This is a genomic window from Roseateles sp. P5_E8 (assembly GCF_054177665.1).
Map to the genome: position 1 here is coordinate 1 of NZ_JBGCUM010000038.1, position 54,591 is coordinate 54,591.

43 protein-coding genes, 6 tRNA genes and 1 pseudogene are annotated in these 54,591 nt (G+C 67.0%); 38 read left to right on the forward strand and 12 right to left on the reverse strand.

The annotated features are described in order from the left end of the window. The 3 genes and pseudogenes from ACXRVZ_RS19350 to ACXRVZ_RS19360 all read right to left on the reverse strand — a co-directional run. Positions 1-1,484 (reverse strand): annotated as a pseudogene (locus ACXRVZ_RS19350) (heme utilization protein); the annotation flags it as partial. A gap of 341 nt (positions 1,485-1,825) precedes the next feature. Beyond that, entirely contained in the window at positions 1,826-8,119 is a 6,294-nt protein-coding gene (locus ACXRVZ_RS19355) for a beta strand repeat-containing protein (RefSeq protein WP_458232712.1), read from the reverse strand. Positions 8,120-8,487: 368 nt separating this feature from the next. Further along, positions 8,488-9,162: a GntR family transcriptional regulator gene (locus tag ACXRVZ_RS19360; RefSeq protein WP_457425104.1), complete on the reverse strand. Its 675-nt coding sequence runs from the start codon at positions 9,160-9,162 to the stop codon at positions 8,488-8,490. Between the two features lie 83 nt (positions 9,163-9,245). Between ACXRVZ_RS19360 and scpA the strand changes: the two genes are divergently transcribed. From scpA to ACXRVZ_RS19420, 12 genes are read left to right on the forward strand one after another with little or no spacing between them, the layout of a single operon-like run. Beyond that, a complete protein-coding gene (gene scpA / locus ACXRVZ_RS19365; RefSeq protein ID WP_458232713.1) occupies positions 9,246-11,405 on the forward strand; it encodes a methylmalonyl-CoA mutase in 2,160 nt (719 codons plus the stop codon). 30 nt (positions 11,406-11,435) lie between these two features. Then, positions 11,436-11,729, forward strand: coding sequence for a hypothetical protein (locus ACXRVZ_RS19370; protein WP_457425108.1), 294 nt, complete (start codon positions 11,436-11,438; stop codon positions 11,727-11,729). A 10-nt stretch (positions 11,730-11,739) separates the two neighbouring features. Then, positions 11,740-12,129: a hypothetical protein gene (locus ACXRVZ_RS19375; RefSeq protein ID WP_458232714.1), complete on the forward strand. Its 390-nt coding sequence runs from the start codon at positions 11,740-11,742 to the stop codon at positions 12,127-12,129. Further along, entirely contained in the window at positions 12,126-12,584 is a 459-nt protein-coding gene (locus tag ACXRVZ_RS19380) for a GNAT family N-acetyltransferase (protein ID WP_457425112.1), read from the forward strand. The genes ACXRVZ_RS19375 and ACXRVZ_RS19380 overlap by 4 nt, the downstream gene beginning before the upstream one ends. Further along, a complete protein-coding gene (gene meaB / locus ACXRVZ_RS19385; RefSeq protein ID WP_457425114.1) occupies positions 12,581-13,549 on the forward strand; it encodes a methylmalonyl Co-A mutase-associated GTPase MeaB in 969 nt (322 codons plus the stop codon). The genes ACXRVZ_RS19380 and meaB overlap by 4 nt, the downstream gene beginning before the upstream one ends. Further along, positions 13,546-13,941, forward strand: coding sequence for a VOC family protein (locus ACXRVZ_RS19390; protein WP_458232715.1), 396 nt, complete (start codon positions 13,546-13,548; stop codon positions 13,939-13,941). Before meaB ends, ACXRVZ_RS19390 begins: the two co-directional genes overlap by 4 nt. A gap of 4 nt (positions 13,942-13,945) precedes the next feature. Then, positions 13,946-15,478 carry an acyl-CoA carboxylase subunit beta gene (locus ACXRVZ_RS19395; RefSeq protein ID WP_458232716.1) on the forward strand — a complete coding sequence of 511 codons (1,533 nt, stop codon included), beginning with the start codon at positions 13,946-13,948 and terminating at the stop codon, positions 15,476-15,478. Continuing rightward, on the forward strand, positions 15,475-15,765 hold the full coding sequence (locus ACXRVZ_RS19400; RefSeq protein WP_457425120.1) for a helix-hairpin-helix domain-containing protein: 291 nt from the start codon (positions 15,475-15,477) through the stop codon (positions 15,763-15,765). Before ACXRVZ_RS19395 ends, ACXRVZ_RS19400 begins: the two co-directional genes overlap by 4 nt. Positions 15,766-15,778: 13 nt before the next feature. Next, positions 15,779-15,910: a hypothetical protein gene (locus ACXRVZ_RS19405; RefSeq protein WP_457425122.1), complete on the forward strand. Its 132-nt coding sequence runs from the start codon at positions 15,779-15,781 to the stop codon at positions 15,908-15,910. Then, a complete protein-coding gene (locus tag ACXRVZ_RS19410) occupies positions 15,903-17,948 on the forward strand; it encodes an acetyl-CoA carboxylase biotin carboxylase subunit (RefSeq protein WP_458232717.1) in 2,046 nt (681 codons plus the stop codon). Before ACXRVZ_RS19405 ends, ACXRVZ_RS19410 begins: the two co-directional genes overlap by 8 nt. After that, positions 17,941-19,140, forward strand: coding sequence for an FAD-dependent oxidoreductase (locus tag ACXRVZ_RS19415; RefSeq protein WP_457425126.1), 1,200 nt, complete (start codon positions 17,941-17,943; stop codon positions 19,138-19,140). The genes ACXRVZ_RS19410 and ACXRVZ_RS19415 overlap by 8 nt, the downstream gene beginning before the upstream one ends. An 8-nt stretch (positions 19,141-19,148) precedes the next feature. Continuing rightward, on the forward strand, positions 19,149-19,625 hold the full coding sequence (locus ACXRVZ_RS19420; protein WP_457425128.1) for a VOC family protein: 477 nt from the start codon (positions 19,149-19,151) through the stop codon (positions 19,623-19,625). Here the strand turns inward: ACXRVZ_RS19420 and ACXRVZ_RS19425 are convergent. Continuing rightward, positions 19,602-21,278, reverse strand: a complete 1,677-nt coding sequence (locus ACXRVZ_RS19425) for a vWA domain-containing protein (RefSeq protein ID WP_457425130.1) — start codon at positions 21,276-21,278, stop codon at positions 19,602-19,604. The genes ACXRVZ_RS19420 and ACXRVZ_RS19425 overlap by 24 nt on opposite strands. Before the next feature lie 310 nt (positions 21,279-21,588). On the opposite strand from ACXRVZ_RS19425, the gene ACXRVZ_RS19430 reads away from it, so the two are divergent. From ACXRVZ_RS19430 to ACXRVZ_RS19540, 23 genes are all read left to right on the forward strand, one after another. Next, positions 21,589-22,929, forward strand: coding sequence for a hypothetical protein (locus ACXRVZ_RS19430; RefSeq protein ID WP_458232718.1), 1,341 nt, complete (start codon positions 21,589-21,591; stop codon positions 22,927-22,929). An 81-nt stretch (positions 22,930-23,010) separates the two neighbouring features. Further along, positions 23,011-23,904 (forward strand): LysR family transcriptional regulator, encoded by an 894-nt coding sequence (locus tag ACXRVZ_RS19435; protein WP_457425134.1) that lies wholly within the window; start codon positions 23,011-23,013, stop codon positions 23,902-23,904. Continuing rightward, positions 23,901-25,313 carry a 3-isopropylmalate dehydratase large subunit gene (leuC, locus tag ACXRVZ_RS19440; RefSeq protein ID WP_458232719.1) on the forward strand — a complete coding sequence of 471 codons (1,413 nt, stop codon included), beginning with the start codon at positions 23,901-23,903 and terminating at the stop codon, positions 25,311-25,313. The genes ACXRVZ_RS19435 and leuC overlap by 4 nt, the downstream gene beginning before the upstream one ends. Before the next feature lies 1 nt (position 25,314). Then, positions 25,315-25,962 (forward strand): 3-isopropylmalate dehydratase small subunit, encoded by a 648-nt coding sequence (gene leuD, locus ACXRVZ_RS19445; protein ID WP_457425138.1) that lies wholly within the window; start codon positions 25,315-25,317, stop codon positions 25,960-25,962. Between the two features lies 1 nt (position 25,963). Continuing rightward, on the forward strand, positions 25,964-27,058 hold the full coding sequence (gene leuB / locus ACXRVZ_RS19450) for a 3-isopropylmalate dehydrogenase (RefSeq protein ID WP_458232720.1): 1,095 nt from the start codon (positions 25,964-25,966) through the stop codon (positions 27,056-27,058). Between the two features lie 86 nt (positions 27,059-27,144). Beyond that, positions 27,145-28,257 (forward strand): aspartate-semialdehyde dehydrogenase, encoded by a 1,113-nt coding sequence (gene asd / locus ACXRVZ_RS19455; protein ID WP_457425142.1) that lies wholly within the window; start codon positions 27,145-27,147, stop codon positions 28,255-28,257. Between the two features lie 271 nt (positions 28,258-28,528). Next, on the forward strand, positions 28,529-31,057 hold the full coding sequence (locus ACXRVZ_RS19460; protein WP_457425146.1) for a FimV/HubP family polar landmark protein: 2,529 nt from the start codon (positions 28,529-28,531) through the stop codon (positions 31,055-31,057). 54 nt (positions 31,058-31,111) lie between these two features. Continuing rightward, positions 31,112-31,894: a tRNA pseudouridine(38-40) synthase TruA gene (gene truA, locus ACXRVZ_RS19465; RefSeq protein WP_458232721.1), complete on the forward strand. Its 783-nt coding sequence runs from the start codon at positions 31,112-31,114 to the stop codon at positions 31,892-31,894. After that, positions 31,891-32,520 (forward strand): phosphoribosylanthranilate isomerase, encoded by a 630-nt coding sequence (locus ACXRVZ_RS19470; protein WP_457425150.1) that lies wholly within the window; start codon positions 31,891-31,893, stop codon positions 32,518-32,520. The genes truA and ACXRVZ_RS19470 overlap by 4 nt, the downstream gene beginning before the upstream one ends. A 9-nt stretch (positions 32,521-32,529) precedes the next feature. After that, on the forward strand, positions 32,530-33,783 hold the full coding sequence (gene trpB / locus ACXRVZ_RS19475; RefSeq protein WP_458232722.1) for a tryptophan synthase subunit beta: 1,254 nt from the start codon (positions 32,530-32,532) through the stop codon (positions 33,781-33,783). After that, positions 33,780-34,583: a tryptophan synthase subunit alpha gene (gene trpA, locus ACXRVZ_RS19480; RefSeq protein WP_457425154.1), complete on the forward strand. Its 804-nt coding sequence runs from the start codon at positions 33,780-33,782 to the stop codon at positions 34,581-34,583. Before trpB ends, trpA begins: the two co-directional genes overlap by 4 nt. A 3-nt stretch (positions 34,584-34,586) precedes the next feature. Beyond that, positions 34,587-35,459 (forward strand): acetyl-CoA carboxylase, carboxyltransferase subunit beta, encoded by an 873-nt coding sequence (gene accD / locus ACXRVZ_RS19485; protein ID WP_457425156.1) that lies wholly within the window; start codon positions 34,587-34,589, stop codon positions 35,457-35,459. Positions 35,460-35,521: 62 nt separating this feature from the next. Further along, positions 35,522-36,832 (forward strand): bifunctional tetrahydrofolate synthase/dihydrofolate synthase, encoded by a 1,311-nt coding sequence (gene folC, locus ACXRVZ_RS19490; RefSeq protein ID WP_457425158.1) that lies wholly within the window; start codon positions 35,522-35,524, stop codon positions 36,830-36,832. Positions 36,833-36,845: 13 nt separating this feature from the next. Continuing rightward, entirely contained in the window at positions 36,846-37,592 is a 747-nt protein-coding gene (locus tag ACXRVZ_RS19495; RefSeq protein ID WP_457425160.1) for an SPOR domain-containing protein, read from the forward strand. A gap of 7 nt (positions 37,593-37,599) precedes the next feature. Continuing rightward, positions 37,600-38,142 (forward strand): CvpA family protein, encoded by a 543-nt coding sequence (locus ACXRVZ_RS19500; RefSeq protein ID WP_457425162.1) that lies wholly within the window; start codon positions 37,600-37,602, stop codon positions 38,140-38,142. 11 nt (positions 38,143-38,153) lie between these two features. After that, entirely contained in the window at positions 38,154-39,665 is a 1,512-nt protein-coding gene (gene purF / locus ACXRVZ_RS19505; protein ID WP_458232723.1) for an amidophosphoribosyltransferase, read from the forward strand. A gap of 4 nt (positions 39,666-39,669) precedes the next feature. Further along, on the forward strand, positions 39,670-40,896 hold the full coding sequence (locus tag ACXRVZ_RS19510; protein ID WP_458232724.1) for an O-succinylhomoserine sulfhydrylase: 1,227 nt from the start codon (positions 39,670-39,672) through the stop codon (positions 40,894-40,896). After that, on the forward strand, positions 40,893-42,293 hold the full coding sequence (gene gltX, locus ACXRVZ_RS19515) for a glutamate--tRNA ligase (protein ID WP_457425168.1): 1,401 nt from the start codon (positions 40,893-40,895) through the stop codon (positions 42,291-42,293). Before ACXRVZ_RS19510 ends, gltX begins: the two co-directional genes overlap by 4 nt. Before the next feature lie 90 nt (positions 42,294-42,383). Next, positions 42,384-42,459, forward strand: a tRNA-Ala gene (locus ACXRVZ_RS19520). Positions 42,460-42,508: 49 nt separating this feature from the next. After that, a tRNA-Glu gene (locus tag ACXRVZ_RS19525) sits at positions 42,509-42,584 on the forward strand. A gap of 66 nt (positions 42,585-42,650) precedes the next feature. Beyond that, positions 42,651-42,727, forward strand: a tRNA-Asp gene (locus tag ACXRVZ_RS19530). Positions 42,728-42,819: 92 nt separating this feature from the next. Continuing rightward, positions 42,820-42,895: transfer RNA gene (locus tag ACXRVZ_RS19535), tRNA-Glu, on the forward strand. A gap of 52 nt (positions 42,896-42,947) precedes the next feature. Beyond that, positions 42,948-43,024, forward strand: a tRNA-Asp gene (locus ACXRVZ_RS19540). A 64-nt stretch (positions 43,025-43,088) separates the two neighbouring features. Here ACXRVZ_RS19540 and ACXRVZ_RS19545 read toward each other — a convergent pair. From ACXRVZ_RS19545 to ACXRVZ_RS19555, 3 genes are all read right to left on the reverse strand, one after another. Further along, on the reverse strand, positions 43,089-43,391 hold the full coding sequence (locus ACXRVZ_RS19545; protein WP_457425170.1) for a hypothetical protein: 303 nt from the start codon (positions 43,389-43,391) through the stop codon (positions 43,089-43,091). A 120-nt stretch (positions 43,392-43,511) separates the two neighbouring features. Continuing rightward, positions 43,512-43,601, reverse strand: a tRNA-Ser gene (locus ACXRVZ_RS19550). 32 nt (positions 43,602-43,633) lie between these two features. After that, a complete protein-coding gene (locus tag ACXRVZ_RS19555) occupies positions 43,634-44,005 on the reverse strand; it encodes a hypothetical protein (RefSeq protein WP_458232725.1) in 372 nt (123 codons plus the stop codon). Between the two features lie 25 nt (positions 44,006-44,030). Between ACXRVZ_RS19555 and ACXRVZ_RS19560 the strand changes: the two genes are divergently transcribed. Continuing rightward, positions 44,031-44,810 (forward strand): helix-turn-helix transcriptional regulator, encoded by a 780-nt coding sequence (locus ACXRVZ_RS19560; RefSeq protein ID WP_457425174.1) that lies wholly within the window; start codon positions 44,031-44,033, stop codon positions 44,808-44,810. Positions 44,811-45,078: 268 nt separating this feature from the next. Here the strand turns inward: ACXRVZ_RS19560 and ACXRVZ_RS19565 are convergent, their stop codons facing one another. Together ACXRVZ_RS19565 and ACXRVZ_RS19570 are read right to left on the reverse strand one after the other, a co-directional pair. Then, a complete protein-coding gene (locus tag ACXRVZ_RS19565) occupies positions 45,079-45,996 on the reverse strand; it encodes an SPFH domain-containing protein (RefSeq protein ID WP_458232726.1) in 918 nt (305 codons plus the stop codon). Between the two features lie 31 nt (positions 45,997-46,027). Next, a complete protein-coding gene (locus ACXRVZ_RS19570) occupies positions 46,028-46,456 on the reverse strand; it encodes an NfeD family protein (protein WP_457425178.1) in 429 nt (142 codons plus the stop codon). A 121-nt stretch (positions 46,457-46,577) separates the two neighbouring features. On the opposite strand from ACXRVZ_RS19570, the gene ACXRVZ_RS19575 reads away from it, so the two are divergent. Next, the gene (locus ACXRVZ_RS19575; RefSeq protein ID WP_458232727.1) at positions 46,578-48,851 is read left to right on the forward strand and encodes an Orn/Lys/Arg family decarboxylase; all 2,274 of its coding nucleotides are present in this window, start codon (positions 46,578-46,580) and stop codon (positions 48,849-48,851) included. A gap of 6 nt (positions 48,852-48,857) precedes the next feature. Here ACXRVZ_RS19575 and ACXRVZ_RS19580 read toward each other — a convergent pair whose 3' ends face one another. Together ACXRVZ_RS19580 and ACXRVZ_RS19585 are read right to left on the reverse strand one after the other, a co-directional pair. After that, the gene (locus ACXRVZ_RS19580; protein ID WP_457425182.1) at positions 48,858-50,189 is read right to left on the reverse strand and encodes a DUF1501 domain-containing protein; all 1,332 of its coding nucleotides are present in this window, start codon (positions 50,187-50,189) and stop codon (positions 48,858-48,860) included. A 14-nt stretch (positions 50,190-50,203) separates the two neighbouring features. Then, entirely contained in the window at positions 50,204-52,339 is a 2,136-nt protein-coding gene (locus ACXRVZ_RS19585; RefSeq protein WP_457425184.1) for a DUF1800 domain-containing protein, read from the reverse strand. Between the two features lie 398 nt (positions 52,340-52,737). On the opposite strand from ACXRVZ_RS19585, the gene ACXRVZ_RS19590 reads away from it, so the two are divergent. Next, entirely contained in the window at positions 52,738-53,424 is a 687-nt protein-coding gene (locus tag ACXRVZ_RS19590; RefSeq protein WP_457425186.1) for a PEP-CTERM sorting domain-containing protein, read from the forward strand. 10 nt (positions 53,425-53,434) lie between these two features. Here the strand turns inward: ACXRVZ_RS19590 and fabI are convergent, their stop codons facing one another. Then, positions 53,435-54,214 (reverse strand): enoyl-ACP reductase FabI, encoded by a 780-nt coding sequence (gene fabI / locus ACXRVZ_RS19595; RefSeq protein WP_457425188.1) that lies wholly within the window; start codon positions 54,212-54,214, stop codon positions 53,435-53,437. Positions 54,215-54,591: the final 377 nt, after the last annotated feature.

Below are 54,591 nucleotides of genomic sequence, written 5' to 3' on the forward strand. Positions count from 1 at the left end.
CCCTTGACCTGCAGGGTGCTCAGCGAGGCGATCTGTGCGGTGGACATCGAGCCCACGGCGTCGCTGGCGAGCGCACCCACCTGGTCGGACGACAGGCCGCCCAGCGCCGCAGTCGTCACGGCACGCAGGTCGGCCGTTTCGAGCTTGGCCAGTTGGGCGGTCGTCAGCGAACCGAACTGGCTGGAGGTCAACGCGGCGAACTGGGCCGTGCCCAGTGCGTTCAGGTTGTCCGTCGCGAGGTTGCCCAGCTGCGTGGTGTTCAGCGCCTGGACCTGGCCGGAGGACAGGTTGGAGAACTGGTCGCTGGTCAGGTGGTTGAGGTCGGCCGTGCCGAGCGTGTTGACTTGCGCTGTCGTCAGCGCATTGATCTGCGTGCTGCTCAGCGCGCGCAGCTGATCGCTGGTGAAGGCGTCCAGTTGGTCGGACGACAGGTTGCGCAGTGCAACCGTCGAGATCGACTTGATGTCGCCCGTCTCGATGGCGGCCAGTTGCGCGGTGGACAGTGCACCGGCTTGCGTGGAGGTCAGCGCGGCGACCTGGCCCGTGGTCAGCGCCGCCATGTCGCCCGTCGTCAGGCCCTTGATCTGCGTCGTGCCGAGCGAGCCGACCTGGGCGTTGGACAGCGCGCCGACGGCATCGCTGGCGAGCGCGCCGATCTGGTCGGAGCTCAGCGCGTTCAGCGCCGTTGTCGACACGGCGCGCAGGTCGGCCGTCTCCAGCTTGGCGAGCTGGGCGGTGGTCAGCGCGCTGAACTGGCTGGAGCTCAAGGCAGCGAACTGCGCGGTGTCGAGCGCATTCAGGCTGTCGCTGCTCAGCTTGCTCAGCTGCGTGCTGCTCAGGGCCTGGACCTGGACGGTGGTCAGGTTGGCGACCTGGCCGGTCGTCAGGCTGTTGAGGTCGGCCGTGCCCAGCGTGTTGACCTGGGCTGTGCTCAGCGCGGTGATCTGCGTGCTGCTGAGAGCGCGCAGCTGGTCGCTGGTGAAGGCGTCGAGCTGGTCGGAAGACAGGTTGCGCACGGCGCTCGTCGCCAGCGACTTGATGTCAGCCGTCTCGATGGCGGCGATCTGTGCGGTGGTGAGCTTGCCGGCCTGGCCGGACGTCAGCGCGCCAATCTGAGACGACGTCAGCGCCGCCATGTCGGCAGTCGTCAGGCCCTGGATCTGCGAGGTGGACAGCGCGGCGATCTGGTTTGTGCCCAGCGCCTGGACTTGGTCGGTCTTGAGGCCGAGGATCTGGTCGGACTTGAGGCCGGCGAGCGCGGGGACGGACAACGCGCGCAGGTCTTCGGTCTGGAAGGCGCGCAGTTGGTCAGTGCTCAACGCAGACAGGCCGCTGGAGGTGATCGCAGCGGCCTGTGTGGTGGTCAGGGCAATGAGCTGGTCGGAACTGAAGGCAGCCCAATCCTCCGTCGTGAATCCCGCGATCGTCGCTGTGGACAGATTCGGGATGGTCGACGCAGGAATGTTGGGGATGATGGTTGCCATGGTTTTTTACCTGCTGTACTGATGTCCACCGCGTCCAGGGACGTGATGGTTTTTGTCTTCTCTAGCCTGCGCCACCGCGCCGAAGGCATTCCCTGAGCAGCGCCCGCAGCGGTCGAAGAGTTCCTCCGACCTGCCGCGTTGACGCAAAAAACTGAACTTCGCTAACGCTGCCGTCTCAGCCGTCGAAATGTGATTTCCACACGGGCGCGACGGCATGGCGCTTGCGTGATGTCATGCTATTGACGGTCGCTTCCGGGTAATCGGCAAAAAGGCGTGCTTTCCTAAGCTTTGCCTCGACCGTCCGGCAGAACGCCGGACGGTTCGGGGACGATTTCACGAACTCACAACCACCCGCCGCTGTTGTTGCGGCGTTGCTCGTCTTCCTCGGCCAGCTTGCGGTCGATGGCGGCGAGGTGGGCGTCAGGCGAGGGCAGGGCGGCGTGGGCGAGATCGACCGTCGCCGCGCCGAGCAGCGCCTCGCTCGGCGGCGCCAGCACGTCGGTCAGGCTGACCTTCGCGTCATGGCCGTCGTCGGCCTTCTGCGGCTGCACGTCCTTGGCAAACCAGACGTCGGCCATGTCGTGCTTGGCGCCGTCGGTCGTCGTGTAGCTGGACACCAGCCCCACGAGGTTGCCGTTGTCCATGCCGCTGCCCTTGACCGCGTTCAGGTCGAGCGAGGCRACGCCCAGCTCGTCCAGCGACTTCAGCTCGCCGCTGTCCGTYTTGCCGTCGTGGTTGGCGTCGACCCAGACCTTCARTTCCTTCCAGTTGGCGTCGTGCAGGTCCAGCTTGCCGTCGTGGTTSSTGTCCTGCTCAGCCATGGCGGCGTAGCCGTCCTTGGCGTGCTTGCCGTTGGCCAGGACGGTCCCCATGCCGAACAGTTCGCTGCCGTTGTTGATGACGCCGTCATGGTTGCGGTCCATCACCAGCAGGCCGTCGTTGCCCGCCACCCAGCCGACCTTGTTCACCTGGCCGGTGCCCAGCAGGTCGAAGTTGACGCCCTGGGCGGCAGCCAGCGTGTTGACGCCGTGGCCGTCCAGGTCCAGTGCAACCGGCGTGACCGCGAAGTAGGCGTTCAACTGGGCGGTGCTCAGCTCGCTGATGGCGGACGTGGTCAGCGCGTCGAGTTGCGCCATGCTCATCGCCGCGATGTCGCGCGTTTCCAGGCCGCTGATCTGGTCGGACGTGATGCTGTGGATCTGGTCGGTCGTCAGCGACGCGGCTTGCGCCGTGGTCAGCGCCGTGAGCTGCGTCACCTTCAGGTCGTCGAACTGGTCCGTCGTCAGGGCGGCGATCTGGGTCGTGCTCATCGCGGCGATGTGCGCCGTGGTCAGCGCGCGCAGGTCGTCGGTTTCCAGTGCCGCGACTTGGGCATTGGTGAAGGACTTGACCTGGACGCTGGTCATGACGGCGAACTGCGACGTCGTGAAGGCGTTCAGGTCGTCGGTGCCCAGCGTGCTGATCTGGCTGGTCGTCAGCAGCGACACGCGGGCGCCCAGGCCGGTCAGCTGGTCGGTCGTCAAGGCATCCAGCTGCGTGGCGCTGATGGCCTGCAGAGAGGCTGAAGACAACCTGGCCAGGTCATCCGAGTCGATGGCGACGATCTGGTCGGTCGACAGCGAGTTGACTTGGGCCGTCGTCAGTGCCGCGACCTGTGCGGAGGTCATGGCCGTCATGTCGGCTGCCGCCAGGCCCTGCATCTGGGCTGTGGAGAGCGACACGATCTGTGCCGTGCTGAAGGCGGCGATGTGGTCCGTTTCCAGCGAAGCCAGTTGATCGGAGCTCAGGCCTTGCAGCGCCGCCGTCGTGACGGCACGCAGGTCGGCCGTCTCCAACGCGCCGAGCTGGTCGGACGTGAGCGAGGCGAACTGGCTGGACGACAGCGTGGCGAACTGCGCCGAACCCAGGGCGTTCAGGTTCTCCGTGCTCAGGTGGCTCAGCTGCTCGGTGGTCAGCACGCGGATCTGCGCGGTGGAGAACTTGTTGAGCTGGTCGGACGCGAGGCTGTTGAGGTCGTCCGTGTTCAGCGTGCTGACCTGRGCSGTGGTCAGCGCGGTGATCTGRCCGCTGGTCAGGGCGCGGAGTTGGTCGCTGGTGAAGGCGTCRAGCTGCTCGCTGGACAGCGCGCGCAGGGCGGTCGTCGTGATCGAGCGCATGTCGGCCACGTCGATGGCGGCRAGCTGGTCGGAGTTCAGCGCRGCCAGTTGGGCCGAGCCCAGCACGGCGATCTGCGCGGAACCCAGGGCCGACATGTCGGCGGTCTCCAGGCCWGGCAGTTGCGCGGTCGTCAGCGAGCTGATCTGRGCCGTGCTCAGGCCGGCCACGCCGTCGGAGCTGAGGTTCTGGATCTGGTCGGAMGACAGGCCACGCAGCGCGGTGGTGGTGACGGCGCGCAGGTCGGCCGTCTCCAGSGCGCCAAGCTGGGTGCTGGTGAGCGAGGCGAACTGGCTGGACGACAGCGTGGCGAACTGSGMCGAGCCCAGCGAGTTCAGGCCGTCGGTGGTCAGGTGGCTGAGCTGCTCGGTGGTCAGCGATTGCACCTGGCCCGTGGTCAGGCGCACGAACTGCTCGGACGTCAGGCTGTTGAGGTCATCCGTGTTCAGGGTGCTGACCTGGGCCGTGGTCAGGGCGGCGATCTGGCCGGTGCTCAGCGCGCGCAGCTGGTCGCTGGTCAGCGCGTCGAGCTGGGTGCTGGACAGCGCGCGCAGGGCGGCCGTCGTGATCGAGCGCATGTYGGCCACGTCGATGGCGGCGAGCTGGTCGGTGCCCAGCGAGGCCAGCTGCGCCGAGCCCAGCACGGCGATCTGCGCGGAGCCCAGGGCCGACAGGTCAGCGGTCTCCAGGCCTTGCAGCTGCGCGGTCGTCAGCGTGGAGACCTGGGCCGTGCTCAGGCCGGCGATGCCATCAGAGCTGAGGCTCTGCACCTGGTCGGACGACAGGCCACGCAGCGCGGCGGTGGTGACGGCGCGCAGGTCGGCCGTCTCCAGTGCCCCGAGCTGGGTGCTGGTGAGCGAGCCCAACTGGGCCGAGGACAGCGTGGCGAACTGGGCCGAGCCCATGGCGTTGAGGCTGTCGGTGTTCAGGTTGCTCAGCTGTTCGGTCGTCAGCGCCTGGACTTGGGTCGTCGAAAGACGGGCGATCTGCTCCGTCGTCAGCACGTTGAGGTCGCCGGTGGTGATGCCGTTGAACTGCGGGTTGGTCGTCAGCGCGTTCAGCTGGGCGCTGGTGAGGCCGCGCAACTGGTCGCTGGTCAGGCCGTCGATCTGCTCGGTGGACAGCGCACGCAGCGCCGTCGTGGACAGGGCGCGGATGTCGGGCGCATCGATGGACGAGAGCTGGTCGGTGGACAGCGCCTGGACCTGGGCCGAGTTCAGCACGCCCACCTGGGCGGAGCTCAACGCGGACATGTCTGCCGTCTCCAGACCTTGCACCTGGGCGCTGGTCAACGAGGAGACCTGGGCCGTGCTCAGGCTGGCGATTTCGTCGGAGGTCAGCGCCTGGATCTGGTCGGACGACAGGCCACGCAGGGCGGCAGTCGTGACGGCGCGCAGGTCGGCCGTCTCCAACGCGCCGAGCTGGTCGGATGTCAGCGAAGCGAACTGGCTGGACGAGAGCGTGGCGAACTGGGCCGAACCGAGCGCGTTGAGGCTGTCGGAGGCCAGGTTGCTCAGCTGCTCGGTCGTCAGCACGCGGATCTGGGCGGTGCTGAGCTTGTTGAACTGGTCGGATGCGAGGCTGTTCAGGTCTTCGGTGTTGAAGGTGCTGACCTGGGCCGTCGTCAGTGCACCAATCTGCACGGAGGACAGGGCGCGCAGCTGATCGCTGCTGAGGCCGTCGATCTGGGTGCTGCTCAGAGCGCGCAGCGCCGCCGTCGACAGGAAGCGGACGTCGCCGACTTCGATGGCGGCGAGCTGCTCGGTGTTCAGCGCGGCGACCTGCGTGGCGCTCAGCGAGGCCACCTGGGCGGTGCCCAGGGCGGCCAGATCGGCGGTTTCCAGTCCCTGGAGCTGCGTGGTGGACAGCGAGGCGATCTGCGTGGTGGTCAGCACACTGATCGAATCGGAACTCAGCGCGTGGATCTGGTCGGAACTCAGGCCTTGCAGCGCCGCCGTCGTGATGGCGCGCATGTCGGCCGTCTCCAGCGCCCCGATCTGGTCGGACGTGAGCGACGCGAACTGTGTGGACGACAGCGTGGCGAACTGCGCCGTGCCCAGCGCGTTGAGGCTGTCGGTGGCGAGGTTGCTGAGTTGCTCCGTCGTCAGCACGCGGATCTGCGCGGTGGAGAACTTGTTGAGCTGGTCGGACGCGAGGCTGTTGAGGTCGTCCGTATTCAGTGTGCTGACCTGGGCGGTGGTCAGGGCGGTGATCTGGCCGCTGGTCAGAGCGCGGAGCTGGTCGGTGGTCAGCGCGTCGAGCTGGGTGCTGGACAGCGCGCGCAGAGCGGTCGTCGTGATCGAGCGCATGTCGGCGACGTCGATGGCGGCGAGCTGGTCGGTACCCAGCGAGGCCAGCTGTGCCGAGCCCAGCACGGCGATCTGCGCGGAACCCAGTGCCGACAGGTCGGCGGTCTCCAGGCCGGGCAGTTGCGCGGTCGTCAGCGAACCGATTTGGGCCGTGCTCAGGCCGGCAATGCCGTCGGAGCTGAGGCTGTGGATCTGGTCGGACGACAGGCCGCGCAGCGCGGCGGTAGTGACGGCGCGCAGGTCGGCCGTCTCGAGGGCGCCGAGCTGGTCGGACGTGAGCGAGGCGAACTGGCTGGACGACAGCGTGGCGAACTGGACCGAGCCCAGCGAGTTCAGGCTGTCGGTGGTCAGATGGCTGAGCTGTTCGCTGGTCAGCGCCTGCACTTGCGCCGTGGTCAGGCGCACGAACTGCTCGGACGTCAGGCTGTTGAGGTCGTCCGTGTTCAGCGTGCTGACCTGGGCCGTGGTCAGGGCGATGATCTGGCCGGTGCTCAGGGCTTGGAGCTGGTCGCTGGTCAGCGCGTCCAGCTGGGTGCTGGACAGGGCACGCAGGGCAGCCGTCGTGATCGAACGCATGTCGGCCACGTCGATGGCGGCGAGCTGGTCGGTGCTCAGCGAGGCCAGCTGTGCCGAGCCCAAAGCGGCGATCTGGGCGGAGCCCAGGGCCGACAGGTCGGCGGTTTCCAGGCCTTGCAGCTGCGCGGTCGTCAGCGCGCCGATCTGGGTGGTGGTCAGGTTGCCCACCGCGTCGGAGCTGAGAGTCTGGATCTGGTCGGACGACAGGCCACGCAGCGCGGCGGTCGTGACGGCGCGCAGATCGGCCGTCTCCAGTGTGCTGAGCTGGCTGGACGTCAGCGAGGCGAACTGGGCGGACGTCAGCGTGGCGAACTGGGCCGTGCCGAGCGCGTTGAGGCTGTCGGTGGCGAGATTGCTGAGTTGCTCCGTCGTCAGCGACTGCACCTGGGCGGTGGAGAGCTTGTTGAACTGGTCAGACGCGAGGCTGTTGAGGTCGGCGGTGTTGAGCGTGCTGACCTGGGCGGTGGTCAAGGCACCGATCTGCACGGAGGTCAGGGCGCGCAGCTGGTCGCTGGTCAGGCCGTCGAGCTGGGTGCTGCTCAGGGCGCGCAGGGCGGCCGTCGACAGGAAGCGGATGTCGCCTTCTTCAATGGCGGCGAGCTGGTCGGTGCTCAACGAGGCAACCTGAGTGGCGCTCAGCGCGGCCACCTGGCTGGTGCCCAGAGCGGCCACGTCGACGGTCTCCAGACCCTGGAGCTGCGCGGTGGACAGCGAGGCGATCTGCGTGGTGGTCAGCACGCTGACCGATTCGGAGCTCAGCGTCGTGATCTGGTCGGAGCTCAGGCCTTGCAGCGCGGCGGTCGTGACGGCGCGCAGGTCGGCTGTCTCCAACGTGCCGAGCTGGCTGGACGTGAGCGAGGCGAACTGGCTGGACGACAGCGTGGCGAACTGGGCCGATCCGAGCGCGTTGAGGCTGTCGGTGGCGAGATTGCTGAGCTGCTCCGTCGTCAGCGCCCGGACCTGGGCGGTGGACAGCTTGTTGAACTGGTCAGACGAGAAGCTGTTCAGGTCTGCCGTGTTGAGCGTGCTGACCTGGGCGGTGGTCAGCGCGGTGATCTGGGAAGAGGTGAACGCGCGCAGTTGTTCGCTGGTCAAGCCGTCCAGTTGCGTGCTGGTCAGGCCGCGAATCGCCGTCGTGGACAGGAATTTGACGTCGACTGCCTCAAGCGACGAGAGCTGGTCTGTTGACAGGCCGCTGACCTGGGCCGAGCTCAGCGCGCCGACCTGAGATGACGTCAGGGCCACCATGTCTGCGGTGTTGAGTCCCGCCAATTGGCTGGTGCTCAGCCGGCCGATCTGCGTTGTGCTGAACGCCTGCACCTGTTCGGTGGTCAGGAAGCCGATCTGGTCGGACGCGAAGCCGCCGATGGACGCCGTGGAGATGGCGCGCAGGTCTTCCGGCTGAAAGGACCGGATCTGGTCGCTGGACAGGACGGAGAGGCCGCTGGAGGTGATCACCGCGGCTTGGGCGGTGGTGAGGGCCACCAGCTGGTCGGTGCTGAAAGCAGCCCAGTCCTCGGTCGTGAAGTCCCGAATCGTTGCCGTGGTCAGGCCGGGAATCCGCGAAACCGGAATGAATGGGACGATGCTTGCCATGCTGTTCTACCTGTTGTGCTGATGTCCGGCCGCGACTCCGCGGGAGCCGGCAGTGATGCGTCAAATGGATTTGCCCTCGACACCTAAGGCGCGAACTTGTGGCGCGCGGGCTGGCGCTCTTTTTGAGAACGCCAGTCGTATCCCTAGATTTCAAGTGCTTCGATCGGTTATCGGGCCGACACGACTTGACTTGAGGAACAAAGTCTCAAATCCGCCGTGTTGGCGCGAAAACCGATCGCCTGCCCACGGCTCGGACACCCAAGCCGGGGGTGGTTTACCCAGTGGTTGGCATGCTAGTTAGGGGTTGCGCAGTCCACGCGGGGATAAGCCGGCCGTTTCGGTGGCAGTTCACGGGCGCCGACAATCCTTCAGAAAGCCGTCTGAGTCGCGTTCAAGCCGTTACAAAAATGGGCTGTGACAAGTTCACGGCAGCTTTCCGCATCCCGCGAAAGCAGCGCCTTGACGATGGCGCGGTGCTCTTCCAGCGACTCCGACAGCCGTCCCTCCCGGAACAGCGAATGGTGGCGGTTGAGCTTCATCAGCCGGCGCAGGTCGCCGACGATCTGCAGCCGCCAGCGGTTGCCGTCGATCTCCAGCACGCGCAGATGAAAGCGCTCATTGGCGGCGAAGAAGGCGTCGCGCGAAGTTGTGGATTCATGCAGCGCTTCCTCCAGCGCACGGTGCAGTTCGCCCAGCTCTGCCAGTTCGGCGTCGGTCGCACGGGTGGCGACTTCAGCGGCGGCATCACTTTCTAGAAGAGAGAGCAGTTGGTAGGCTTCCCGCACATCCCGCTCGCTCATCTCGGTCACGTAGGCGCCGCGGCGCAGCTTCATCGTCACCAGGCCTTCGGCGGCCAGCACCTTCAACGCCTCGCGCAGCGGTGTGCGGCTGATGCCCAGCTCGCCGCACAGCTTCAGTTCGTCTATCCACGCGCCCGGCTCCAGCTCCCGCGCCAGGATCTGCTGGCGCAGCCGGTCAGCCACCTGTTCATACAGGGCGGTGGAGGCGAACGGGGTCGCGTGGTCGAGCAAACCGGCGGGCATGGCGCCGAGTGTAGGGGGAATCTGAATTCATAATTATGAATAACGGTCCGGCTATGATGCCGGCTCAGACAAGGAGAAGTTCGATGTCGGACGGCAGTCGCGCCCCGGAATTCAAGACCGCCACGCTGGAGCAGTGGGAAAAGGCTGCGGCCAAGTCCGCCCCCGGCGGCGATGTGAGCGCGCTGAACTGGGTCACGCCCGAGGGGCTGGTCGTCAAACCGCTCTACACGGCCGCCGACGTGGCCGGCCTGCAGCACGCCGACACGCTCCCCGGCTTCGAGCCCTTTCTGCGTGGCCCGCAGGCGACGATGTACGCCGCCCGGCCGTGGACCATCCGCCAGTACGCCGGCTTCTCCACTGCCGAGGAAAGCAACGCCTTTTATAGAAAGGCGCTCGCCGCCGGCGGCCAGGGTGTGTCGGTCGCCTTCGACTTGGCCACCCACCGCGGTTACGACAGCGACCACCCGCGCGTGACCGGCGACGTCGGCAAGGCCGGTGTGGCCATCGACTCGGTGGAGGACATGAAGATCCTGTTCGACGGCATCCCGCTGGACACGGTGTCTGTGTCCATGACCATGAACGGCGCCGTGCTGCCGGTGCTGGCCGGCTACGTCGTCGCGGCGGAAGAGCAGGGCGTGCCGCAGGAGAAGCTGGCGGGGACCATCCAGAACGACATCCTCAAGGAGTTCATGGTCCGCAACACCTATATCTACCCGCCGGCACCCAGCATGCGCATCGTCGGCGACATCATTGAATACACGGCGCAGAAGATGCCGAAGTTCAACTCGATCAGCATTTCCGGCTATCACATGCAGGAGGCCGGGGCGACCCAGGCGCTGGAGCTGGCCTTCACGCTGGCCGACGGCAAGGAGTATGTGAAGACGGCGATCGCGAAGGGCCTGGCGGTCGACGACTTCGCGCCGCGCCTGTCCTTTTTCTGGGCCATCGGGATGAACTTCTATCTCGAGATCGCCAAGATGCGCGCGGCCCGGCTGCTGTGGACGCGGATCATGAAAGGCTTTGGCGCGACCGCGCCCAAGAGCCTGATGCTGCGCACCCACTGCCAGACCTCCGGCTGGAGCCTGACCGCGCAGGACCCATACAACAACGTCGTGCGCACCACCATCGAGGCCATGGCCGCCGTCTTCGGCGGTACGCAGTCCTTGCACACCAACTCGCTGGACGAAGCCATCGCGCTGCCCACCGAGTTCAGCAGCCGCATCGCGCGCAACACCCAGCTGATCATCCAGGAAGAGACCCACATCACCAGTGTCATCGATCCCTGGGCCGGCAGCTACATGATGGAGAAGCTGACCCAGGACATGGCCGACCAGGCCTGGGTGCTGATCGAGGAAGTCGACGCCATGGGCGGCATGACCAAGGCCGTCGATTCCGGCTGGGCCAAGCTGAAGATCGAGGCCAGCGCGGCCGAGAAGCAGGCGCGCATCGACTCCGGCGCGGACGTCATCGTCGGCGTCAACAAGTACAAGCTCGCCAAGGAAGATCCCATCGACATCCTCGACGTGGACAACGTCAAGGTGCGCGACGGGCAGATCGCGCGGCTGAACAAGATCAAGGCTATGCGCGACGCGGCCGCCGTTCAATCGGCGCTGGCCGCACTGACGCAGGCCGCCGAGACGGGCGAAGGCAACCTGCTCGACCTCGCCATCAAGGCCGTGCGCCTGCGCGCGACGGTGGGCGAGGTGTCCGACGCACTGGAAGCCGTCTACGGCCGGCACCGTGCCGACACGCACAAGGTCAGCGGTGTCTACGCGGCAGCTTACGACTCGGCCGAGGGCTGGGCCAAGCTGCAAGGCGAGATAGCGGCCTTTGGCGACGAACACGGCCGCCGCCCGCGCGTGATGATCGCCAAGCTCGGCCAGGACGGCCACGACCGCGGCGCCAAGGTCGTCGCCACCGCGTTTGCCGACCTGGGCTTCGACGTCGACATCGGCCCGCTGTTCCAGACCCCAGAGGAATGCGCCCGCCAGGCCATCGAGAACGATGTTCATGCGGTCGGTGTGTCCACGCTGGCCGCCGGCCACAAGACGCTGGTGCCGGCCATCATTGAAGAGCTGAAAAAGCAGGGCGCCGACGACATCATCGTCTTCGTTGGCGGCGTCGTCCCGGCGCAGGACTACGACTTCCTGTATGCGTCGGGCGTCAAGGGCGTCTATGGGCCGGGTACGCCCATTCCGGCCAGCGCGAAAGACGTTCTCGAGCAAATCCGCAAGGCGTTGTGATACTGTAATACGGTATTTCAGGAGACCGTCATGGCCGTATCTGTCCGCATGGACCCGCTGATGGAAAAGGAGCTCGAACTGGCCGCCAAGCGCAAAGGCGTGACCAAGTCGCAGTTCATCATTGACGCCGTCGAGCGCGCGCTCGGGCGCAAGGACCCGTATCAGCTACTGCTGCAGGCCAAGGCCGAAACCGAGCGCGATCCGCGCTACGAAGAAGTCAGGCAGGCATTCGCTGGGGAGCCTCAGGAGCCGTACGACACCGAGAAGTCGCGCGCTGCGCTGATTGCAAAGTTGAGAGCAAAGCATGGCCTCGGCCCTGGTTGACGCTAGCGCCATGGTTGCCGCGTTCGGTCAGGGCGAGCCCGAGGCCGAGCGTTACATCGATCTGCTCAGGCTCGCTGCCTTGGAGCGTTGGACACTCAGCACGACGTGGCCTTGCGTGATCGAGGCCAGCTATCTCGTGGCGGCGCCGTACCGCTACGCGCTGTTGAATTGGGTGGGCAACGGCGGGTTGTCGGTGTTTCCGTTCGAGCAACAGCATCTGCTCGACTTCATTCCCGTCATGCAGCGCTACACCAACCGGCCCCGCACCGAGATGGACCTGGCCGACGCCTCGCTTGTGTGGCTCGCCGAGGAAACCGGCGTCACGCGCATCCTGACGCTGGACCAGCGCGATTTCTCCCGTTACCGCCTGGCCGATGGCCGGGCGTTCGAGATCCTGTGAGCGGGCCGGCCATTTCGCTGGCGCCCGTCGCCGACGCCGACTTCGAGGACATGTTGGCGCTGCGCATAGCGGCGCTGCGCGAGAGCCTGGAGCGGCTGGGCCGCTTCGACCCCGACGCGTCCCGCGCCCGACTTCTCGCGCAGTTCATGCCCGAATGCATGCGGCATTTGTGCGTGGCCGATGAGCACGTCGGCTACTTCACCCTCATGCCGCGCGAACAGTCGCTGCACCTGCAGCACCTCTATCTGAAACCGGGCTGGCAAGGGCAGGGCATCGGCGCCTGGGTCATCGAGCACATCAAGCAGCAGGCGCGTGCCGCCGGTAAGCCCATCACCCTTGGCGCCTTGCGTGGTAGCCGGGCCAATGCCTTCTATCTGCGACACGGCTTTGACTTGGTGAGAGAACTCGAAGTCGACATCGAGTACCGCTGGGTGCCACCGGGAGCAGCAAGTTGAATCTCGCCGCTGCCCTTCAAGCCGGCGACCGCCGCGCGCTGGCCAAGGCCATCACGCTGGTTGAGTCCACGCGTGCCGACCACCGCGAGCAGGCCGATGCGCTGTTGACCGCGCTGATGCCCGCCACCGGCGGCGCGCTGCGCCTGGGTATCTCCGGCGTGCCGGGCGTGGGCAAGAGCACCTTCATCGAGGCCTTTGGCCTGCTGCTGCTGGAGCGTGGCCACCGCGTCGCGGTGCTGACGGTGGACCCATCCAGCAGCGTGTCGGGCGGCGCCATCCTGGGCGACAAGACGCGCATGGAGCGGCTGTCCATGGACCAGCGCGCCTTCATCCGCCCCAGCCCCAGCAGCGGCACGCTGGGCGGCGTGGCCGGGAAGACGCGCGAGGCCATGCTGCTGTGCGAGGCGGCGGGCTACGACATCGTCATCGTCGAGACGGTCGGCGTCGGCCAGAGCGAGACGGCCGTCGCCGGCATGACCGACCTCTACCTGCTGCTGCAACTGCCCAACGCGGGCGACGACCTGCAGGCGATCAAGAAGGGCGTCATGGAACTGGCCGACCTCGTCGTCATCAACAAGGCCGACCTCGACCCCGCTGCGGCCATGCGCGCTCAGGCCCAGATCACGTCCGCGCTGCGGCTGCTGCCCACACACGCCCACGCGGCGCCAAGCGTGCTGCAGGTCAGCGCGTTGAAGGCCGATGGCATCGCGCCGCTCTGGGACGCCATCTGCACGCAGCGCGATGCGCGCCAGGCCAGCGGCTCCTGGGCGGCCAAGCGCCGTGAACAGTCCCTCGCCTGGATGTGGGAGCGCCTGCAGGCCGGCCTGCGCCAGGCCTTCGTCACCCACCCCGGCATGGCCGCGCGCCTGGAGGCCGCCACGGCCGAGGTGCGCGACGGCCGCACACCCGCATCCACCGCGGCACGCCAGTTGCTGGCGGCTTTCCAGCTTCGGAGTTCCTCATGATCACTGGCCTGAATCACATCAACCTGCGCGCGCCTGCCGAACTGCTGGCCACGCTGCGCGACTTCTACCGTGACGTGCTGGGCCTGACGGTCGGCCCGCGCCCCGATTTCGACAGCGACGGCTTCTGGCTCTATGCCGGCGGTCATCCGATCGTGCATCTGTCGACCCAGCGCTCGCACGAGCCAGTGCGTGGCCCGGTGAACCCGAGCGCGCCGACGACCTTTGACCACACGGCCTTTTATGGCACCGAATCCAAGGCCACGGCCGCCCACCTGGCCGCGCTGGGCGTGACCTTCCACGAGTCACGCTCGGCGGTCACGCGCCAGCACCAGTTCTTCCTGCAAGACCCCGCCGGCAATGGCGTGGAGATCAATTTCCCTTTTGAGGGCTGAAACCATGCACGACATCCTGCAAGCGCTGGAAGAAAAGCGCGCCCGCGCCCGGCTCGGTGGCGGCGAGAAGCGCATTGCCGCCCAGCACGCCAAGGGCAAGCTGACCGCCCGCGAGCGGTTGGAACTGCTGTTCGACGAAGGCAGCTTCGAGGAATGGGACATGTTCGTCGAGCACCGCTGCGTGGACTTCGGCATGCAGGACAACAAGATCCCCGGCGACGGCGTCGTCACCGGCTACGGCATGATCAACGGCCGCCTGGCCTTCGCCTTCAGCCAGGACTTCACCGTCTTCGGCGGCGCGCTCAGCGAGGCCCATGCCGAGAAGATCTGCAAGGTGATGGACCAGGCCATGAAGGTTGGCGCCCCGGTCATCGGCCTGAACGACTCGGGCGGTGCGCGCATCCAGGAGGGTGTCGCGTCACTGGGGGGTTATGCCGACGTGTTCCAGCGCAACGTGATGGCCTCCGGCGTCATCCCGCAGATCAGCATGATCATGGGCCCCTGTGCCGGCGGCGCGGTGTATTCGCCGGCCATGACCGACTTCATCTTCATGGTGCGCGACAGCAGCTACATGTTCGTCACCGGCCCCGAGGTCGTGAAGACCGTGACGCACGAGGAAGTGACTGCCGAGGAACTGGGCGGCGCCACCACACACAACAGCAAGAGTGGCGTGGCCGACCTGTCCTTTGAGAACGATGTCGAGGCGCTGCTGATGCTGCGCCGCTTCTTCAACTACCTGCCGCTCTCCAACCGCGAGAAGGCGCCTTGCCGCCCCAGCGGCGACCCAGCCACGCGCCTGGACTACTCGCTCGACACCCTGGTGCCCGAGAACGCCAACAAGCCCTACGACATCAAGGAGCTGATCCTCAAGGTTGTCGACGATGGCGACTTCTTCGAGCTGCAGCCCGACTACGCCAGGAACATCGTCACCGGCTTTGCGCGCATGGAGGGCCTGACGGTGGGCATCGTCGCCAACCAGCCGCTGGTGCTGGCCGGCTGCCTGGACATCAAGAGCAGCATCAAGGCGGCGCGTTTCGTGCGCTTCTGCGATGCGTTCAGCATCCCGGTCGTCACCTTCGTCGACGTGCCCGGCTTCATGCCCGGCACGTCCCAGGAGTACGGCGGCATCATCAAGCACGGTGCCAAGCTGCTCTACGCCTACGCCGAGGCCACGGTGCCCAAGATCACCGTCATCACCCGCAAGGCCTATGGCGGCGCGTATGACGTGATGGCCTCCAAGCACCTGCGCGGCGACGTCAACTTCGCCTGGCCCAACGCCGAGATTGCCGTGATGGGCGCCAAGGGCGCGGTGGAGATCATCTTCCGCGAGGACAAGGGCGACCCTGAGAAGCTGGCCGCCCGCGAGGCCGAGTACAAGGCCCGCTTCGCCAACCCCTTCATCGCCGGCAGCCGCGGCTTCATCGACGACGTCATCCAGCCGCACGAGACCCGCAAGCGCATCTGCCGCTCGCTGGCCATGCTGAAGGACAAGAAGCTGGAGAACCCGTGGCGCAAGCACGGGAACATCCCGCTGTGAGCAAGGCAAGCTGCGGCGCTGAGGCCAGGCGGCTTACCGACATCCCCAACATCGGCAAGGCGATGGAGGCCGACCTGATCAGCTTGGGGCTGACGACGCCGGCCGACGTGAAGCGCATGGACCCGATGAAGACCTACGACCGCCTGCGCGACCCCATGGGCCAGCGCCATGACCCCTGCGTGCTCGACACCTTCATGGCCGCGCACGACTTCATGAACGGCGGGCCCGCCCAGCCGTGGTGGCACTTCACCGAGCAGCGCAAGAAGCTGTTGGGCAAGACCAAGTAAACAGAGGCTCCCAATGTTCACCAAGATCCTGATTGCCAACCGTGGTGTTCGCGCCGAAGGCGCGGTCGCGCCAGCGACAGATTGCCTGATGACCGGCGCGGCCGGGCACGCAGGCGATTTCCGCGCGGAGACACAGCATGTTTGACAAGATCCTCATCGCCAACCGCGGGGAAATCGCCTGCCGGGTCATCGCGACGGCCAAGAAGATGGGCATCGCCACCGTCGCCGTCTACTCCGAGGCCGACAAGGACGCCCGCCATGTCGAGCTGGCCGACGAGGCCGTGCTGCTCGGCCCCGCGCCTTCGCGCGAGAGCTATCTTGTTGCTGACAAGATCATTGCCGCCGCCAAGAGCACCGGCGCGCAGGCTATCCACCCCGGCTACGGCTTCCTGTCCGAGAACGAGGCCTTCGCGCGCCGCGTGGAGGAAGAAGGCCTGGTCTTCATCGGCCCCAAGCACGCCAGCATCGCGGCCATGGGCGACAAGATCGCGTCCAAGAAGCTGGCCACCGCAGCCGGCGTCAACACCATCCCGGGCCACAACGAGCCCATCCTGTCGCCCGAAGAAGCCGTCGGCATCGCGGCGCGCATCGGCTACCCCGTCATGATCAAAGCCAGCGCCGGCGGCGGCGGCAAGGGCTTGCGCGCGGCCTTCAACGACAAGGAGGCCTTCGAGGGCTTCACGTCCTGCCGCAACGAGGCCCGTAACAGCTTTGGCGACGACCGCGTCTTCATCGAGAAATTCGTCGAGGAGCCCCGCCACATCGAGATACAGGTACTGGGTGATGCGCAAGGCCAGGTCGTCTACCTGTGGGAGCGCGAATGCTCCATCCAGCGCCGCCACCAGAAGGTCATCGAGGAGGCGCCGTCGCCCTTCATCAGCGAGGCCACGCGCCGCGCCATGGGTGAGCAGGCCGTGGCGTTGGCCAAGGCCGTCAACTACCAGAGCGCCGGCACGGTGGAGTTCGTCGTCGGCAAGGACCAGAGCTTCTACTTCCTGGAGATGAACACGCGGCTGCAGGTGGAGCACCCGGTCACCGAATGCATCACGGGCTTGGACCTCGTCGAGCAGATGATCCGCGTCGCGGCGGGCGAGCCGCTGTCGTTCACGCAAGACCAGATCAAGCGCGACGGCTGGGCCATCGAATGCCGCATCAATGCGGAAGACCCTTTCCGAAACTTCCTGCCGTCCACCGGTCGACTGGTGCGTTATCAGCCGCCGGAAACGAGCATGCAGCAAGGCGAGCCGAGCCGCTTCGGCGTGCGTGTGGACACCGGCGTCTACGAGGGTGGCGAGATCCCGATGTTCTACGACTCGATGATCGCCAAGCTCATCGTGCATGGCCGCGACCGCGCCGAGGCGATTGGCAAGATGCGCGAGGCGCTGAACGGCTTCGTCATCCGCGGTGTGTCCAGCAACATCCCCTTCCAGGCTGCGCTGCTGGCCCACCCAGACTTTGCGAGTGGCGACTTCAACACCGGCTTCATCGCCCAGCACTACGCCGCTGGCTTCRAGGCCGAGGACGTGCCACACGACGACCCGCTCTTCCTCGTCGCGCTGGCCGGTTTCATCCGCCGCAAGGCCCGCGAACGTGAGGCCGGCATCAGCGGCCAACTGCGCGGCCACGAGGTGCAGATCGAGCATGACTACGTCGCCGTCGTCAACCTCGGCGGCGGCCGCAGCGAGCAGCACCCCATGCACATCAGCGAGTTCGCCGGTGCCCTGGGCGAGGCGCGCGTGCAGGTGCGCGACAAGGACTACCGCATCGTCAGCCGCTCGCGCCTGAACGACGTGCGCATCACCGGCACCGTCAACGGCCTGGCCTTCACGGCCCAGGCCGAGCGCGGCACGGCCAGGAACCCGCTGGCCTACCGCATCCATCACGGCGGCCGCTCCATCGAGCTGACCGTGCTGAGCCCCCGCGCGGCGGAGTTGCAGACGTTGATGCCCTTCAAGGCACCGCCGGACACGAGCAAGTTCCTGCTGTCGCCCATGCCCGGCTTGCTCGTTCACCTGGCCGCCCAGGTCGGCCAGACCGTGCAGGCCGGCGAGCGCCTGGCCGTCATCGAGGCGATGAAGATGGAGAACATCCTCACAGCCGGCCAGGATGTGACCGTGGCCGAGGTGCTGGCCAAGCCGGGCGAGAGCCTGTCGGTCGACCAGCCCATCCTGCGCTTTGCCTGAGCCGACCGTCGCCATCGTCGGCGCCGGCGTGGCCGGCGCGGCGGCGGCCGTGCGGYTGGCCGAGCGCGGCGTTGCCGTCACGCTCTACGAGGCCGTTCCGGAGCCCAAACCCATCGGCGCTGGCCTGCTGCTGCAGCCTACGGGCCAGCGCGTGCTGGCGGCCATGGGCTTGCTGGACGAGGCACTGGCGCTGGGTGTCCGTGTGGACCGGCTGTTCGGCGACACGCCATCCGGCCGCGCCGTGCTGAACATGAGCTACCAGCGCTTCCACCCCGAGGCTTATGGCTTGGGGCTGCAGCGCGGCGCTTTGATGGGCCTGCTGTGGAGGCGCGTGCGCGAGCTGGGCATCCCGTGGCATTGCGGCGCGGCGGTCGAGGGCTTTGAGCAGGACGCGAGCGGCATCATCCTGAGCCTGAGCGGCGCCGAGCCCGTGCGGCACAGCGCGCTGATCCTCGCCAACGGCAGCTTCTCTCGGCTGCGCGAGGGCATGAAGGTCAAGCAGAGCGCTCGGCTTTTCCCCTGGGGCGCCGTCTGGACCGTGCTGCCGGCACCGCCGGGCTTCCCGCAGATCGAACTGCGCCAGCGCTTCCGCTCGGCCTCGCAGATGCTGGGGCTGATGCCCGTCGGCAAGGCGGCCGATGACGATGCCGAACAAGGCATCAACCTGTTCTGGAGCCTGCCGGTTGCGGAACTCGACGGTTGGCCAGCCCGCATCGGTCTCGCCCAACTCAAGCAGCGCATGGCCGAGCTCTTCCCCGACGTCACACCGCTGCTCGCCGGCCTGCACGACGCCGCCCAGCTGCGCGAGGCGCGCTACGCCGACGTGCACATGGCCCGCTGGCACGACGGCCGGGTGCTCGCCATCGGCGACTGCGCCCACGGCATGAGCCCGCAGCTGGGGCAGGGCGCCAACATGGCGCTGATCGACGCGCATGAACTCGCGGCCGAAGTCGGTGGCGACTGGCCCGGCGCCTTCGCGCGCTACAGCCAACGCCGCCGCGCCCACCTGCGCTTCTACGGCCAGGCCAGCAAGGGACTGACGCCGATGTTCCAGTCCCACGCCGTCGTCGCGCCCTGGCTGCGCGACCGCTTCTTCGGCTGGGGTGGCCGGCTGCCCTACATCCATCAACAATCCATCGCCACGCTGGCCGGGGTCAAGACCGGCTGGCTGTGGGGGCGGTTCAAACTCTGAAGACGACCATGACCGACACGCGCCCCTTCAAGGTTCTCGGCCTGCAACAGATCGCCATCGGCGGCCTCGACAAAGCCAAGCTGCGCCACCTGTGGGTGGACCTGCTGGGCGTGCCGGTGACCGGCAACTTCGTCAGCGAGCGCGAGAACGTCGACGAGGACATCTGCACGCTGGGGCAGGGCGCCTATGCGGTGGAGGTGGACCTGATGCAGCCGCTGGACCCCGACAAGAAACCCGCCGTCCACGCCACGCCGCTCAACCACATCGGCCTGTGGGTGGACGACCTGCCCGCCGCCGTGCAGTGGCTGGAGTCGCAAGGCCTTCGCTTTGCCCCAGGTGGCATTCGTCGCGGCGCGGCCGGCCACGACATCTGCTTCGTCCACCCCAAGGGCAATGACCAGTTCCCGTTCGGCGGCGAGGGCGTGCTGATCGAACTTGTCCAGGCGCCGCCGGATGTGGTCTTAGCGCTTCAAGCTGCCCGATAGCTCTACCAGCCGCTCGAACTCCGCGCGGTGCCCGTAGCGGTCCGTGCTGCGCGCGTCATGCGCCAGCGCGGCAATCTGCTGCGGGCCGTAGTCGCCGATCTGCGTGCTGCCGCGCAGCCATTGCCCCCAGGCGGCCACGGCGACGGCGAAGCGCAGGTCGGCGTCCGCCTTGGCCAGCGCCGGCCAGGCTGCGGCCTTGGTGATGGGTAGTTGAACGAGCTTGCTCTCCGCCTGCCCCGGCGGCTTGTAGCGCAGCTTCAGCCAGGCCAACTCCCTGGCGTGCGGGTCGGCGGGCTTGGCGTCCTTGCTCTCGCCGTAGCGCAGCGGGTCCACCGTGCCCTTGGCGCCGGTGGGGATGATCTCGTACAGCGCCGTCACCGTGTGGCCGGCACCAATGTCGCCGGCGTCCACCTTGTCGTCGTTGAACTGCTGGCGCGTCAGGTTGTTCAGCTCGTAGCCGATGAGGCGGTATTCCTGCACCAGCGCCGGGTTGAACTCGATCTGCAGCTTCAGGTCCTGGGCGATGACGGCGAGCGTGCTGGTCATCTCGTTGACGAGCACCTTGTGCGCCTCCTGCAGCGTGTCCAGGTAGTGGTAGCTGCCGTCGCCCACGTCGGCGAGCTTCTTCATCAGCGCCTCGTTGTAGTTGCTGTCGCCCACGCCCAGCGCCGTCAGGCTCACGCCGCGTTTGCGTTCACCCTCCACCAAGGTCTTCAGCTCGTCCGCGCTCGTCACGCCGATGTTGAGGTCGCCGTCGGTGGCCAGCAGCACGCGGTTGATGCCTTCGCTGATGAAGCCGGCGCGGGCCTGTGCGTAGGCCAAGCGGATGCCCGCCTCGCCATAKGTGCCGCCGCCGGCACTGAGCGTGTCGATGGCGGCGTGGATGGCGTCCTTCCGGTCGCCCGGCGTGGCCTCCAGCACGACGCGCGTGCCGTTGGCATAGCTGACGATGCCGACGCGGTCCTGTGCGCGCAGCTGGTTGGTCAGCAGATGCAGGGCCGAACGCACCAGCGGCAGCCGGTCCTGCGGGCCCATGGAGCCGGACACGTCGACGAGGAAGACCAGATTGGCCGGCGGCAGGCTCTGCTTGGCCAGGTCCTGCCCCTTGACGGCGATGCGTAGCAGGCCGCGCTCGGCGTTCCACGGCGACGCGACGAGGCGGGCATCGACGGCAAACGGCGTGGCCGCATTCGCCGCCGGTGCGGCGTAGTCGTAGCCGAAGTAGTTGACCAGTTCCTCCACGCGCACAGCGTCGCGCGGGGGCAGGGCGCCGCGGTTCAGGAAGCGGCGCACATTGGCGTAGCTGCCGGTGTCCACGCTGGCGCTGAAGGTCGAGACCGGCACCTCGGCGACGCGCTGCCAGGGGCGGTCGTCGAAGCGGGTGTACTGGGCTGTGGATGGCGGCGGCGCGATTGCGCGCGTCGGAGCAGGCATGTACGCCAGCGCCGCGATGGCCGCGTGAGGCACTGGCACCTGAGTCGCCGCAATCGGACTGGGTTGCGGCGCGCCTTCGACGCGCTCCAGCTTGGGCGCCCCTGGTGCGTCCGGCCGGGGTGCCTCGGCGCCCTGGTTGAGTTGCTGCGCGCAGCCGTTCAGGCCGAGGGCAATGAGCAGTGCAAGGCCGAGCCGCCGTGGGCTCAGGGTCTGGGTCATCTGGAACTCCCTTGGGCGGTGAGCGCCCTGGCGTCGCAACGTGTCACGCAGTCATCGCGCCGACACGGCCAGCCCCGGACAAACCCGAGCTTTGACTTGCGGCGAAGCGGCACTTCCCCAACCGCTGCTTCTGCCGTGCCGTACCTGCCCGTAACCTGTGTGCAGCAAATCTTGCGCGTGCTGCGCTGGGCTGACYGGCCCGTGGCACACCGGGAGGCGGGGTGGCCACGAGCAACCCCGTGGATTCGGTCGCAAGGCTTTGCTCGGCCGCCGGGGCCAGAATCTGCGCCTTCGCCTTTCACGCCGCCCGATGCGCCACACCCTTTTCCTGCTGGCCTTGCTGCCCACCTTCGCGCAGGCCTGGGGCAACCACAGCCCCATGTGCTACCGCGCCTTCGAGCGCATGCCCGAGGTGGCCGCCGCCGCCGCCGTGAAGGCCGAACCGCTGGTTGATTTCCTGCGCGACCAGGAAGCGGCCATCGCTCGCACGCTGGATGCCCAGGAAGCCTGGGCCCGCGAACACCTGAAGGGCCATGCGGCGCGGCCCGATGCGCTGCGCTTCCTGCCCGATGCCAAACGCAGCGACGCCGACCGCCGCACTGCCTTGCTGCGCGCGTTGCGCCTGTCGCCGCAGTCCCGGCTGGCGCTCTATCTCCAGGTCGACCCGCGCGAAGCCGAGTCCACGCGGCCGGCCATAGCCGTCAGCCAGGTCTCCGCCGTCACCCCGTCCAAGGGCGCCACGCAGCGCTTTGTCGCCTTGCTGCCCGGCGAGGCAGTCGCGCCGCTGGCCGTGCTGGCCTCGGCGTGCGACGAGCCCGACTACGGCCACGACCTGAATCTCTTCGACGACAACCCGGGCAGCCCTGCCAACCCGGCCTACGGCTTCGGCAAGCAGCCCTTCGGCAACCCGGCCGTCGGCATCGGCTCGCAGGCGCCCTTCCACATGGGCTTCTTCCACCAGGGCGCCGTCTTCAACACGCTGGCGCCCAGCTTCGCGCGCACCTTTGCCGAACTGCGCGTGCAGCAGTACGGCGGCCTGGCCGTGCTGGCCTGGCAGACCGGCCACGCCTACTGGGGCTGGCGCTTCGCCGGCTTGGCGCTGCACCACGTGCAAGACCTGACCCAGCCCTATCACGCCAGTGCCGCCCCGGGCGCCACGCTGGGCCACATGATGTGGGTCAACCTGAAGGCCCAGCTTGGCGCGCCGGCCGACCGGCAAGGCCTGGTCGTGCTGCAGAGCAACCGGCACTTCGTGCTGGAGCAGTTCCAGACCCGCTGGATCATCGACGCGGCCCGCCAACGCCGTGACGGCCCGCTGGAGACGGCTCTGCGCGGCGCCGCCCGCGACGCCCGCTATCCGCCCTGGAGCCCGAGCTATGTGCGCGACGTTGTCGCCGCCGAGGCCTTCGCCGCCGGCCCGGCAACGGATGCAGCCGTCGTCGTCGGCGCGCCGGCGAATTTCGTCACTGACCCCAATTTCGATTTCGCGGCCAACGAGGCCCAGCTTGGCCCGGAACTGGCGCGCGACCTGCAGGGCCAGCGCGACGCGCTGCAGCGCGAGATCGCCGAACTGCTGGGCCACTTTGGCGCCCACAGCCGCAACGCGCTGCGCGGGTTGCTCAAGCAGGCAGACAGCCAAACGACACGTTGAGGTTCGCCTATGGCGAAATCACAATCGCTTTTTTGCGCATAATCGTGTTCTTCGCGAAGGCTATGCTGGAGTCAAACGATCATGCGCCACGACCTCACCACTCTCAATCTCGTGCTGGCCATCGAGCAGACCCGCTCGATCACCCGTGGCGCCGCCCAGGAACACCTGGCGCTGGCAGCGGCCAGCAAGCGCCTGTCTGACCTCGAAAGCCGCCTCGGCGTGCAGCTTTTTGAGCGGCGGGCGCGCGGTGTCGAGCCGACCGAGGCGGGCCGGGCGCTGGTGCGCCATATCCGCTCGCTGCATGCGTCCCTCTACGCCCTCGAAACCGAGGTCATGGAGTTTTCGCGCGGCATCAAGGGCCATCTGCGCATCGCCTCCAACACCAGCGCCATCGCGGAATGCCTGCCGCCTTACCTCGTCGAGTTCTCCCAGGCCCATGCGCAGATCCGCATCAGCCTGGAAGACCTGACCAGCGCCGAAGTGCAGGCTGCCGTGGCCGAAGGGCGTGCGGACGTTGGCGTCTTCACGGCGCCAGTGCTGGACAACCGCGTGCAGGCCTGGGTCTTCGCCCGCAGCCGCTTGGCGGCGCTCGTCCCACTCAAGCACCCGCTGGCCAGCCGCGAGACGGTGAGCTTCGACGACCTGCTGGGCTATGACCTCATCGGCCTGAACGCCGGTGCCAGCGCTCAGGAGTTGATGCGCGAACAGGCCGCTGCCCGCGGCCAGACCCTCAACGCTCGCCTGCAGGTGCGCGGCTTCGACGGCATCGCCCAACTGGTCGAGTCCGGCCTCGGCGTCGCCGTTTTGCCCGAACAACCCGCCGAGCGCTTCACCCGCGTCTTCGGCGTGCGCTGCCTGCGACTTGAAGAGTCGTGGGCCGAGCGCGACTATTACCTGGGTGTGCTGCGCCAACAGCGCTTGCCCACCGTGGTGCAACGCTTCGTGGACACCCTCATTCCTCGAGAAAAGCAATGACCTCCCGTACCCTTTACGACAAGCTCTGGGACGAGCATGTCGTGCACTCCCAACCGGATGGCACGGCACTGCTCTACATCGACCGCCACCTCGTGCACGAGGTGACCAGCCCGCAGGCCTTCGAAGGCCTGGACCTGGCCGGCCGCAAGGTCTGGCGCCTGTCGGCCAACCTCGCGGTCAGCGACCACAACGTGCCGACGACGGACCGTTCGCAAGGCATCGCCGACCCCATCTCCAAACTGCAGGTCGACACGCTGGACGCCAACTGCGACCGCGTCGGCATCACGCAGTTCAAGATGAACGACAAGCGCCAGGGCATCGTGCATGTCATCGGCCCGGAGCAGGGCGCCACGCTGCCCGGCATGACCGTTGTCTGCGGCGACAGCCACACGTCCACCCACGGCGCCTTCGGCGCGCTGGCGCATGGCATCGGCACCAGCGAGGTCGAGCATGTGCTGGCCACGCAGACGCTGTCGGCCAAGAAGGCCAAGAACCTGCTCGTCAAGGTCGAAGGCCAATGCCCCAAGGGCGTCGGCGCCAAGGACATCGTCCTGGCCATCATCGGCAAGATCGGCACGGCCGGCGGCAATGGCTACACCATCGAGTTTGCGGGCGCGGCTATCCGCTCACTGTCGATGGAAGGTCGCATGACCGTCTGCAACATGGCCATCGAAGCCGGCGCCCGCGCAGGCCTGATCGGTGTAGACGACACGACCATCGCCTACGTGAAGGGCCGCCCCTTCTCGCCGAACGGCGTGGAGTGGGACCAGGCCGTCGCCTACTGGCGCACGCTGCACACCGATGCCGGCGCGCATTTCGACAAGGTCGTCGAGCTGGACGCTGCACAGATCCGCCCGCAGGTCAGCTGGGGCACCTCGCCCGAGATGGTGTTGGCCATCGATGACCGCGTGCCCGACCCGGACAAGGAAAAGGACGCCGTCAAGCGCGGCGCCATCGAGCGCGCGCTGACCTATATGGCGCTGGAACCCAACAAGGCCATCAGCGACATCCACGTCGACAAGGTCTTCATCGGCTCCTGCACCAACAGCCGCATCGAGGACATGCGCGAGGCTGCCGCCGTCGTGCGCCGCGTCGGTGGCCGCCTGGCCAAGAACATCAAGCTGGCCCTGGTCGTGCCGGGTTCCGGCCTCGTCAAGGCGCAGGCGGAAGCCGAAGGCTTGGACCAGGTCTTCAAGGCCGCCGGCTTCGAGTGGCGCGAGCCGGGCTGCTCCATGTGCCTGGCGATGAACGCCGACCGGCTGGAGCCGGGCGAGCGCTGTGCATCGACGAGCAACCGTAATTTCGAAGGCCGGCAGGGCGCCGGTGGTCGCACGCATCTGGTCAGCCCGGCTATGGCCGCTGCTGCCGCGATGACCGGCCATTTCGTTGACGTGAGGACGCTGGCCTGATATGGACAAGTTCACCATCCACAAGGGTCTCGTCGCGCCCATGGACCGCGACAACGTCGACACCGACGCCATCATCCCCAAGCAGTTCCTGAAGTCGATCAAGCGCAGCGGCTTCGGCCCCAACCTGTTTGACGAATGGCGCTACCTGGACCACGGCGAGCCCGGCCAGGACCCTGCCAGCCGCAAGCACAACCCCGAGTTCGTGCTGAACCAGCCGCGCTATGCCGGCGCCAGCGTGCTGATCGCGCGCAGCAACTTCGGCTGCGGCTCCAGCCGCGAGCACGCACCCTGGGCGCTGCAGCAGTACGGCTTCCGCGCCATCCTGGCGCCCAGCTTCGCCGACATCTTCTTCAACAACTGCTTCAAGAACGGCCTGTTGCCCATCGTGCTGCCGGAAAGCGCCATCGCGCGCCTGTTCGACGAGGTCTACGCCTTCCCGGGCTACCAGCTCATCGTCGACCTGCCGCGCCAGGTGGTGGTGAAGCCCGACGGCGCCGAACTGCCCTTCGATATCGAGCCCTTCCGCAAGGAGTGCCTGATCGGCGGCCTCGACGAGATCGGCCTGACGTTGCAGCACACTGACAAGATTCGCGCCTACGAGGCTGCCCGCATCGCTGCGAAGCCCTGGCTCAACAACCGAGTGATTTGAGATGAAGAAGATTGCAGTACTGCCGGGCGACGGCATTGGTCCCGAAATCATGACCGAAGCGGTCAAGGTGCTGAACGCCCTGGACCTGCCGTTGCAGCTGGACTGGGCCGACGTCGGCGGCAAGGCCTATGACACCAGCGGCCACCCGCTGCCCCCGGCCACGCTGAAGCTGGCCCAGGAAGCCGACGCCGTGCTGTTCGGCGCGGTGGGTGACTGGAAGTACGACAAGCTCGAGCGTTCGCTGCGGCCTGAACAGGCCATCCTGGGGTTGCGCAAGGCGCTGGGCCTGTTTGCCAACTTCCGCCCGGCCATCTGCTACGAGCAGCTCACGCACGCCTCGTCGCTGAAGCCCGAACTGGTCGCCGGTCTCGACATCCTGCTGATCCGCGAACTCACTGGCGACATCTACTTCGGCCAGCCGCGAGGCCGCCGCGTGGCTGTGGACGGCCACTTCCCCGGCGCCGACGAAGCCTTCGACACGATGCGCTACTCGCGCCCCGAGATCGAGCGCATCGCCCACGTCGCCTTCCAGGCGGCCCGCAAGCGCAACAAACGCCTGACCAGCGTCGACAAGGCCAACGTGCTGGAGACCTCGCAGTTCTGGAAGGACATCGTCATCGAAGTCCACGCCCAGTACCCCGACGTCGAGCTGGACCACATGTACGTGGACAACGCCGCCATGCAGCTCGTCAAGGCGCCGAAGAAGTTCGACGTCGTCGTGACCGGCAACATGTTCGGCGACATCCTTTCGGATGAGGCCGCGATGCTGACCGGCTCCATCGGCATGCTGCCGTCCRCCTCGTTGGACGCCAACAACAAGGGCCTCTACGAACCCAGCCACGGCAGCGCGCCGGACATCGCCGGCAAGGGAATCGCCAACCCTCTGGCTACAATCCTGTCCGCTGCCATGATGCTCAAGTTCTCCCTCAACCAAGCCGACGCTGCCGCTCGTATCGAGACGGCCGTGCAGTCGGTGCTGGCCCAGGGCTTGCGCACCGCCGACATCTGGAGTGATGGCACCACGAAGGTCTCGACCCGCGAAATGGGCGACGCCGTGGTGAAAGCCATTACGACCACGAAAACCATCAAGAGCTAAAGCTCCGTCTCGTCTCGCCCCTCCAAACCCGGCGAACGAGCCGGGGCCCGAAGTGGATGGGGTTTGGTGAAGCAAAAGGAATGATGATGACGACCTTGGTAGGCCTCGTAGGCTGGCGCGGCATGGTGGGCTCGGTGCTCATGGAGCGCATGACCGCTGAGCGCGATTTCGACCTGATCGAGCCGCTGTTCTTCTCGACCTCCAACGCCGGCGGCGCTGCCCCGGCCCAGGCCAAGAACGAGAAGACGCTGCAGAGCGGCTTCGACATCGAACAGCTCAAGCGCTGCGACATCATCATCACGGCCCAGGGCGGCGACTACACGTCCGAGGTCTACCCCAAGCTGCGCGCTGCGGGCTGGACGGGCCACTGGATCGACGCCGCCTCCACGCTGCGCATGGCCGATGACGCCGTCATCATCCTAGACCCCGTCAACCGCCCCGTCATCGACCAGGCGCTGAGCGACGGCGGCAAGAACTGGATCGGCGGCAACTGCACCGTCAGCTGCATGCTGATGGGCGTGGGCGCGCTGTACAAGGCCGGCCTCGTCGAGTGGATGTCCACGCAGACCTACCAAGCCGCGTCCGGCGGTGGCGCCCAGCACATGCGCGAACTGCTGACGCAGTACGGCACGCTGAACGCCGCCGTGAAGCCGCTGCTGGACGACCCCAAGAGCGCCATCCTCGAGATCGACCGCCAGGTCATCGCCAAGCAGCGTTCGCTGTCGGCTGAAGAGACGGCCAACTTCGGCGTGCCGCTGGGCGGCTCCCTGATCCCCTGGATCGACAAGGACCTCGGCAACGGCATGTCCAAGGAAGAGTGGAAGGGCATGGCCGAGACCAACAAGATCCTCGGTTCGGGCTCCATCCCGGTCGACGGCTTCTGCGTTCGCGTCGGCGCCATGCGCTGCCACAGCCAGGCCCTGACCTTCAAGCTGAAGAAGGACGTGCCGCTGGCCGACATCGAGGCCATGATCGCCGCCGACAACGAGTGGGTGAAGCTCGTGCCCAACACGCGCGAAGCCACCATCCGCGACCTGACCCCCGTGGCTGTCACGGGCACGATGACGATTCCGGTCGGCCGCGTGCGCAAGCTGGCCATGGGGCCCGAGTACCTCGGCGCTTTCACCATTGGCGACCAACTGCTGTGGGGCGCCGCCGAGCCGCTGCGCCGCATGCTGCGCATCCTGCTCGAGCGCTGAGCCCAGTCCCGGAACAGGCCCTGTGGCCGGTTCCGCTTACGGTCTTTTACGAGTTGACCTAGGGTTGACCCCGGTCTCCTTATCGAAACCAAGCGACACATCAGATACCCCTTGAGCATTTCCGCGTATATGCTTGATGCTGTTGTGTTTTTGATTCGAGACTCGACGCAGGCCATAACGTGCAAACCAGCGTAACCAGGTTCGTGCAGCGCGTGCTGAAGATCGAGACAGGCGGGGCCCATTGCCCCGCCTTGTTGCTTGGGGGAATGCCTTGAAAGACCACATCCGCGACGCATTCGAGGGCGTCCGCCCGACCGGCTTCACCCGCCACCACCTTGCTCTGGCTGCCGCGCTGCTCGTGGCCACGGGGGGTGCGCAGGCGCTGGGCCTGGGTAGATTGAATGTGCAGTCCGCCCTCGGCGAGACCATGCGTGCCGAGATCGACGTCACCAGCCTGACGTCCGAAGAGACCGCCACGCTCAAGGTGCGCGTCGCACCGCCCGATGCCTACCGCACCAGCGGTGTGGACTACAACCCGGTGCTGACTTCGGCCCAGGTGCTGGTGGTTCGCCGCGACGGCCGCACGCTGCTGCGCGTCAGCAGTGACCGTGCGGTGCAGGAACCCTTCGTCGACGTCATCCTGGAGCTGACCTGGTCGACCGGTCGCCTGGTGCGCGAATACACGCTGCTGTTCGACCCGCCCAGCCTGCCCAAGCCCGCKCCCGTCATCACCGTGCCGCCGGCCGTCGCCGCTGCACCTGCGGTCGCCAGTGAGGCCGTTCCCGCCCCGGCACCTGCCGTGACGACGGCGCTGCCGCGCATCCTGCCCGCTCAGCCGCCCGTGGCTGTGGCCCGGCCGCCGGTTGCGCCGCCGCCGCCGGCGCCCGCTCCGGCGCGTCCACCCGTCACCGCCTCCTCCGAGTACCACGTGCGCCCGGGCGACTCGCTGTCCAAGGTCGCCGGCCGCACGCAGGTCAGCGGCATCTCGCTGGACCAGATGCTCGTCGGCCTGTTCCGCAACAACCCCGACGCCTTCATCGACGGCAACATGAACCTGCTGAAGGCAGGCGCCGTGTTGCAGGTACCGTCCAGCGACGCGCTGGCCACCGTGCCTGCGCCCGAGGCGCGCCGCATCATCCTGGCCCAGAGCGCCGATTTCTCCGCCTATCGCCAGCGCCTGGCCTCTGCCGCGCCGACGCTGCAGAGCACCGAGAGCGTGCGCCAGTCCAAGGGACAGGTTCAGGCCGCCGTCGAGGACCGCAAGCCCGCTGCCGCGCCGACGCCCGACAAGCTCACGCTCAGCAAGGCCGGCGCCGCCGCCAGCGAGACCAAGCTGTCCAAGGACACCGAGAAGAAGGACGCGGCTGCCCGCGTGGCTGAGTTGACGCGCAACGTCGAGGAGCTGAAGAAGCTCTCCAGCGCCGCCGCCAAGCCGGCCGCGCCAGTTGCTTCCGCAGCGCCTGCTCCGGCACCGGTCGTGTCGACCCTGCCTGCGCCGGTCGTTGCCGCTGCCGAGCCTGCGTCAGCGCCGGCACCCGTGGCTGCCGCCAGCGTTGCGGCCTCCAAGCCGCAGCCTCGCGCCAGCGCGCCGCTGCCTCCGCCGCCGGCCGCCGAACCACCCGGCTTCATCGAGGAATTGCTGGACAACCGCTTCGTGCTACCGCTGGCCGCAGTTCTCGTCGCCGTGCTTGGCGGCCTGGGCCTCTACCGCCTGCGCTCGCGCCGCCCGGCGAACGCATCCGAGACAGGCTTCCACGAAAGCCGCCTGCAGCCCGATTCCTTCTTCGGCGGCACCGGCGGCCAGCGCGTCGACACGCGTGACGCGCAGAACAGCGGCCAGTCGTCGATGAGCTATTCGCTCAGCCAGCTGGACGCCATCGGCGACGTGGATCCGGTCGCCGAGGCCGACGTCTACCTGGCCTATGGCCGCGACCTGCAAGCCGAGGAAATCCTCAAGGAAGCCCTGCGCGCCAACCCGACACGCCTGGCCATCCGCCTGAAGCTGCTGGAGGTTTACGCCAAGCGCCGCGACACCAAGGGCTTCGAGCAGCTCGCCGTGCAGCTGTTTGCCGAGACCAAGGGATCGGGCGAGGACTGGTCCAAGGCCCAGGAACTGGGCCGAGGCATAGACCCGGACAACCCCCTGTACCAGCCCGGTGGCGCACCGGCCCATGTCGAGGACGGCCCCGAACTGCGCCCCGAGCCCATGAACGCCAGCACGCTGCCGCAGACGGCACTGCCGAGCGGCGCACATCCGTCCACGGCTCATCTGGGAACCGACGCGCTGTCCCGTGGCGGCCCCGACACCGGCCCCGTCAGCGGCTTCGACCTGGCGCTGGACCTGGACCTCGACGCCCCCGAGCCGGTCTCGCCGCACGCGATGGCCGCGACCCAGGCCATGCCGGCTTCGGTGGAGCATGCGCCGTTGACGATGGATTTCGACATTTCCGGTCGTGGCGCCCGTGTTGCCCCTCCGGCGCCGGATCTGAACTTCGACCTCAGTGGCATGGGCGGCCTGCCGACCACCACCTCACCGCCGGCGACGGCGCCGACCGACCTGGACTTCGACCTCGGCGAGCCCACCCAGCCCGGTGAAACCGATCCGGACCACCTCGCCGTGGCCCTGGAGGCCTTGGGCGACGACGATGGCGACCCGCTGGTGCGTCAGCTGGAACTGGCCGACGAGTTCCGCCAGATCGGCGACACCGAGGGAGCCCGCGAAGTGCTTCAGGAACTGATTCAGCGCGCCAGCGGCTCGCTGCGCGACCGCGCCCAGGCGATGCTGAACGACTTGCGTTAAGCGCAGCCGCGATACTTCAACGCCCGGTTCGCCGGGCGTTTTTCGTTGGAGCCCATGAGAGTTGCACTAGGAGTCAGCTACCGCGGCGGCGGCTACAACGGCTGGCAGAGCCAGCCCGACGGTCGCACCGTGCAGGACGCGCTCGAAAAAGGCCTGGCCGCCTTCGCGGCCCAGCCCATCCGCACGATCTGCGCCGGCCGCACCGATGCCGGCGTGCACGGCATCAACCAGGTCATCCACTTCGACACCGAGGTGGAGCGCGAACTCTTCTCCTGGGTGCGCGGCAGCAATCGCTACCTGCCGCCCGACATCGCCATCCAGTGGTGCCGCTTTCCGGGCGACACCTTCCACGCGCGCAACTCCGCGCGAGGGCGGCGTTATGCCTACCTGCTGCTGGAGTCCGCCGTGCGGCCGGCCATCGAGTCCGGCCAATGCGGCTGGGTCTTCCGCCCGCTCGACCAGAGCGYGCTGGAGGCTGCCGCGGAGCGCCTCGTCGGCGAGCACGACTTCTCGTCCTTCCGCTCATCCGAATGTCAGGCGGCCTCGCCCGTGAAGACGCTGCGCGAGATCCGCGTGCAGCGGCGCGGCGCCTACTGGCGCTTCGAGTTCGAGGCCAGTGCCTTCCTGCACCACATGGTGCGCAACCTGATGGGCTGCCTGCTGGCCGTGGGCAACGGCACGCGCCCGGCGGACTGGGTGTCGGAGGTGCTGGCCGCGCGCGACCGCAAGGTGGCAGCGCCGACCTTTCCCCCCGACGGCCTCTATTTCCTCGGCCCGACCTACGATGTCGAACTCGACATCCCGCGCGAGGTCGCGGCTTTGGACTGGTTGCCATGACAAGAATCAAGATCTGCGGCCTGACCCGCGAGGCCGATGTGGAAGCGGCCATTGCAGCAGGCGCTGACGCCATCGGCTTCGTCTTCTACGCCAAGAGCCCGCGCGCCGTGACGCCGGAGCGGGCGAGGGCGCTGGCCAAGTTGCTGCCGCCCTTCGTGACGCCGGTGGGCCTGTTCGTCAATGCGACCGACGCCGATCTGGAGGCTGGGCTGGAGGCGCTGCCCAACATGCTCGTCCAGTTCCACGGTGACGAGACGCCCGCCGACTGCGACCGCGTCAAACGGCCTTATCTGCGCGCCGCCCGCATGGCGCCGGGGGTCGATTTGCTAAACTTCGCCGCTCAATTTCCCAACGCCCAGGCCCTGCTGCTCGACGCCCATGTCGACGGCTACGGCGGTGGCGGCAAGGTCTTCGATTGGTCACTCATTCCTCCAAGCGTCAGCTCTCGCCTCGTTTTGTCTGGTGGGTTGAATGCAGCAAACGTCGCCGATGGCATCAGGCAGGTGCGGCCCTGGGCCGTTGACGTGAGTTCCGGCGTGGAGGTGTCGAAAGGCATCAAGAGCGCCGACCTGATCCATGAGTTCTGCCGCGCGGTAAAGCGCGCCGATGCCGAACTCTCCCAATAGGGGAAGACCATGTTCCAGTACGACCAGCCCGACGCGACCGGGCATTTCCGCCATGCCGGCACCGCGACCTTTGGTGGCAGTTTCGTCTCCGAGACCCTCGTCCATGCGCTGGACGAGTTGAAGGACGCCTACGCGCACTACCGCAACGACGCCGAGTTCATTGCCGAATACAAGCGTGAACTCAAGCATTTCGTCGGCCGCCCGAGCCCGATCTACTACGCCGACCGCCTCAGCCGCGAGCTGGGTGGCGCCCAGATCTACCTGAAGCGCGAGGACCTCAACCACACCGGCGCGCACAAGATCAACAACGTTATCGGCCAGGCGCTGCTGGCCAAGCGCATGGGCAAGCCGCGCGTCATCGCCGAGACCGGTGCCGGCCAGCATGGCGTAGCCACCGCGACGATCTGCGCGCGCTACGGCCTGGAATGCGTCGTCTACATGGGTAGCGAGGACGTGAAGCGCCAGTCGCCCAACGTCTATCGCATGAAACTGCTCGGCGCGACCGTCGTGCCGGTGGAGAGCGGCAGCAAGACGCTGAAAGACGCGCTCAACGAGGCGATGCGCGACTGGGTCACCAACGTCGAGAACACCTTCTACATCATCGGCACCGTGGCCGGCCCGCACCCCTACCCGATGATGGTGCGCGATTTCCAGCGCGTCATCGGCGAGGAATGCCTGGTGCAGATGCCCGAGCTGGCCGGCCGCCAACCGGACGCCGTCATCGCCTGCGTGGGTGGTGGCTCCAACGCCATCGGCATCTTCCATCCCTACATCCCGCACGAGAACGTGCGCCTGATCGGCGTCGAGGCCGAAGGGCAGGGCATCGCCAGCGGCAAGCATGCCGCCACGCTGACCGCCGGCAGCCCCGGCGTGCTGCATGGCAACCGCACCTATCTGCTGCAGGACGAGGACGGCCAGATCATCGAGACGCATTCCATCTCGGCCGGCCTGGACTACCCCGGCGTCGGCCCTGAGCACGCCCACCTGAAGGACATCGGCCGCGCCGAGTACGTCGGCGTCACCGATGACGAGGCGTTGTCGGCCTTCCACCGCCTGTGCCGCACCGAGGGCATCATCCCGGCTCTCGAATCCAGCCACGCCGTCGCGCACGCCATCAAGCTCGCGCCGACGCTGGGCCAGGACAAGGTGCTGCTGATCAACCTCAGCGGCCGTGGCGACAAGGACATCGGCACGGTGGCCGACCTGTCCGGGGCCGCCTACTTCGACCGCCCGTCGCAAGCCGGCGAGAAGGTCAAGCAATGAGCCGCATCAAGACCACCTTCGACCAGCTCAAGGCCGACGGTCGCAAGGCGCTGATCCCCTTCGTCACCGCTGGCGATCCCTATCCCGAGGCCACCGTCGACCTGCTCGTCGCCATGGCCGAGGCCGGCGCCGACGTCATCGAGCTGGGCGTGCCCTTCTCCGACCCGATGGCCGACGGTCCCGTCATCCAGCGCGCCGGCGAGCGGGCGCTGAAGCATGGCATCGGCTTGCGCAAGGTGCTGGCCTATGTGCGCGAGTTCCGCGCCCGCAACGACACCACGCCCATCGTGCTGATGGGCTATGCCAACCCGGTCGAGCGCTACGGCCTGGATGCCTTTGTGGCGGACGCCTCGGCGGCCGGCGTCGACGGCATCCTGATCGTCGACTACCCGCCCGAGGAGTGCGAGGAGTTCGCCGCCAAGCTGCGCGCCGCCGACATGGACGCCATCTTCCTGCTCGCGCCCACGTCCACCGAGGCACGCATGGCCCAGGTCGGCAAGCTGGCCAGTGGCTACGTCTACTACGTGTCGCTGAAGGGCGTGACCGGCGCCGGCCACCTCAACACTGCTGCCGTCGCCGAGGCCGTGCCGCGCATCAAGCGGCATGTCAGCACGCCGGTGGGTGTGGGCTTCGGCATCCGCGACGGCGCGACGGCGCGGGCCGTGGCCGACGTGTCGGACGCGGTCGTCATCGGCTCCAAGCTGGTCGAGCTGCTGGAGCGCCAGCCAGCCGATAATGTCGCTTCCACCGGCGCCGCTTTCATCCGTGAAATCCGCGCCGCACTCGACAAGAAGGACTGACGCATGAGTTGGCTCGACAAACTCCTCCCGCCCAAGATCCAGCAAGGTGACCCGGCCGACCGGCGCACGGTCCCAGAAGGCCTGTGGATCAAGTGCCCGAGCTGCGAGACGGTGCTCTACAAGACTGACCTGGAGCAGAACATCAATGTCTGCCCCAAGTGCTCGCACCACCACCGCATCGGCGCCCGCGCGCGGCTGGACGCCTTCCTTGACGGCGAGGGGCGCTACGAGATCGGCCAGGAAGTGCTGCCGGTCGACGCGCTGAAGTTCAAGGACAGCAAGAAGTACCCCGACCGTCTGAAGGAAGCGCTGGAGAACACCGGCGAGACCGACGCATTGGTCGTGCTGGGTGGCGCCGTGATGAGCGTGCCGGTCGTCGCGGCCTGCTTCGAGTTCGACTTCATGGGCGGCTCCATGGGCTCGGTCGTCGGCGAGCGCTTCGTGCGCGGTGTCGAATCGGCCATCGAGCAGAAGACGCCTTTCATCTGCTTCACCGCCACCGGCGGCGCGCGCATGCAGGAAGGCCTCTTGAGCCTGATGCAGATGGCCAAGACCAATGCGTCGCTGACGCGCCTGGCCAAGGCCAAGCTGCCCTACATCAGCGTGCTGACCGACCCGACGATGGGCGGTGTGTCGGCGAGCTTCGCTTTTGTGGGTGACGTCGTCATCGCCGAACCCAAGGCGCTGATCGGCTTTGCCGGCCCGCGTGTCATCGAGAACACCGTGCGCGAGAAGCTGCCCCCGGGCTTCCAGCGCGCCGAGTTCCTGCTGGAGAAGGGTGCCGTCGACATGATCGTGGACCGCCGCCAGCTGCGCGAGACCATCGCGCGCCAATTGGCGATGTTGCAGCGCCAGAGCGCCGACGCGGTGGCCTGAACCTCGTCGCGATAGTTCCAAGCCAGGCCCTGTGCCTGGCTTTTGTTTTTCCGTGAACCACCATGACGCTTGACGACTGGCTCGCTCACTGCGAGCGCCTGCATCCCAAGACCATCGACATGACGCTGGACCGCGTGGCCACCGTGCGCGAGCGGCTGGGCATCGCCTTCGACGCGCCCACCATCGTCGTCGCCGGTACCAACGGCAAGGGCTCGACCTGCGCGATGCTGGAGTCCATCGCGCTGCACGCCGGCTATCGCGTGGGGCTCTACATCAAGCCCCACCTCGTGCACTTCCAGGAGCGTTGCCGAGTCGGTGGCGCCCCCGTCCAAGCGGAGTCGCTGGAGCCGCACTTCGAGGCCGTCGAGGCGGCGCGTGGCGACATCACGCTGACCTACTTCGAGTTCACGACGCTGGCCATCATGCGGCGCCTGCAGCACGAGCCGCTGGACTTCGTCATCCTCGAAGTGGGCCTAGGCGGCCGGCTGGACGCGGTCAACGTCATCGACGCCGACTGCGCCGTCATCACCAGCATCGACCTTGATCACACCGAGTTCCTCGGAACGGACCGCGACAGTGTCGGCCGCGAGAAGGCCGGCATCATGCGCACCGGCCGGCCGGTCGTCGTCAGCGACCCCGTGCCGCCGGCCTCGCTGGCCGAGCGCGCCCTGGAGATCGGCGCCGACCTGCGCCAGCTCGGCCGCGACTTCACCTTCAACGGTGACCGCACGCAGTGGCAATGGGCCGGCCGCAACAAGCGCTTCTCCGGCATGGCCTACCCGGCGCTGCGCGGCGTGAACCAGTTGCTGAACGCGGCCGGCGTGCTGGCCGCCTTCGAGGCCCTGGCGGACCGCCTGCCCATCAGCGCCCAGGCCGTACGCACAGGGCTGGCGCTGGTGGAGCTGCCCGGCCGCTTCCAGGTGCTGGCTGGCCAACCCGCCGTCGTGCTGGACGTGGCCCACAACCCGCACGCCGTCGCCGCGCTGGCGCAGAACCTCGATCAGATGGGCTTCTTCCCGCGCACCCACGCCGTCTTCGGCGCGATGGCGGACAAGGACCTGGGCGGCATCCTGGCGCGCATCGCGCCGCTGGTGGACGTCTGGCATTTCACCGATCTGCCCCTGCCGCGCGCCGCGACGGCCGAGCAGCTCCAGGCCGCGTTCTTGGCCGCCGGCCTGAAAACGCCACCCGGCGTGGCGACCCACACCCATGCCAACCCGCTTGACGCGCTGCACGCAGCGGCTGCCGGGGCGACCACGGCCGATAGAATCCTGGTCTTCGGTTCCTTCTACACCGTGGGTGGCGTGCTTCAGCAGGGCTTGCCCCGCGTGACCGCCGGCGCCGCCGAGCCAAAACCCCCTACTCTTCACTGAGGCCACGCCGCCGATGGGCCTGTTTTCCTTTCTCAAGCGCGATGACGCCACCGCTGCGGCGGCGCCCAAGAAGTCGGCCAAATCTGGCGCCAAGGCCAGCGCGGCGGACGATGTGCTGGTGCTGCGCGTGCGCGCCCGCCGCCGCCTCATCGGCGCCGCCGTGCTGGTGGCGGCCGGCGTGGTCGGCTTCCCGCTGATCTTCGAGACCCAGCCGCGGCCGATTCCCGTTGATCTGCCCATAGAGATCCCGCGCAAGGAGACCGCACCGCCGCTCACCGTTCCGACACGCGAACCGCTGAGCCAGGCCGAGCCGGCGCCCCAGCCGACGCCCTCTGCCAGCGCGGAGCTGCCGGTCGAGCCCAAGGTGGCCGAGAAGCCGGTTGAAAAGCCAGCGGAGAAGCCCGCCGACCAGCCTGTCGAGAAGCCACCGGTCAAGCTGGCCGAGAAACCCGTCGACAAGCCCAAGGCCGCCAACGACGGCGCCCGCGCCCAGGCCCTGCTGGAAGGCAAGGAGCCCACGCCTGCGGCTGCCGCCCGCTTCATCGTGCAGGTCGGCGCCTACGGCGAGAACAAGACGGCGCAGGACGTGCGCGGCAAGGTCGAGAAGCTGGGTCTCAAGACCTACGCTCAGGCCGTCGAGACGGCCGATGGCCGGCGCATTCGCGTGCGCCTCGGGCCCTTTGCCAGCCGCGACGAGGCCGAGCGCGCCGCCGCCAAGCTCAAGGGCGCGGGCCTGCCTGGCGCCATCCTCACCCTCTGACGCCACCATGGACATCGCGCTCAGCTGGGTCGATCTCGCACTGGCGGCATTGCTGCTGCTGTCGATAGGCATAGGCCTGTGGCGCGGCCTGGTCTTCGAGGTGATGTCGCTGGCCGGCTGGGTGATCGCCTATTTCGCCGCCTCGCCGCTGGCGCCCGTCGTGCTGGACTTGTTGCCCGACTCGATGGCGGCCAAGTTCAGCCCCGCCGTGCTGCATGCCATCTCGCTGGCCATCGCCTTCTTCTTCGTCCTCATCGTCTGGAGCTTGGCGACGCGCCTGGTCAAGGCGCTGATCCACGCGACACCGCTGTCCGTGGTGGACCGCCTCGGCGGCGCCGGCTTTGGCGCGCTGCGCGGCGTCTTCATCGCGCTGCTGCTGGTGCTCGTCATCGGCGCGTCGCCGCTGGCGGAATCGTCGACCTGGCAGTCCTCCCGCGCCGTGCCCGTGCTGGCCGGCGCGCTGCGCGACGCCGCGCCGATGCTGCCCGAACCCATTGCCCGTTTTGTTTCGCGCTCGATGACCCCATCTGAGGCGAAATCGACAGATTAAGGACCCTCGCCATGTGTGGCATCGTCGGCACCCTCGCTGCCTCCCCCGTCAACCAGTTGCTCTATGACGCGCTGCTGCTCTTGCAGCACCGCGGCCAGGACGCCGCCGGCATCGTCACGATGCAGGGCTCCAAGTGCTTCATGCACAAGGCCCGCGGCATGGTGCGCGACGTCTTCCGCACCCGCAACATGCGCAGCCTGCCGGGCAACATCGGCCTGGGCCAAGTGCGCTACCCAACCGCCGGCAACGCCTACAGCGAGGAAGAGGCCCAGCCCTTCTATGTGAATGCGCCCTTCGGCATAGTGCTGGTGCACAACGGCAACCTGACCAACGCCCACGCGCTGAAGGACGAGCTCTTCGACATCGACCGCCGCCACATCAACACCGAGAGCGACACCGAGGTGTTGATCAACGTGCTGGCCCACGAGCTGGAGATGGCCGCGCGCGACTTGCCGCTGACGCCCAAGGAGATCTTCGCCGCCGTGCGCGCCGTGCAAAAGCGCATCAAGGGCAGCTACGCCGTCATCGCGCTGATCGCGGGCCAGGGCCTGCTGGCCTTCCGCGACCCGTTTGGCATCCGCCCGCTGTGCTTTGGCCGCTCGGCCAACGGCGAGTTCATGGTCGCCAGCGAAAGCGTTGCGCTCGAAGGCACCGGCCATCAGCTGGAGCGCGACCTGGCGCCCGGCGAGGCCCTGTTCATCGACCATTCCGGCCAGCTGCACAGCGAGCAGTGCAACGACAACCCGTCGCTTAACCCCTGCATGTTCGAGTTTGTCTACCTCGCGCGGCCGGACTCGGTGATGGACGGCATCTCCGTCTACCAGGCGCGCCTGAACATGGGCGAGACGCTGGCGCAGCGCGTCATCTCCACGATGCCGCCCAACGAGATCGACGTGGTCATTCCGATCCCGGAAAGTAGCCGCCCTTCGGCCATGCAGCTGGCCCACCGCATCGGCAAACCCTACCGCGAGGGCTTTGTGAAGAACCGCTACGTCGGCCGCACTTTCATCATGCCGGGGCAGGGTGCGCGCAAGAAGAGCGTGCGCCAGAAGCTCAACGCCATCGGCGTCGAGTTCAAGAACCGCAACGTGCTGCTGGTGGACGACTCCATCGTGCGCGGCACCACATCCCGGGAGATCGTGCAGATGGCCCGTGAAGCCGGCGCGCGCAAGGTCTACCTCGCCTCCGCCGCGCCGCCGGTGCGCTACCCCAATGTCTACGGCATCGACATGCCGACGGCCGAGGAGCTGATCGCCCATAACCGCACGGTTGAGGAGATCCGCGAGTACATCGGCGCCGATGCGTTGATCTACCAGGACGTGGATGCGATGAAGCGCGTCGTCGCCGCGCTGCGCCCGGGGCTCGCCGGCTTCGAGGCGAGCTGCTTCGACGGCCACTACGTCACCGGCGACGTCAGCCTGGAAGACTTCGCCACGCTGCGCGCTCAGCGCGCCAGCCAGCCCAGCGACGAAGAGGCCGATACGCGCGGCCGCCTGGCGTTGCAGGGCGACAGCGAGGGCTGAACGCATGAGTGAAGACACCCGCCGCACACTGCCCGAAGGACTGCGTCCCGAAACGCTCGCCATCCGCACCGGCCTGCCCCGCAGCCAGCACGGCGAGCACTCCGAGGCGCTGTTCCTGACCACGGCCTATGTGCAGGCCGACGCCGAGACCTCGGCACGCAAGTTCGCCAACTCCGAAGACTTCACCTACTCGCGCACCAGCAACCCCACCGTGCGCATGTTGGAAGCCCGCATGGCGGCGGTGGAAGGCACGGAGGCCGCCATCGCCACGTCGACGGGCATGAGCGCCATCCTTCTGCTCGGCATGGGCGTGCTGAGGGCCGGCGACCACGTCGTCTGCTCGCGCTCGGTGTTCGGCTCGACGATCAACCTCTTCGCCAAGGAGTTCGGCAAGTTCGGCGTCGAGACCACGTTCGTCTCGCAGACCGACCTTGCCGAATGGCGCGCTGCCATCAAGCCGACGACCAAGCTCTTCTTCGCCGAGACGCCCACCAACCCGCTGACCGAGATCTGCGACATCCGCGCGCTGGCCGATATTGCGCACGATGCCGGCGCGCTGCTGGCCGTCGACAACACCTACTCGTCGCCCGCCCTGCAACGCCCGGCCGAGATGGGCGCCGACGTCGTCATGCACTCGGCCACCAAGTACATGGACGGCCAGGGCCGCGTGATGGCCGGCGCTCTGTGCGGGCCCAACAAGCTCATCCGCGACGTGTTCGGCCCCGTGCTGCGCACCGTCGGCATGACGCTGGCCCCGTTCAACGCCTGGGTCGTGCTGAAAGGCCTGGAGACGCTGTCCCTGCGCATGAAGGCTCAGAGCGAGCAGGCCCTGGCCGTCGCCCGCTGGCTGGAGGTGCAGCCGGACGTCGCTCAGGTCTACTACCCCGGCCTGGCCTCCCACCCGCAGCACGAACTGGCCATGCGCCAGCAGAGCGGGCAGGGCGGGGCGGTGCTGTCCTTCGACGTCAAGGCTGACTCACCCGAGGCCGCACGTGCTGCCGCCTTCCACGTCATCGACAGCACGCGTGTCGTCTCCATCGCCACCAATCTGGGCGATACGAAAACCATCATCACCCACCCTGCGACCACCTCGCACGGCCGCCTCACCGAGGCCCAGCGCCAGGCTGCGGGCATCAGCCAGGGCCTGATCCGCCTCGCCGTCGGCCTCGAGCATGTCGACGACATCACCGACGACCTCCAGCGTGGTCTCTCTACCTTGAACACCCGATGAGCTCCTTCGACAAGATCCGCACGCGCATCGCGCCGTCGCCGACCGGCTTTCTGCACCTGGGCACCGCCCGCACGGCGCTCTACTCCTGGGCCTACGCCCGCCACCATGGCGGCGAGTTCGTGCTGCGCATCGAGGACACCGACGTGGCCCGCTCCACGCAGGACTCGGTCGACCAGATCATTGCCGCGATGAACTGGCTGGGCCTCTCCTACGACGAGGGCCCGATCTATCAGATGCAGCGTCTGGATCGCTACCAGGCCGTCATCGACCAGCTGATCGCCGAAGGCAAGGCCTATCGCTGCTACACGACGCCCGAAGAGCTGAATGCGCTGAAAGAAGCGCAGTTTGCTCGCGGCGAAAAGAGGCTCTACGACCGCCGCTGGCGCCCCGAGCCCGGCAAGGTGCTGCCTTCGCCGCCCGAGGGCGTGAAGCCCGTCGTGCGCTTCGCCAACCCCATCGAGGGCGACGTGACCTGGGACGACGTCGTCAAGGGCCCGATCACGATCAACAACCGCGAGATCGACGACCTCATCATTGCGCGCACCGACGGCGTGCCGACCTACAACTTCGCCGTCGTCGTCGACGACTGGGACATGCGCATCAGCCACGTCTTCCGCGGCGACGAGCACGTCAACAACACGCCCTGGCAGATCAACATCTTCAACGCGCTGGGCGCGCCGCTGCCGTCCTTCGGTCACCTGCCCATCATCCTGGGCGACGACGGCCTCAAGCTCTCGAAGCGCCGCGGCGCCGTAAGCGTGATGGACTACGCCGCCAACGGCTACCTGCCCGAGGGCATGCTGAACTATCTCGCGCGCCTGGGCTGGAGCCATGGCGACGAAGAACTGTTCTCGGCCGAGCAGATGGTGAGCTGGTTCGACGGCTCGCACCTGTCCAAGAGCCCGGCCCAGTGGGACCCCGCCAAGCTGGACTGGGTCAACGGCCATTACGTGAAGCAGATCGACGAAGCGCGCCTCGCCGGCCTGGTCGTCGAGCAATTGGCGGCCAAGGGCGTCGCGGCGACGGTCGAGCAGATCCAGCCCAAGGTTGGCTTGTTCAAGGACCGCTGCGCGACGGTTGCGGCGCTTGCTGATTGGCTCACGATGTATTTCGCGACCGTTGAACCGACAGCGGAAGACCTGGCGGCTCACATCACCGATATCGTTCGCCCCGCATTGGCGGCGCTCGCGGAACGCCTTGCCGCGCTGGCGGATTGGAGCAAGGCAGGCATCCAGCAGGCACTGAAAGAAACTCTCGCGGCAACCGGCCTCAAGATGCCGCAACTCGCCGTGCCGGTGCGGGTTCTGGTGTGCGGCCGAGCGCAGACACCGTCGCTGGATGCGGTGCTCGAGCACTTCGACAAGAAAAAAGTCCTCGAACGCTTGCAAGCAGTCTGAATTTCGTCATATACTCTTGGTCTCGCTTGAACAGCGCTGCAAACAAAGCGATTTGCGACAAGGTCGGTAACGACTGAATCAAAATCAATTGGGGGTATAGCTCAGCTGGGAGAGCGCTTGCATGGCATGCAAGAGGTCATCGGTTCGATCCCGTTTACCTCCACCATTAACCTATTGGTTTATTGGCGGCGCGCAGTTCAAGCGGCGAAGGTTTAGTCCCCTTCGTCTAGAGGCCTAGGACACCACCCTTTCACGGTGATTACAGGGGTTCGAATCCCCTAGGGGACGCCAAGTTTGATGAGCTTGGGTATTGTCGAGAAGCGAAAGCAATGCGGCGATATCGAATTCATCCCACGCGGAGTGGTAGTTCAGTTGGTTAGAATACCGGCCTGTCACGCCGGGGGTCGCGGGTTCGAGCCCCGTCCACTCCGCCAAGGATTCCATCGGATGTTTCCATTTTGGATTTCCGATAAAAGAACGGCCAATTCGTTGGCCGTTTGCTTTTTTGAGTTTCGTTTTCGAATTTGTCCCCTTCGTCTAGAGGCCTAGGACACCACCCTTTCACGGTGATTACAGGGGTTCGAATCCCCTAGGGGACGCCAAGTTTAGTGCGGCTTGCGAGTATCGATAGATACCCGAAATTGCATGCCACGTGGAGTGGTAGTTCAGTTGGTTAGAATACCGGCCTGTCACGCCGGGGGTCGCGGGTTCGAGCCCCGTCCACTCCGCCAAATAGCAATGCGCCCAAACCCTTCGCGGGTTTGGGCGCATTTTGCTTTGAGAGATTCGAAAAGATCAGGAAACGCCGCGTGACGGCGCCGGTGCATTGCCAGCCTCATCACCGCCTCCGCCGCCCTGCGTCTGAGCGGCCGCAGCTGGGCGGGGTTCCGTTGGCGTGGTGCGCGGGGCCTCACTGGGCGCTCGCTTGCCGCTGACGACAAGTCGCGCCAACTTGACCACTTCACTGGCTTGTGCGGGCAGTCCGCCAGCCAGCAGGCCGAGCACCAGGCCCAGACTCATCCATCCCTTGATTCGTTGCATTTCCAACTCCAGCCTTGCGTTGGGCAAGGCATGATCGCGAGTGTTCAGCAAGTGCATCGGTCAAACCAGGGTTGCGCGACGAATTGCGTTTTCCCGGGGATGAACTGCAATGATGCCTGTGCCATTGAGGCTGCGTCTGAAAGCAAAACGGGCCCCAGAGGGCCCGATCATGCTGCTTGGCGGAGAGGGCGGGATTCGAACCCGCGGTGGGGATAAACCCACACACGCTTTCCAGGCGTGCGACTTAAACCGCTCATCCACCTCTCCTGCAAGCCCTCAATCATAACCCATCGCGACGGTCATTCGCACGAAAGTGGCGGGCCGATGGCGCGGCGCCAGTCGAGCTGATGGATGACATTGTTCAGATGCAGCATCCGGCGAGACCGGGCAAGGGCATGGCCCTCGCCGTCGATCAGCGCCACGTTGCAGCGGATGTTCATCGGGTCGAACAGCGCGACCACTTGGGGTTGGATCTCAGCCCACTCCCAGGCGATCTGAATGGGCGGTTCGTCCTCGGTGGACCAAATCTGCTCACCGCGACACAAGCCGCACGCCTTGTCCTTGCGCACGCGGCTGCCCACCTGCCGGAGCTCGGGGGTCAACAGTTCAAACTCGTTTACAGTCTTCACGACCGTTTTGCAGGCCCTTAGTTGCCACGTTGCAAGCTGCATTCGGGTCTCCCGTCATCTGCATGGCTTGCAGTTTGCGTTCGTCGCCGACGCGCTGCGCCTACCAACCCTAGTAGCGCACGGTGCCTGCATGAACCTGCAGCGGTACGAACAAGTCAGTCAAGCGGAGGACTTCACGTCGTTCCGGCAGGGGCTGATTGCCTTCGCCAACGACATGGACTTCGGCCTCATCGCTGGCGTGCTCGCCATCGAGCATCGCGGGCCTGGTGCGACCAACGAGTACCTCACGGTCAGCAACACGCCGACGGCGTTCCTGGAGGCGTTCAACGATGCCGCCAACGCGAAGCGGGATCCTGTCCACCGACATCTGATGCGGAGCCCGGCGCCGCTGGTCTATGACCAAGGCTTGTACGTGCGATCGGATGCCGGGGACCTGTGGGAGAAGCAGGCGCCGTTTGGCTACAAGGCGGGCGTGGCGGTGAGCGTGCACATGCCAGGCTATCGCCGCTTCCTGCTCGGCGTGGATCGCGAGGAGGCGTTGCCTCAGGACCCCGTCAAGCTCAACCGGATGATTGCCGACCTGCAATTGCTGGCCGTGCACGCACAGGACGCTGCGGCGCGATTGCTCGTCTCGACGAGGGCCAAGGCGACCATACCCAGGCTATCGCCGCGGCAACTTGAAATTCTCAAGCTGACGAAAGAGGGCAAGAGCGCCTGGGTCGTTGGCAGTCTGCTGGGCATCAGCGAGAACACGGTGAACTACCACATGAAGCAGCTCTTCAGGGAGCTGGACGTGTCCAACAAGCCGCGAGCGGTGTTGAAGGCGATGGAGCTGGGCCTGCTCTGACGGGCCGGGCGACTACCAGGGTTTGTAGTTCCGCTGCCGCAACCCCTCCCACAAACTGCGCCTCATCGGGACTTGGCCGATGGCCAGTGGAGCAGGTTATGTGGGAACTGATTGCTGAGTTGTTCGGCCTGCCCTACGGCGGCGGGTCCTGACCTGGGGTTTTCAGAAAAGCGTCTCCTCGATCGCTTTCGTTCGGTGCCCCCCGAACGTCTTGCGCCCGCGACCGCCCTGGACCAGGGTCCTCGCGGGCTTTTTTACGCCTGCGTTGTCAGGCCTTGCCGCCGGCCTTGATCAGGCTCATGGCGGTGCCGATGAGGCCGGCCACCTCGCTCATGTTGCCGGGCACGATCATGGTGTTGTTCTTCTGCGCGAGCTGGGCAAAGGCGTCAACGGCCTTCTCGGCCACCTTCAGCTGAACGGCCTGGTCACCGCCCGGCTGCTGGATGGCCGCAGCAATCTTGCGGATGGCGTCCGAGGTGGCATCGGCCACTGCGGTGATGGCCGCCGCCTCGCCCTGGGCCTTGTTGATCTCGGCCTGCTTCTCGCCCTCTGAACGCGCAATGGCCGCTTCACGCTCGCCGGTGGCGATGTTGATCTGCTCCTGGCGCCGGCCTTCCGAGGCGGCGATCAGCGCGCGCTTTTCGCGTTCCGCGGTGATCTGGGCCTGCATGGAATGCAGGATGGCCGGCGGCGGCGTCAGGTCCTTGATTTCGTAGCGCAGCACCTTGACGCCCCAGTTCAGCGCCGCCTCGTCCAGCGCCTCGACGACGGAGGTGTTGATGATTGCCCGCTCTTCGAAGGTGCGGTCCAGCTCCATGCGGCCGATGACGGAGCGCAGCGTGGTCTGGGCCAACTGGGTGATGGCAATGACGTAGTTGCTCGCGCCGTAGCTCGCGCGCATCGGATCGGTGACCTGGAAGTAGAGGATGCCGTCGACGGTCAGCTGGGTGTTGTCCTTGGTGATGCAGACCTGGCTGGGCACGTCGAGCGCGATCTCCTTCAGCGAGTGCTTGTAAGCGAGCCGGTCGACAAAGGGCACGAGGAAGTTGAGGCCCGGTGTGAGCGTGCCGTGGTACTTGCCGAGTCGTTCCACGACCCAGGCGTTCTGTTGCGGGACGACCTTGATCGAGCGCACCACGAAGATGGCCGCGATGACGAGGATGACGAGTGCGATCTGGAACCCCATGAGGTCTCCCTGGTGTTGTTGATTTGAAGGCTCAGCGGTCGAGCAGCAGGCAGCTGCCTTCGACCGCGCGAATCACATGCCGGCCGCTCTGGGCCGGCGCGCTGCCGATGAAGCGCGCCTGCCAAGCTGCGCCCCGGTATTGCACCTTGGCCAGACCGTCGGCCGTCCAGGACTCGACCTGGACGGACTGACCGATGTCGAGGTTGACATCTGGGTTGCTGGCAGCGGGTGCGGCTGCGGGCATGCGGCTGCGCCTCACATGCCAGCCCACCACAGCGGCGCCGCCCACGACGGCGGCGGTCAGCACCTGGCCGGTCTGGCCCACGCCCAGATGAGCAGCCAGCGCACCGGCGGCGGCGCCCACGGCCAGCATCAGCAGGTAGAAGGTGCCGCTGGCCAATTCGACTGCCACCAGCACGCCCGCCACGATCCACCAGACGGTGGCCCAGTTCCAGTCCATCTCGTCTCCCGAAGTCAGTGTTGTCGGGTCAGTTTATAGACTGCGCTGACACGAGCGGAACACAGTGCGGCTCTACACTTCGCCGCTTCGTTTTTTGATGCCCGCCCGCTGGAGGCTGCCCATGATCCGTTTTCACTTTCCCGTCGTCATCATCGACGAGGACTACCGCTCCGAGAACACGTCGGGCCTGGGCATACGCGCGTTGGCCGAGGCCATCCAGAAGGAGGGCATGGAGGTGCTGGGCGTGACGAGCTACGGCGATCTGTCGCAGTTTGCCCAGCAGCAAAGCCGCGCCTCGGCCTTCATTCTGTCCATCGACGACGAGGAGTTCACGCCCGGCCCGGAGATGGACCCGGTGGTGCTGAACCTGCGCAAGTTCATCCAGGAGATTCGCAACCGCAACCCGGACATCCCCATCTACGTCTACGGCGAGACGCGCACCAGCCAGCATCTGCCTAACGACGTGTTGCGTGAGCTGCACGGCTTCATCCACATGTTCGAGGACACGCCGGAGTTCGTGGCCCGCCACATCATCCGCGAGGCCAAGAGCTACCTCGATGGCCTGGCACCGCCGTTCTTCAAGGCGCTGATGGAATACGCCCAGGACGGCTCCTACTCATGGCATTGCCCCGGTCACTCGGGCGGCGTGGCCTTCCTGAAGAGCCCGGTCGGGCAGATGTTCCACCAGTTCTTCGGCGAGAACATGCTGCGGGCCGACGTCTGCAATGCCGTCGAGGAGCTCGGCCAGTTGCTGGACCACACCGGCCCCATCGCCCAGAGCGAGAAGAACGCGGCGCGCATCTTCAATGCCGACCACTGCTTCTTCGTCACCAACGGCACCAGCACGTCCAACAAGATGGTTTGGCACCACACGGTGGCGCCGGGCGACGTGGTCGTCATCGACCGCAACTGCCACAAGAGCAACCTGCACGCCATCATCATGTGCGGCGCCATCCCCGTCTTCATGACGCCGACGCGCAACCACTACGGCATCATCGGCCCCATCCCCGAGAGCGAGTTCAGCCCGGAGACCATCCGCGCCAAGATCGCCGCCAACCCGCTGCTGGCGCACATCGACCCTGCGACTGTCAGGCCGGCCATCGTGACGCTGACGCAGAGCACCTACGACGGCGTGCTCTACAACACCGAGACCATCAAGGCCAAGCTCGACGGCTACATCCCGACGCTGCACTTCGACGAAGCCTGGCTGCCGCACGCGGCCTTCCACGACTTCTACGGCCAGTTCCACGCGATGGGCAAGAACCGCCCGCGCCCCAAGGAAGCCATGGTCTACGCGACGCAGTCCACGCACAAGCTGCTGGCCGGCATCTCGCAGGCCTCGCAGGTGCTGGTGCAGGACTCGCAGAGTGTCAAGCTCGACAAGCACCTCTTCAACGAGGCCTATCTGATGCACACCAGCACCAGCCCGCAATACTCGATCATTGCGAGCTGCGATGTGGCGGCCGCCATGATGGAACCACCCGGCGGCACGGCGCTGGTGGAGGAGAGCATCCGCGAGTCCCTGGACTTCCGCCGCGCGATGCGCAAGGTCGAGGCCGACTATGCCGAGGACTGGTGGTTCAAGGTCTGGGGGCCGGACTTCCTGCGTGCCCAGGACGACCATGGCAGCCGGCCGGTGGCCGCCGACTGGATGCTGCACGCGGACGAGGACTGGCATGGTTTCGGCGGCCTGGCCGAAGGCTTCAACATGCTGGACCCGATCAAGTCCACCATCATCACGCCCGGGCTGGACATGGAAGGCCGCTTCGCCGCGTCCGGCATTCCCGCCTCGGTCGTCACCAAGTTCCTCGTCGAACATGGCGTCGTCGTCGAGAAGACGGGCCTGTACTCGTTCTTCATCATGTTCACCATCGGTATCACCAAGGGCCGCTGGAACACGCTGTTGACCGCGCTGCAGCAGTTCAAGGACGACTACGACAAGAACGCGCCGCTGTGGCGCATCCTGCCGGAGTTCTGCGCCAAGTTCCCGAAGTACGAGCGCATGGGCCTGCGCGACCTCAGCCAGTCCATCCACGCGGCCTATGCCGAGGGCGATATCGCACGGCTGACGACGGACATGTATTTGTCCAACCTGCAGCCGGCCATGACGCCGACCGACGCCTACGCCCACATCGCGCAGCGCCGCACCGAGCGCGTCGGCATCGACGAGCTGGAAGGCCGCATCACGACCTCACTGCTGACGCCTTACCCGCCCGGCATCCCGCTGCTGGTGCCCGGCGAGCGCTTCAACAAGAAGATCGTCGACTACTTGAAGTTCACGCGCAGCTTCAACTCGAAGTTCCCGGGCTTCGCGACAGATGTGCACGGCCTCGTGCACGAGATCGACGAGGAGACGGGACGCGGCCATTACTACGTCGACTGCGTCAAGGCCTGATCCGCATCAGGCCATGAAGCCCAGGTCCTGTGGCGCGAAGGCGCCCAGGGCCGGGAAGGCGGTGTTGAGGCCCGCCGCATCGACGCCGAACCAGCGTGCCAGCGTGGCGCCGAACTGCTCCAGCGACGTGCTCGGGATCAGCGCGCCGCGGCTGCCCGAGTCGTCCACGCCGCCCAGCGCGGGGTAAGGGAAGCGGCCATAGACCTGGCCGCCCTTGACCGCGCCGCCGAGAATGAGGTGATGGTTGCCCCAGCCGTGGTCGCTGCCCGAGCCGCTGGGCTGCAGCGAGCGGCCGAACTCGCTCTGCGTGAAGCTCGTGACGAGCTGCGAGACCCCCAACTCCACGGTCGCGTTGTAGAAGGCGCCCATCGCGTCGCCCAACTGGCGCAGCAAGTCCCACTGCTGCCAGCTCTGGCCGCTGTGGGTGTCGAAGCCGCCGAGCTGCACGAAGAACACCTGGCGACGCACGCCCACGCTGCCGCGCAGCGCGAGGACCCGCGCGACCTGCTGCAGCTGGCGGCCGAGGTCGGTGCCGGGGAAGACGGTGTTGACCGTCCCCGCGCCGCTGCTGCGCAGCAGCGCGCCGAGACTGAGTGCATCACGCCTGACCTGGTTGGCCGCCTGGATCAGCTTCACGCCGCCGTCCAGCGCCAGGATTTCGTTCAGCGCCTGGGCCCGCGCGGCCGTGGCCGAGGCCGGCCAGGTGCTCATGCCGCTGACGTCGAGGTTGAAGCCCGGCACGAGGCTGGCGCTGGGCACTTGCGCGCCGTTGGCGAACAAGGCGCCGCCGGCCATCGACACGGCAGCCGGGAAGCGCGACGTGCCGTTGCGCGCGACAACGGCATCCGCCGTGCGGCCGCCCCAGCCGGTGCCGCCGCCGCTGCCATTGCCGGCCTGGGTCTGCTGCATCTGGTCGGAGTGCGAGAACAGGTTGGCGGGCAGCGTCGCCGTGCCGGCAAGGATCTGCGCACGCGTCGTCGGCGCCAGCAGCGGGCCGACGTTGGCGATTGCCCCGAGCTTGCGTTGCGCCCACAGCGGGTGGATGGTCTGCAGGCCCGAGTTCAGCGCATAGGGCAGGCCATCGGTCGTCGTGATGGGCAGCAGGCTGGCGGACTGGCCGGGTAGCGCCAGGCCGCCGCGCAGGCTGCGGTAGGCCGCGTAGGCGGCGGTGCTCTGCGGGACGAGCACGTTGTGCCCGTCGCAGCCGCCGGCCAGGAAGATGCAGACCAGGGCGCGGTAGTCCTCCGTGCCTTGCGCGAGGCTGGGCAGGGCGGGCACGGCGGTGAGGGCGCAGGCGGCGCGCAGCAGCGCGCGACGGGTCGTGTTGTGCGAGGTCATGGCGTCGTCCCCTCTCAATGTTGGATGGCGTGCTGGCCGGACAGCAGCGTCAGGTACAGCGCCGTCTGCATGCGCTGCGTCGCGTCTGACTGCGCGTTGATCGCGTTCGCCAGACTCTGTCGCATGGCGCTCGGCATGCGGCCCCACAGCAGCTGCTGGTCCACCGCATTGATCAGTGCCGTCGTGTCGCCCGCGACCGCCGTGAACGGCAGCAGGTTGATGCGCATGTTGGCGCCCGGCTGGGTCAGCAGGCTCCACATGAAGTTGCCGCGCAGCGTGGCCTCGGTGGGCGTGTAGATCTGGAACTCGGGCGCGGCCAGCGTCGTCTGCGGCAGGCGGAAGAGCTGCGAGTAATGGCCGAAGACCGACGGTGGCGTCAGCGGCGTCTGGCCCGTGCGGCCGATCTCCCAGCCGAGGGCGTTGCCAGGCTGGAAACCGCCGTTCAGCGCCCGCAAGGTGGCGGCGATGTGCTGCATCGGGTCCCGCAGCCGGCCGTCGTTGGTGGCGGCCGTGTCGTTGCGCGCTTCGGCGTCGAGCAGGATGGCCCGCACCACGGCGCGCAGGTCACCGCGCACGCCGCTGCCGTTGTTGATGAAGACGGCGGCGACGCGCTGCACGTACGCAGGGCTGGGGTTGCTTTTGACGAGCTGGCGTATCAGCCGTTGCGACACGAAGGGCGCCGTGTTGGCGTGCTGGAACAGGCAATCCAGCGTGGCCTTCAGGTCGGCGTCCGCGCCCTGGCTGGCGGACAGGTTGCAGCCGAGGAAGCTTTTGGCCCGCTGGTCGTGGTTGGCCTCGCGCAGCACCATCGGCCCGCTGAAGTTCTCCCAGTTGTTGGCGCCAGTGCCGACGTAGGTCCAGCCCGTCAGCGCCAGCGCGATCTGCTGGACGGTGCTCTGGTCATAGGTCGGGATGGGCCGGCCCCACAGATCGAGCTGTGGGCTGCCGTCGGCGTTCAGCCTGACGAGGCCGATGGTGAACAGCTGCGTCAGCTCCCGCGCGAAGTTCTCGTTCGCGGCGGAGGCGCCGAGCGGCTTGTTGCTGTTGGCCAGGTCCAGGTACTTGCCCATCTGCGGGCTGCGCGCCACCTCCTCCAGCAGCGCGCGGTAGTTGCCGAAGGCGTGCTTGCTCAGCGTGCGCAGATGCGGCACCAGCTCGTTGGGGTAGATGTTCTTGTTGGCCGAGACGACGATGACCTGGGCCAGCGCATAGGCCACACGCTGGCGCAACTGGTCGGGCGCGTCGGTCAGGCGGTTCAGCATCTGGGACGACACCGTGGACGTGCCGTTGTCGTTGGGCAGCGCGATGGGCGTCTCGGGCAGCGCGAACTGCTCGTTGAGCCAGGCGTCGGCCCCCAGGCTCTGCACACGGGCGACGGCCGTGGCGTTGGGGCCAAAGCTGGCCTGCTCCAGCAGGCGCGCCGCCGCAAGGTTGGCCGTGCCCTGGCCCGGGCCGGGCGCAGGTGAAGGGGCCGGCGCGGGTGCAGGCGTTGGTGCGGGTGCCGGGGAGGGCGTTGGAGCCGGTGCGGGCGCTGGCGCAGTGGCCGACACGCTGAGGTTGACGACATCCGAACCGATGCTGCCCAGCCCCGTCGCCCAGACCTGCACCGGCTGGCTCTTGCCCAGCCAGGTGCTGGGCGCCACGGCCGCAGCTTGAAGCTGGGTGGCCGAGAGCCGCGTCACCGTTGCCTGCACATCGCCGATCTTCACGGCCACGTTCGCAGGGAAGGATGCGCCATTCAACCTGATCGTGAACGCACCCACCGGCACGCTGGCCGGGCTGAGGCTCCAAAGCCGAGGCTGTACCTGGGTCACGGTCAGCGTGATGCTGCCGGACTTGGCTGGGTAGGCCGTGCTCGTCGCCTTCACGATGACGTTGTTGGCCATGGGCACGGCGGCCGGCGCCACGTAGCGCCCCGTGCTGTCCACAGTGCCGATGCTGGCATTGCCGCCGGCAATGTCGTTGACGCTCCAGCTCACCCCGTTCGGCGACAGCGGCACGTAGGCCGTGAGCTGGCGCGTGCTGCCTATGGGCAGGCTGCCGCTGCTGTAGACGGTGATGGTCTGCGCAAGCAGCGGATTGGCGCCAAGGCCACCGAGCAAGGTCAGCGTGGCAAGGCGGCCAAGACGTAACGGTTGGAAGGCGGGCATGGGTGGCTCCGGGAGGCGACCGCTGCAGGCGTGCAACGCCCGTGCCTGAGTAAAACCGGCCAAAACTGACCAGATGTGTCGCCTTTCGGCCTTGCCCCGCCGCGCAGCTGACGAGATTTGTCGCAGGCCGACCAGTCGTGTCAGATCTGGGGCCGTCGCCACCCGTATTCGTGGATGTCACCAGATGTGAGGCTGTTACAGGCCTGGCGCCCATATGCCTAGAACTAGGGTGTCGGGCGAAATGACATAACCGGCCGCGGTTCCGGGCGCGCTGCGCCTGTAGGGAATCCGGAGCGCCTAAAAGCGATGACGGAGCAGCCACTTGCCGGAGCTAGGGGGGCGGTCTGGCATGGGCTATGCGCCCAGGGATGGCGTCCACCACTGTTTGAGAATCCCCCATGAGAGCAACTTACAAACTCCTCGCCGCTGCGGCGGCGCTTGCGATGGCTTCGGCAGCCCAGGCCGTGCCGGTCGCCTTGACCAAGCTGTCAGGCATCACCGGTGGCACGCTGGCCGGCACGGCGGTCTACAAGGCCGACCTGTCCGCCGTCGGCCTCTTGAGCATCCTGTCCATTGGCATCCGCGACAACAGCGCCCTGCTCGGCGGTTCGCCGGGCCAGTTCTCGGGCTTCGACCTCGACGCCATCAAACTGTCGATGACCGACTGTGCTGACGCCGCCTGCGCCAGCGCAGCGGTCGGTTTGTCGGTGTTCGACTTCACGACCGGCACCGTGTTCTCAGCCGGCGCCCAGCGCGCGCCGGCCGATGCCAAGCTCTTTGGCACGGATGGCTCGGGCATGGCGGCCGACAACGCCGTCGCGACGCTGGGCCTCTTTGATGCCGAGAACACGACCGTCACGCCCGCCGGCTTTCTGAGCATGGGCGACAACGGCGCCATCGACTTCAACCTGACCGCAGCGGTCACGGCGGCCGGTCTATTCCTCTACATCGGCGAGGTGGGCGACAACGGCGAGGTCGCAGCCGGCGCCATCGTCGTGCGCGACACGAACTCGGTGCCCGAGCCCACCGGCCTGGCGCTGCTCGGGTTGGCCGCAGCGGGCTTCGCCTCCCGGCGCCGCCGCTGAAGCGACCGGCTTATTCGCCGGCCATCGCGATCTGGCTGAAGCCGCCGTCCACGTAAGTGATTTCGGCGCTGATGCCGGCCGCGAGGTCGGACAGCAGGAAGGCGGCGGTGTTGCCGACGTCGTCGATGGTCACGTTGCGGCGGATCGGCGCCTGGGCCGCGAACTGGCCCAGCAGCTTGCCGAAGTCCTTGATGCCGGAGGCCGCGAGCGTCTTGATCGGGCCGGCCGAGATGCCGTTCACCCGCACGCCCTTGGGACCCAGCGCCTGCGCCAGGTAGCGCACGCTGGCCTCCAGGCTGGCCTTGGCCAGGCCCATGGTGTTGTAGTTGGGCACGATGCGCAGAGCGCCGAGATAGCTCAGCGTCAGCAGGGCGGAGCCGGCGCGTAGGCGCGGCGCGGCCAGTTTGGCCATGGCTGGGAAGCTGTAGGCCGAAATATCGTGGGCGATGCGGAAGTTCTCGCGCGTCATGCCTTCGAGAAAATCGCCGGCAATCGCTTCGCGCGGCGCAAAGCCAATCGAATGAACGAAGCCGTCGAACTCGGGCCAAACCTCACCGAGTTGATTGAAGAGCGCTTCCAGTTGCTCGTCGCTGGTCACGTCGCAGTCATAGATCAGCTGCGAACCAAACTCGGCCGCGAACTCGGTGATGCGCTCCTTGAAGCGTTCGCCCTGGTAGCTGAAGGCCAGCTCGGCGCCTTCGCGGTGGCAGGCCCGGGCGATGCCGTAGGCGATGGAGCGGTTGGACAGCACGCCCGTGATCAGCAGCCGCTTGCCGGCGAGAAAGCCCATTCTTGTCTCCTGTGAGGTCTCAAACAGCCTCAGATTCTGTCACGCGCAGCGGCCGGCGGCTTGCCGGCATGGGACTTGCACCGTACAATCCGACTTTCACCGAAAACGAGGCTAGCCCCTCGCCAGCCCCGGACGACATCCCCCGGAGCTGGCCATCATTGGTTTTTGTGAAACGAGTTGGGCGGATTCATCCAGCCCATTTTTTTTGCTTTTTCGCTTTTCTTCTAGATCTAAACCCGCCCCCGCATGAGTTGGCAAACCGCTGTGGAAACGACCGTGACCGGACTCGGTTACGAACTCGTGGACTGCGAACGCAGTGCCAGTGGTGGAACGCTGCGCGTGACGATTGACAAGCTGGGCCCGCAAGTGGGTGCCGG

Coding starts and splice junctions, on each gene's coding strand:
- ACXRVZ_RS19390 (WP_458232715.1), top strand. CDS start 13,546: ATGATCACTGGCCTGAATCACATCAACCTGCGCGCGCCTGCCGAACTG.
- asd (WP_457425142.1), top strand. CDS start 27,145: ATGACGACCTTGGTAGGCCTCGTAGGCTGGCGCGGCATGGTGGGCTCG.
- leuD (WP_457425138.1), top strand. CDS start 25,315: ATGGACAAGTTCACCATCCACAAGGGTCTCGTCGCGCCCATGGACCGC.
- leuC (WP_458232719.1), top strand. CDS start 23,901: ATGACCTCCCGTACCCTTTACGACAAGCTCTGGGACGAGCATGTCGTG.
- folC (WP_457425158.1), top strand. CDS start 35,522: ATGACGCTTGACGACTGGCTCGCTCACTGCGAGCGCCTGCATCCCAAG.
- ACXRVZ_RS19360 (WP_457425104.1), bottom strand. CDS start 9,162: ATGCCCGCCGGTTTGCTCGACCACGCGACCCCGTTCGCCTCCACCGCC.
- ACXRVZ_RS19555 (WP_458232725.1), bottom strand. CDS start 44,005: ATGCAGCTTGCAACGTGGCAACTAAGGGCCTGCAAAACGGTCGTGAAG.
- ACXRVZ_RS19570 (WP_457425178.1), bottom strand. CDS start 46,456: ATGGACTGGAACTGGGCCACCGTCTGGTGGATCGTGGCGGGCGTGCTG.
- ACXRVZ_RS19545 (WP_457425170.1), bottom strand. CDS start 43,391: ATGCACTTGCTGAACACTCGCGATCATGCCTTGCCCAACGCAAGGCTG.
- trpA (WP_457425154.1), top strand. CDS start 33,780: ATGAGCCGCATCAAGACCACCTTCGACCAGCTCAAGGCCGACGGTCGC.
- ACXRVZ_RS19590 (WP_457425186.1), top strand. CDS start 52,738: ATGAGAGCAACTTACAAACTCCTCGCCGCTGCGGCGGCGCTTGCGATG.
- ACXRVZ_RS19470 (WP_457425150.1), top strand. CDS start 31,891: ATGACAAGAATCAAGATCTGCGGCCTGACCCGCGAGGCCGATGTGGAA.
- ACXRVZ_RS19565 (WP_458232726.1), bottom strand. CDS start 45,996: ATGGGGTTCCAGATCGCACTCGTCATCCTCGTCATCGCGGCCATCTTC.
- ACXRVZ_RS19430 (WP_458232718.1), top strand. CDS start 21,589: ATGCGCCACACCCTTTTCCTGCTGGCCTTGCTGCCCACCTTCGCGCAG.
- ACXRVZ_RS19405 (WP_457425122.1), top strand. CDS start 15,779: ATGTTCACCAAGATCCTGATTGCCAACCGTGGTGTTCGCGCCGAAGGC.
- ACXRVZ_RS19495 (WP_457425160.1), top strand. CDS start 36,846: ATGGGCCTGTTTTCCTTTCTCAAGCGCGATGACGCCACCGCTGCGGCG.
- purF (WP_458232723.1), top strand. CDS start 38,154: ATGTGTGGCATCGTCGGCACCCTCGCTGCCTCCCCCGTCAACCAGTTG.
- ACXRVZ_RS19585 (WP_457425184.1), bottom strand. CDS start 52,339: ATGCCCGCCTTCCAACCGTTACGTCTTGGCCGCCTTGCCACGCTGACC.
- ACXRVZ_RS19500 (WP_457425162.1), top strand. CDS start 37,600: ATGGACATCGCGCTCAGCTGGGTCGATCTCGCACTGGCGGCATTGCTG.
- ACXRVZ_RS19580 (WP_457425182.1), bottom strand. CDS start 50,189: ATGACCTCGCACAACACGACCCGTCGCGCGCTGCTGCGCGCCGCCTGC.
- scpA (WP_458232713.1), top strand. CDS start 9,246: ATGTCGGACGGCAGTCGCGCCCCGGAATTCAAGACCGCCACGCTGGAG.
- gltX (WP_457425168.1), top strand. CDS start 40,893: ATGAGCTCCTTCGACAAGATCCGCACGCGCATCGCGCCGTCGCCGACC.
- ACXRVZ_RS19435 (WP_457425134.1), top strand. CDS start 23,011: ATGCGCCACGACCTCACCACTCTCAATCTCGTGCTGGCCATCGAGCAG.
- fabI (WP_457425188.1), bottom strand. CDS start 54,214: ATGGGCTTTCTCGCCGGCAAGCGGCTGCTGATCACGGGCGTGCTGTCC.
- ACXRVZ_RS19420 (WP_457425128.1), top strand. CDS start 19,149: ATGACCGACACGCGCCCCTTCAAGGTTCTCGGCCTGCAACAGATCGCC.
- trpB (WP_458232722.1), top strand. CDS start 32,530: ATGTTCCAGTACGACCAGCCCGACGCGACCGGGCATTTCCGCCATGCC.
- ACXRVZ_RS19395 (WP_458232716.1), top strand. CDS start 13,946: ATGCACGACATCCTGCAAGCGCTGGAAGAAAAGCGCGCCCGCGCCCGG.
- ACXRVZ_RS19575 (WP_458232727.1), top strand. CDS start 46,578: ATGATCCGTTTTCACTTTCCCGTCGTCATCATCGACGAGGACTACCGC.
- ACXRVZ_RS19510 (WP_458232724.1), top strand. CDS start 39,670: ATGAGTGAAGACACCCGCCGCACACTGCCCGAAGGACTGCGTCCCGAA.
- ACXRVZ_RS19370 (WP_457425108.1), top strand. CDS start 11,436: ATGGCCGTATCTGTCCGCATGGACCCGCTGATGGAAAAGGAGCTCGAA.
- accD (WP_457425156.1), top strand. CDS start 34,587: ATGAGTTGGCTCGACAAACTCCTCCCGCCCAAGATCCAGCAAGGTGAC.
- ACXRVZ_RS19375 (WP_458232714.1), top strand. CDS start 11,740: ATGGTTGCCGCGTTCGGTCAGGGCGAGCCCGAGGCCGAGCGTTACATC.